Annotated in this window: 55 protein-coding genes (1 of these 55 running past the window's edge); 26 read left to right on the top strand and 29 right to left on the bottom strand. The window is 44.7% G+C overall.

Annotation, left to right across the window (positions count from 1 at the left end; all coding sequences use genetic code 11):
• The 3 genes from AAAA78_RS11705 to AAAA78_RS11695 form a co-directional block, all read right to left on the bottom strand.
• A protein-coding gene (locus tag AAAA78_RS11705; RefSeq protein WP_340592231.1) for an MmgE/PrpD family protein crosses the window boundary here: on the bottom strand, positions 1-27 show its beginning. The gene continues 1,482 nt to the left of window position 1, outside the view; 27 of the gene's 1,509 nt are visible here — the first part of the coding sequence; the start codon lies at positions 25-27; its stop codon lies beyond the left edge, outside the window.
• A gap of 108 nt (positions 28-135) precedes the next feature.
• Positions 136-654 (bottom strand): DOMON-like domain-containing protein, encoded by a 519-nt coding sequence (locus AAAA78_RS11700; protein ID WP_340592230.1) that lies wholly within the window; start codon positions 652-654, stop codon positions 136-138.
• A complete protein-coding gene (locus AAAA78_RS11695) occupies positions 651-1,424 on the bottom strand; it encodes an acyl-[acyl-carrier-protein] thioesterase (RefSeq protein ID WP_340592229.1) in 774 nt (257 codons plus the stop codon). Before AAAA78_RS11695 ends, AAAA78_RS11700 begins: the two co-directional genes overlap by 4 nt.
• Before the next feature lie 207 nt (positions 1,425-1,631).
• On the opposite strand from AAAA78_RS11695, the gene AAAA78_RS11690 reads away from it, so the two are divergent.
• Both AAAA78_RS11690 and AAAA78_RS11685 read left to right on the top strand, forming a co-directional pair.
• Entirely contained in the window at positions 1,632-1,910 is a 279-nt protein-coding gene (locus AAAA78_RS11690; RefSeq protein WP_295899958.1) for a helix-turn-helix domain-containing protein, read from the top strand.
• Between the two features lie 104 nt (positions 1,911-2,014).
• Positions 2,015-2,653: a hypothetical protein gene (locus tag AAAA78_RS11685; RefSeq protein ID WP_340592228.1), complete on the top strand. Its 639-nt coding sequence runs from the start codon at positions 2,015-2,017 to the stop codon at positions 2,651-2,653.
• Positions 2,654-2,661: 8 nt separating this feature from the next.
• Here the strand turns inward: AAAA78_RS11685 and AAAA78_RS11680 are convergent, their stop codons facing one another.
• From AAAA78_RS11680 to AAAA78_RS11660, 5 genes are all read right to left on the bottom strand, one after another.
• Positions 2,662-5,460, bottom strand: coding sequence for a POTRA domain-containing protein (locus AAAA78_RS11680; RefSeq protein ID WP_340592227.1), 2,799 nt, complete (start codon positions 5,458-5,460; stop codon positions 2,662-2,664).
• On the bottom strand, positions 5,460-9,428 hold the full coding sequence (locus AAAA78_RS11675) for a translocation/assembly module TamB domain-containing protein (protein WP_340592226.1): 3,969 nt from the start codon (positions 9,426-9,428) through the stop codon (positions 5,460-5,462). The genes AAAA78_RS11680 and AAAA78_RS11675 overlap by 1 nt, the downstream gene beginning before the upstream one ends.
• The gene (locus tag AAAA78_RS11670) at positions 9,425-10,474 is read right to left on the bottom strand and encodes a hypothetical protein (RefSeq protein WP_340592225.1); all 1,050 of its coding nucleotides are present in this window, start codon (positions 10,472-10,474) and stop codon (positions 9,425-9,427) included. The genes AAAA78_RS11675 and AAAA78_RS11670 overlap by 4 nt, the downstream gene beginning before the upstream one ends.
• Positions 10,475-10,564: 90 nt before the next feature.
• Entirely contained in the window at positions 10,565-11,131 is a 567-nt protein-coding gene (efp, locus tag AAAA78_RS11665; protein ID WP_340592223.1) for an elongation factor P, read from the bottom strand.
• A 129-nt stretch (positions 11,132-11,260) separates the two neighbouring features.
• Positions 11,261-12,076 carry a tetratricopeptide repeat protein gene (locus AAAA78_RS11660; protein ID WP_340592222.1) on the bottom strand — a complete coding sequence of 272 codons (816 nt, stop codon included), beginning with the start codon at positions 12,074-12,076 and terminating at the stop codon, positions 11,261-11,263.
• 107 nt (positions 12,077-12,183) lie between these two features.
• Here AAAA78_RS11660 and ruvC point away from each other — a divergent pair, with 107 nt between their 5' ends.
• The 5 genes from ruvC to lpxC are packed head-to-tail and all read left to right on the top strand — an operon-like array spanning position 12,184 to position 16,193.
• Positions 12,184-12,690, top strand: a complete 507-nt coding sequence (ruvC, locus tag AAAA78_RS11655; RefSeq protein WP_295899965.1) for a crossover junction endodeoxyribonuclease RuvC — start codon at positions 12,184-12,186, stop codon at positions 12,688-12,690.
• Positions 12,687-13,268 carry a Holliday junction branch migration protein RuvA gene (gene ruvA, locus AAAA78_RS11650; protein ID WP_295899966.1) on the top strand — a complete coding sequence of 194 codons (582 nt, stop codon included), beginning with the start codon at positions 12,687-12,689 and terminating at the stop codon, positions 13,266-13,268. Before ruvC ends, ruvA begins: the two co-directional genes overlap by 4 nt.
• Positions 13,265-14,257, top strand: coding sequence for a Holliday junction branch migration DNA helicase RuvB (gene ruvB / locus AAAA78_RS11645; protein ID WP_295899967.1), 993 nt, complete (start codon positions 13,265-13,267; stop codon positions 14,255-14,257). Before ruvA ends, ruvB begins: the two co-directional genes overlap by 4 nt.
• Position 14,258: 1 nt before the next feature.
• Positions 14,259-15,263 carry an asparaginase gene (locus tag AAAA78_RS11640; protein ID WP_340592220.1) on the top strand — a complete coding sequence of 335 codons (1,005 nt, stop codon included), beginning with the start codon at positions 14,259-14,261 and terminating at the stop codon, positions 15,261-15,263.
• A 21-nt stretch (positions 15,264-15,284) separates the two neighbouring features.
• Positions 15,285-16,193 carry a UDP-3-O-acyl-N-acetylglucosamine deacetylase gene (gene lpxC, locus AAAA78_RS11635; protein WP_340592219.1) on the top strand — a complete coding sequence of 303 codons (909 nt, stop codon included), beginning with the start codon at positions 15,285-15,287 and terminating at the stop codon, positions 16,191-16,193.
• Positions 16,194-16,205: 12 nt separating this feature from the next.
• Here lpxC and AAAA78_RS11630 read toward each other — a convergent pair whose 3' ends face one another.
• The 3 genes from AAAA78_RS11630 to AAAA78_RS11620 all read right to left on the bottom strand — a co-directional run bounded on the left by AAAA78_RS11630 (position 16,206) and on the right by AAAA78_RS11620 (position 18,592).
• Positions 16,206-16,457: a BrnA antitoxin family protein gene (locus AAAA78_RS11630; RefSeq protein ID WP_340592218.1), complete on the bottom strand. Its 252-nt coding sequence runs from the start codon at positions 16,455-16,457 to the stop codon at positions 16,206-16,208.
• Positions 16,441-16,731, bottom strand: coding sequence for a BrnT family toxin (locus AAAA78_RS11625; RefSeq protein WP_445292002.1), 291 nt, complete (start codon positions 16,729-16,731; stop codon positions 16,441-16,443). Before AAAA78_RS11625 ends, AAAA78_RS11630 begins: the two co-directional genes overlap by 17 nt.
• A gap of 202 nt (positions 16,732-16,933) precedes the next feature.
• Positions 16,934-18,592 carry a hypothetical protein gene (locus AAAA78_RS11620; protein WP_340592216.1) on the bottom strand — a complete coding sequence of 553 codons (1,659 nt, stop codon included), beginning with the start codon at positions 18,590-18,592 and terminating at the stop codon, positions 16,934-16,936.
• Positions 18,593-18,872: 280 nt separating this feature from the next.
• Here AAAA78_RS11620 and ald point away from each other — a divergent pair, with 280 nt between their 5' ends.
• Together ald and AAAA78_RS11610 are read left to right on the top strand one after the other, a co-directional pair.
• Positions 18,873-19,979, top strand: coding sequence for an alanine dehydrogenase (gene ald, locus AAAA78_RS11615; RefSeq protein WP_340592215.1), 1,107 nt, complete (start codon positions 18,873-18,875; stop codon positions 19,977-19,979).
• Positions 19,980-20,111: 132 nt separating this feature from the next.
• Positions 20,112-21,098, top strand: coding sequence for an extracellular catalytic domain type 2 short-chain-length polyhydroxyalkanoate depolymerase (locus AAAA78_RS11610; RefSeq protein ID WP_340592214.1), 987 nt, complete (start codon positions 20,112-20,114; stop codon positions 21,096-21,098).
• A gap of 1 nt (position 21,099) precedes the next feature.
• Here the strand turns inward: AAAA78_RS11610 and AAAA78_RS11605 are convergent, their stop codons facing one another.
• From AAAA78_RS11605 to AAAA78_RS11590, 4 genes are all read right to left on the bottom strand, one after another.
• Entirely contained in the window at positions 21,100-23,031 is a 1,932-nt protein-coding gene (locus AAAA78_RS11605; protein WP_340592213.1) for a DUF7844 domain-containing protein, read from the bottom strand.
• A gap of 73 nt (positions 23,032-23,104) precedes the next feature.
• Positions 23,105-23,443, bottom strand: coding sequence for a DUF2388 domain-containing protein (locus AAAA78_RS11600; protein WP_340592212.1), 339 nt, complete (start codon positions 23,441-23,443; stop codon positions 23,105-23,107).
• Positions 23,444-23,613: 170 nt separating this feature from the next.
• Positions 23,614-24,357, bottom strand: coding sequence for a ComEC/Rec2 family competence protein (locus tag AAAA78_RS11595; RefSeq protein ID WP_340592211.1), 744 nt, complete (start codon positions 24,355-24,357; stop codon positions 23,614-23,616).
• The gene (locus tag AAAA78_RS11590) at positions 24,354-25,256 is read right to left on the bottom strand and encodes a ComEC/Rec2 family competence protein (RefSeq protein WP_340592210.1); all 903 of its coding nucleotides are present in this window, start codon (positions 25,254-25,256) and stop codon (positions 24,354-24,356) included. The genes AAAA78_RS11595 and AAAA78_RS11590 overlap by 4 nt, the downstream gene beginning before the upstream one ends.
• Positions 25,257-25,571: 315 nt before the next feature.
• On the opposite strand from AAAA78_RS11590, the gene AAAA78_RS11585 reads away from it, so the two are divergent.
• The 3 genes from AAAA78_RS11585 to AAAA78_RS11575 are packed head-to-tail and all read left to right on the top strand — an operon-like array spanning position 25,572 to position 28,735.
• Positions 25,572-26,099: a tetratricopeptide repeat protein gene (locus AAAA78_RS11585; RefSeq protein ID WP_340592209.1), complete on the top strand. Its 528-nt coding sequence runs from the start codon at positions 25,572-25,574 to the stop codon at positions 26,097-26,099.
• Positions 26,100-26,128: 29 nt separating this feature from the next.
• A complete protein-coding gene (locus AAAA78_RS11580) occupies positions 26,129-27,745 on the top strand; it encodes a LysM peptidoglycan-binding domain-containing protein (RefSeq protein ID WP_340592208.1) in 1,617 nt (538 codons plus the stop codon).
• A 42-nt stretch (positions 27,746-27,787) separates the two neighbouring features.
• Positions 27,788-28,735 (top strand): DNA-processing protein DprA, encoded by a 948-nt coding sequence (locus tag AAAA78_RS11575; RefSeq protein WP_340592207.1) that lies wholly within the window; start codon positions 27,788-27,790, stop codon positions 28,733-28,735.
• Between the two features lie 181 nt (positions 28,736-28,916).
• On the opposite strand, the gene lptF is transcribed toward AAAA78_RS11575, so the two are convergent.
• The gene (gene lptF / locus AAAA78_RS11570; protein WP_340592206.1) at positions 28,917-30,020 is read right to left on the bottom strand and encodes an LPS export ABC transporter permease LptF; all 1,104 of its coding nucleotides are present in this window, start codon (positions 30,018-30,020) and stop codon (positions 28,917-28,919) included.
• A 118-nt stretch (positions 30,021-30,138) separates the two neighbouring features.
• Between lptF and AAAA78_RS11565 the strand changes: the two genes are divergently transcribed.
• The 4 genes from AAAA78_RS11565 to AAAA78_RS11550 all read left to right on the top strand — a co-directional run bounded on the left by AAAA78_RS11565 (position 30,139) and on the right by AAAA78_RS11550 (position 33,099).
• A complete protein-coding gene (locus tag AAAA78_RS11565) occupies positions 30,139-31,134 on the top strand; it encodes a hypothetical protein (RefSeq protein ID WP_340592205.1) in 996 nt (331 codons plus the stop codon).
• Positions 31,135-31,219: 85 nt separating this feature from the next.
• Positions 31,220-31,546, top strand: coding sequence for a thioredoxin (gene trxA, locus AAAA78_RS11560; RefSeq protein ID WP_295904853.1), 327 nt, complete (start codon positions 31,220-31,222; stop codon positions 31,544-31,546).
• A 54-nt stretch (positions 31,547-31,600) separates the two neighbouring features.
• Entirely contained in the window at positions 31,601-32,278 is a 678-nt protein-coding gene (locus tag AAAA78_RS11555) for a hypothetical protein (RefSeq protein WP_340592204.1), read from the top strand.
• Positions 32,279-32,508: 230 nt separating this feature from the next.
• Positions 32,509-33,099, top strand: a complete 591-nt coding sequence (locus AAAA78_RS11550; protein WP_340592203.1) for a hypothetical protein — start codon at positions 32,509-32,511, stop codon at positions 33,097-33,099.
• 6 nt (positions 33,100-33,105) lie between these two features.
• Here AAAA78_RS11550 and AAAA78_RS11545 read toward each other — a convergent pair whose 3' ends face one another.
• From AAAA78_RS11545 to mreC, 8 genes are all read right to left on the bottom strand, one after another.
• Complete coding sequence (locus AAAA78_RS11545) at positions 33,106-34,008, bottom strand: class I SAM-dependent methyltransferase (protein ID WP_340592202.1); 903 nt, start codon at positions 34,006-34,008, stop codon at positions 33,106-33,108.
• Positions 34,009-34,017: 9 nt separating this feature from the next.
• Complete coding sequence (locus tag AAAA78_RS11540; RefSeq protein WP_295904846.1) at positions 34,018-34,662, bottom strand: iron-containing redox enzyme family protein; 645 nt, start codon at positions 34,660-34,662, stop codon at positions 34,018-34,020.
• Between the two features lie 14 nt (positions 34,663-34,676).
• On the bottom strand, positions 34,677-35,396 hold the full coding sequence (locus AAAA78_RS11535) for a hypothetical protein (protein WP_340592201.1): 720 nt from the start codon (positions 35,394-35,396) through the stop codon (positions 34,677-34,679).
• Between the two features lie 285 nt (positions 35,397-35,681).
• Positions 35,682-36,401 (bottom strand): lytic transglycosylase domain-containing protein, encoded by a 720-nt coding sequence (locus AAAA78_RS11530; protein WP_340592200.1) that lies wholly within the window; start codon positions 36,399-36,401, stop codon positions 35,682-35,684.
• A gap of 264 nt (positions 36,402-36,665) precedes the next feature.
• Complete coding sequence (gene rodA / locus AAAA78_RS11525) at positions 36,666-37,790, bottom strand: rod shape-determining protein RodA (protein WP_340592199.1); 1,125 nt, start codon at positions 37,788-37,790, stop codon at positions 36,666-36,668.
• On the bottom strand, positions 37,790-39,787 hold the full coding sequence (mrdA, locus tag AAAA78_RS11520) for a penicillin-binding protein 2 (RefSeq protein ID WP_340592198.1): 1,998 nt from the start codon (positions 39,785-39,787) through the stop codon (positions 37,790-37,792). The genes rodA and mrdA overlap by 1 nt, the downstream gene beginning before the upstream one ends.
• Complete coding sequence (locus AAAA78_RS11515; protein ID WP_340592197.1) at positions 39,784-40,320, bottom strand: hypothetical protein; 537 nt, start codon at positions 40,318-40,320, stop codon at positions 39,784-39,786. The genes mrdA and AAAA78_RS11515 overlap by 4 nt, the downstream gene beginning before the upstream one ends.
• Complete coding sequence (mreC, locus tag AAAA78_RS11510) at positions 40,317-41,306, bottom strand: rod shape-determining protein MreC (RefSeq protein ID WP_340592196.1); 990 nt, start codon at positions 41,304-41,306, stop codon at positions 40,317-40,319. Before mreC ends, AAAA78_RS11515 begins: the two co-directional genes overlap by 4 nt.
• A 142-nt stretch (positions 41,307-41,448) precedes the next feature.
• Between mreC and AAAA78_RS11505 the strand changes: the two genes are divergently transcribed.
• Positions 41,449-42,486, top strand: a complete 1,038-nt coding sequence (locus AAAA78_RS11505) for a SurA N-terminal domain-containing protein (protein WP_340592195.1) — start codon at positions 41,449-41,451, stop codon at positions 42,484-42,486.
• Positions 42,486-43,124, top strand: coding sequence for a hypothetical protein (locus AAAA78_RS11500; protein ID WP_340592194.1), 639 nt, complete (start codon positions 42,486-42,488; stop codon positions 43,122-43,124). The genes AAAA78_RS11505 and AAAA78_RS11500 overlap by 1 nt, the downstream gene beginning before the upstream one ends.
• Here AAAA78_RS11500 and AAAA78_RS11495 read toward each other — a convergent pair.
• Entirely contained in the window at positions 43,111-43,536 is a 426-nt protein-coding gene (locus tag AAAA78_RS11495; RefSeq protein WP_340592193.1) for a hypothetical protein, read from the bottom strand. The two genes, AAAA78_RS11500 and AAAA78_RS11495, sit on opposite strands and share 14 nt — an antisense overlap.
• A gap of 284 nt (positions 43,537-43,820) precedes the next feature.
• On the opposite strand from AAAA78_RS11495, the gene AAAA78_RS11490 reads away from it, so the two are divergent.
• Together AAAA78_RS11490 and AAAA78_RS11485 are read left to right on the top strand one after the other, a co-directional pair.
• Positions 43,821-44,558, top strand: a complete 738-nt coding sequence (locus AAAA78_RS11490; RefSeq protein ID WP_340592192.1) for a hypothetical protein — start codon at positions 43,821-43,823, stop codon at positions 44,556-44,558.
• 113 nt (positions 44,559-44,671) lie between these two features.
• On the top strand, positions 44,672-45,748 hold the full coding sequence (locus AAAA78_RS11485; RefSeq protein ID WP_340592191.1) for an endonuclease/exonuclease/phosphatase family protein: 1,077 nt from the start codon (positions 44,672-44,674) through the stop codon (positions 45,746-45,748).
• A 29-nt stretch (positions 45,749-45,777) separates the two neighbouring features.
• On the opposite strand, the gene AAAA78_RS11480 is transcribed toward AAAA78_RS11485, so the two are convergent.
• Both AAAA78_RS11480 and AAAA78_RS11475 read right to left on the bottom strand, forming a co-directional pair.
• Entirely contained in the window at positions 45,778-46,182 is a 405-nt protein-coding gene (locus AAAA78_RS11480) for a cytidine deaminase (protein WP_340592190.1), read from the bottom strand.
• A 53-nt stretch (positions 46,183-46,235) separates the two neighbouring features.
• Positions 46,236-46,805, bottom strand: coding sequence for a Maf family protein (locus AAAA78_RS11475; RefSeq protein WP_340592189.1), 570 nt, complete (start codon positions 46,803-46,805; stop codon positions 46,236-46,238).
• A 98-nt stretch (positions 46,806-46,903) separates the two neighbouring features.
• Here AAAA78_RS11475 and folE2 point away from each other — a divergent pair, with 98 nt between their 5' ends.
• From folE2 to AAAA78_RS11455, 4 genes are all read left to right on the top strand, one after another.
• Positions 46,904-47,815 (top strand): GTP cyclohydrolase FolE2, encoded by a 912-nt coding sequence (gene folE2, locus AAAA78_RS11470; RefSeq protein WP_340592188.1) that lies wholly within the window; start codon positions 46,904-46,906, stop codon positions 47,813-47,815.
• Positions 47,816-47,932: 117 nt separating this feature from the next.
• Positions 47,933-48,424 (top strand): Fur family transcriptional regulator, encoded by a 492-nt coding sequence (locus AAAA78_RS11465; protein ID WP_295905956.1) that lies wholly within the window; start codon positions 47,933-47,935, stop codon positions 48,422-48,424.
• An 88-nt stretch (positions 48,425-48,512) separates the two neighbouring features.
• Positions 48,513-51,113, top strand: coding sequence for an excinuclease ABC subunit UvrA (gene uvrA / locus AAAA78_RS11460; RefSeq protein ID WP_340592187.1), 2,601 nt, complete (start codon positions 48,513-48,515; stop codon positions 51,111-51,113).
• A 39-nt stretch (positions 51,114-51,152) separates the two neighbouring features.
• Entirely contained in the window at positions 51,153-52,184 is a 1,032-nt protein-coding gene (locus tag AAAA78_RS11455) for a DUF475 domain-containing protein (RefSeq protein ID WP_340592186.1), read from the top strand.
• Here AAAA78_RS11455 and AAAA78_RS11450 read toward each other — a convergent pair.
• Complete coding sequence (locus tag AAAA78_RS11450) at positions 52,111-53,019, bottom strand: DMT family transporter (RefSeq protein ID WP_340592185.1); 909 nt, start codon at positions 53,017-53,019, stop codon at positions 52,111-52,113. The genes AAAA78_RS11455 and AAAA78_RS11450 overlap by 74 nt on opposite strands.
• On the bottom strand, positions 53,012-53,734 hold the full coding sequence (locus AAAA78_RS11445) for an FAD-binding oxidoreductase (RefSeq protein ID WP_340592184.1): 723 nt from the start codon (positions 53,732-53,734) through the stop codon (positions 53,012-53,014). Before AAAA78_RS11445 ends, AAAA78_RS11450 begins: the two co-directional genes overlap by 8 nt.
• Positions 53,735-53,922: 188 nt before the next feature.
• Here AAAA78_RS11445 and AAAA78_RS11440 point away from each other — a divergent pair, with 188 nt between their 5' ends.
• Both AAAA78_RS11440 and AAAA78_RS11435 read left to right on the top strand, forming a co-directional pair.
• Positions 53,923-55,986, top strand: coding sequence for a hypothetical protein (locus tag AAAA78_RS11440; protein ID WP_340592183.1), 2,064 nt, complete (start codon positions 53,923-53,925; stop codon positions 55,984-55,986).
• Positions 55,987-56,187: 201 nt separating this feature from the next.
• Positions 56,188-57,213 carry a hypothetical protein gene (locus AAAA78_RS11435; protein WP_340592182.1) on the top strand — a complete coding sequence of 342 codons (1,026 nt, stop codon included), beginning with the start codon at positions 56,188-56,190 and terminating at the stop codon, positions 57,211-57,213.
• Positions 57,214-57,332: the final 119 nt, after the last annotated feature.

Here is a 57,332-nt window from a genome sequence, read left to right as displayed (position 1 = left end):
ATAAACGCGAACAGTGTGTTTCTTCATGAAAGGTCCTTTCAGGGGTTAAAAATAAAACAACTGAACCTAACTTGGGCCTCTGAAAGGGTCAAGAATCAGACGGGGAGAGTCCGCTTCACTCAGCGCGTCGCGGGGCTATTCCCAACCGTTTTTATCATGAAAGTCAGGTTGAGGAGCCGCATGGCGAAGCGACCAATAGCTTTTCTCGCCACCTAAGAACTCCACCACCGCCGTTAAACCTACAACGCGGGGATTTAATGGCTGAGAACTGTTCACCTCAATTCGAAAGAACGCTTCGTTCTTTTCGGAACTGCGCTCTTTCAGACGCACGGTGATATCCGAGGAGGGCTTCATACCTTCACGGTAACTGCTAAAACTATAAGCATTCCAGTTGCCGTTTGGAGAGCAATTGATCTCGAGATAGGGTTCATTTTTCTCACGAGTTTCAGAGACAAAAACCTCAAGGCAAGTGCTCTGCCAAAGGCCGTCTTCACGGGATTCAATGACTCCCGGGGAAGGCCACACAATATGTTCAAGAGGGCCGGTGATTTTAAATTCAATCGTCAAAGTCGTGGGTTTTGTTTGAAAGCAGTCGGCTTCAACGGAAAACTGACTCGTGCGGTTTGTAGAATGAAATGGAACAAGATTTTTCATGAACGTTTCTCCCACTCCAACGTTGCTGTAAATAGAACCTTATCATCACCGACGCGAGTTCCTTTGTAGTTCGTTGTTCCTTGAGAATTATTGTGAACATCGGGCGATTGCAGACTGCGATCAATCTGAACTTTATCTCCCAAGTGAGTTTCTGCCAAGAAATTGACCGAATAGGACTTTAACAGCAAAGACTTGTGGTACTCATAAGGAATAGCGTCCAGAATCCACTGGGCGTATTTCGTGTTGTTCACGTGTTGATTGATATCTAAGTCAGAGTTACGAACACGGTACTTGGCGAGCTTTTCGTATTCGCCAGCCACGGGGATTTTTTCGGGTGTTAGACCTGAAGAACGTTCATAAGTTAAATGATCCCAATCCCGAAGGTTCTGTGCAGGAAGAATTTTTTTAGATTGGCGATCCAAAGCCAGCCACGAAGTTGCGCAAAGCCCGATCTCCTTGTCGTTCTCGTTCAAAATAGCAAACTCCCGTGTCACAAAAGCGCCCTCAGGTGGACGCAGCCACGTTTGCACTTTGATATTCTGACCGAATCGAGGCCATTCCTTCATGTGCAGAGTTTGGCGGGTCAACACCCAATAAAGGCCTTCTTTCTCCATATCTTGCATTCCAAAACCTAAGCGTTCGGCGTGCATCCAAGCGGTCTCTTGGATAAGATTGAGAGTGCCGTAAAGTCCCAAGCGTCCCAACGGATTCACTAGCAAACTTGTAATGTGATACTTTTCTGTCCAGAGGGCATATTCCGATTTGCTCATGCGCCTATGATTCCATATTTCCTGCGCGAAAACATGAAATAACTCGTATCTCAAACATAGAAATTGCAAAAAAACAGGAAGTAATTTAGACCCAAACAATGTATACTGTATTTGTTTAGAGGTGTGAAAAACGAAAAACCTTCAAAGCAAATACTTGTCACGTTCCCGTGGTTGTGTTTAAGCTAATTACTATTAGGTGGATTGCACATGAGACAAAAAAATATGTTAGCAGATTTTTTAAAGCAAAAACGTGTAGCAGCAGGTCTTTCTCAAAGAGACGTGGCTGACAAATTGGGATACTCAACTCCTCAGTTTATTTCTAACTGGGAAAGAGGAGTTTCTCATCCTCCAATCAACGCTCTTAAGAAGTTGGGAGAACTTTATAAAGTATCAGCTGATGATCTTTTTGAAGTGACGCTCAATGCGACGGTTCAAGAGGTGACTCAAGATCTTCGCCGCAAATTCGCAAGCAGCAAAGCTCGCTAATTTATACCAGTTTTTAGAGTTAAATTTGGAACGAGCTCCAGTTATGGCGCTCGTTTTGTTTTTTTGGCAGATGAATTCGAAATTTTCTTTTGCAAGGTGAATTGGTGAGAACGAAACTGTTTAAAGCGTTAAGCGAAGAGCTTTGTTCGTTTATTGAACAAGAGGGAATGGCGGTCCGTCCTTATAGTCATCCGGGACTGTCCTATTTTCAACAGCTGACAGAAGAAGGCCAACAAACTGCCATTGAAACCCTGCGAAACTATATTGAGGTTTGTCGGTCCGTCTATAAGGAAAACCACAGTCTCAAAGACTCTGCATTCTTGGTTCAAAAAGGTTTGGAATATTTTGGTTATCAATGCCATCCCTCCATTTTTGAAATGGTGGAAAAAGAAAGCCGTGTCGTTGAGTTTTATACGCCTCAGAACACGCAGATTTTCAGAACAATTAACTATTTTGAATTCGCCAGTTACACAATCGAAGACCTTTACTGTCGTCCTTGGAATCATCTTTATATCCGCGATGAAGAAATCGATAATCTTTTAATTCAAGGAGTAGGGGCTGTCCTTACCAAGGCTGCGGGACCTGAGGGAGTTTTGGTCCCAAATCAACATTTACTAACGGAGAAAGCTTCTCTTGAAAGAGTGACTATCACCGTTGACGGAGTTCATCTTTTACCTTTAATGCAAAAAGAAGCCGTTGAGGGTTTTGCCTGCATTATTGATTGCCGTCCTCTTTTATACTAAAAATTTTTTTAGAAAGTTCCAATCGACAGATGGAAGCGCCAAGGTTCTTCTGTCGGGCGCGCGTCTAATTTCCAAGCCCATTCCAAGCTCAAAGGTCCCACCGGCGTATTGTAGCGAATACCGAATCCCGCCGAGTCGCGATAGCTGTCTTGGAAATGCAAACCTTGAATTTGTACGGAGCCACCATCATAGAAAACAGCTCCACCTAAGTTTCCGTAAATAGGAAAACGAAGTTCTGATTTCACGAGATACATTGTCGAGTCAGTTCTGAGGTAATAAGTGGAATCATTCGGACCGATTCCTAAATCCGTACGATTCGGGAAGACTTCCTGAGTACCGGCTTCGTAACCACGAATGGTTGATTGGCCTCCCAAAGTGAAACCTTTTTTATCCCAAGGAACGCCGCCGTTATCGCTTAAGTTTTTTAGATACCCGCCGCGCACCTGATTCGCCCAAACAACGGGTTGCATTTTATAATGCGCCACTGTCCAGTAGTGAGTGAAGCTTAAAGTGCTGCGCCAGAATTCAATCGTGCGTGTGCTGCCTAGATCCGGAGACGAATACTCCGCACTCCAACGCGTGAAAGTTCCTTTGGTCGGATTAAATGGATTGTCGCGGAAGTCGACATCTAAAGTCGGTCCTGTCGTCGCGATATCTTGCGTGATCGAAGGGAACTTGTCTTCCAAGCTGTAGTCTTTGATTGTCGCTAAAGACCATAAATCCCAGATACCCAAGACATGGGACGTGAAATCTTTTTCAAGCGAATAAGTTGTGGAGTTCACTTCGGTGATTTTACGAAGATCATAATCAGTCACGGTTTTAGATCGGGCTAAATTAATACGACCGCGAACACGTGTGCCGAAAATATAAGGCTCTAAATAGCCGAGGATGATGCGGCTTTCGAGAAACTTGATATCCGCGACATTGTAGTTTCCTTCCAGGCGCACAGAAACTCCGCGACCGGTTCCCCACAAATTGCGATAGGCCACACCCAAGTAACCACGCAAAGTCAGCGTTCGTTCATTCGTCGCGCCACCACCGATGGTAAAAAGTCCCGGCTCTCTTTCAGAGACTTTCACCAAAACCGTGCGATTAGCGACGTTGGTTTTTTCCTCCAGAGTGCGGATTTCAACAGAGCTAAAAAATCCCGTGCGCTGCAGGCGAGCGATGGACTCTTCAACCTTGCTTGGAGTGATGAGGTCTCCTTGTGTGAACTCCAGTTCTTTTTGAATCACATAATCTTTGGTGAAGTTATTGCCTTCTAAAATAATAGAGGCTGCGCGAACCTGAGGTCCTTCAAAGATTTTAAAATGCAAAGACGCTTTGGTATTTGTATCGTCATAAGTGACCAGATCTTCTTTTTCATTGAGCAGAATCATCTCAATGTAGCCCCGCTCATGATAGAAATCTTTAAGACGGCTGATTGATTCCTCGATATGGCCTAAACGCAACGGCCCCGCGCGAAGACGAGTGACTTTAAGAAGCTCTTCATTGCTAAAAGAAGAATTTCCGGTGAATTCCACCGATTCCACAACCGTCAAAGGTCCTTCATCCAAGTTCACGTAAATAGTGACGGCGTCTTTGTCCTTATTGTACTGCGTGCGCGAAGACAGCACTTTGGCTTGCAAAAATCCGTTGTTCTGAAGTTCCAAAACTAAGTTCTTAATTCCCGTATCGACATCGTCTTTATTGTAATAACGCTCGCTGACCACCGGAGAGCTGTGTTTTTCAATAAACTCCGCATAGTAACTTTCGTTCTTGCTAAAGCGGCCTGTAAAATTAATTTTCTGAATTTTAACGCGAGGGCCTTCGTTGATTGAAAAAGTCACTTTACGCTCAAAGCGATTCTTTCCTTCTGTTTCTTCAGCTTTTACCTCGGCGCGGGCATAACCTTGCGCCAGATAGTAAGCGCGAATTTTCTGTCCAAGCTCCGTGCCCACGGCAGGATTGCCTGAATAAAAATTATCCAAATCCAAAGCCTTTTCAACGTCCCGGATTTTGAGGATCTTGACGCCTTGGTATCCTTGATAGTCAAACGTATAACTTTCCGTTTTATCAATGCTATAAAACAGCGTCACTTGAGATTCATCTGAGCTAAACTCGGTCGTCGGTCCCGTAATATCGGCGCGAATATAGTGGTTGGAGCGCAAATAATCGCGGGCCCTTTTATTCACCTCAGAAAGAGAGTTGTCCGTAAACGGATCATTTAAATACTTACTGAGTTTTTTCGCCAGAGTTTTATTCAGTTCTACGTTCGCACTTTGTAAAACGATGTTATGGATGACGGTCTGCTTGTTTTCCGTGATTTTAACGGCCACGCCAACCAGGTCTTCGCTTTCCGGAGGCATTTCAATATCGACAATGGCATTGTAGTAGCCACGCTCTTTATACGCCTGACGAATCTTTTCAGCACCTTCAATTAAGTTCTGCTGATCGAAAACGTCTCCATTTTTGACGCCGAAAATATTTTCAACTTCCGTATCGGAAATACCTTTGTTGCCGAAGAATTTCAAATTCGTCACACGGCGGGTTCTTAAAAATTCCATACGGTACGGACTGCCGTTGCCGTCATCCATGACGCGGATTGAAGTGAATTGAGGTTTCAGTTGCAAGAAGCGAATCACTTCGTCGATTTGTTCGAGCGTTAGTTTTTCTTTTTCAACTTGCGGAAATCTTTTTAACAATTCCGTTTGGATCTCGGGAGGAAGATTTGAATACTTCAACATCTTCTTCGCCCAGCCCGGAAGGGGAGCGGCCAAAGCACTGGTCAAAAGCAAAAGAGATAAAAGGGTTCGAGAACGGAACATTATTTGAACTCCCTCTTAAACTCAAGATCCAAACCGAAGATGCTTTGTGCTTCCGGTTGTGTGGATTGCAAAGTCGTGTTGTCTTCGATACCCCGATTTTCAAAAGAACCGATGGCTGTCCAGTTGTTGTTAATAAAGTATTCCAGTTTTAAGTCATAAGACTGAGTATCACGAACGGGACGACTTCCTGAAACTTTCACGCGTTCTGAAAGACGGCGACTGACAGTGACCTTTGGAACACTGATGTTGCGAGTGGAGTCGTATTGGGATCCCACTTGTAAGTTAAATCCTGTTGCACTTTCAAAAGCCTTGCCGATCGGTTTTGCCAACACCGCACCACCGATTTCAAAACCCAATTGCTCCGCTTGTTGACGCGACTGAACGTTTTGATCCATCGCCGAGGATGTTACACCCAGCGCGATCAAAGAAATAATATCTTGTTCTGGCAGGGGAGGCACGCTCGTTAAACGAATAGTCAGGTTTTTTGAAGGTCCTTGCGCCAAAAGCGAAATATCGTAGTCGTTAATGCGCGACTGAGCCGTGATATAAAGATTCGGGTTGATCTGATCAGGATCATTAAACTCAATAACACCATTTTGAATGTCGAAAACTTTATCTTTAAAGATCAGTTTGGATTTCTTTTCCATGTTGATTTTTCCAAGCAAGATCGGATTGCTCGGGGCCCCTTTGACTTGCAAGTGACCAGAGACTGAGCCATCGATAAGGGAGTTCTTCACAACAATATTGCGATCCAAAATCAACTGTAGATCTAAAAGAATCGGTTCAAAGTGACTCTCGCGGATGACTTTTGGAAGATAAACGCTTTGTTTAACTCCGGCGACGCCACCCTCTTCCGTAAATTCTTTTTCAACCAAAGCGCTGCTGACGTGGAAAGTTCCAGAAAGTGTGAATGGGAACCAACGGCCCGAAAAGAGCAGATCGGCATTTCCGCTGCTGCGAACTTTATCGGGAACATTGAAGGTGACATTGTCCATGCGCAGACGAATGGACGTCGGGATGTCGCGAATGCCGTTGATTAAAATGCCACCGTCTCCAGTAAGAGTTCCGCCGGCGATATTGGCACGGATCGAATTCACCAAAACTTTGCTTTGCGAGAAAACTACTTCCATCGAAAGGCGCTCAAGCGGGTGAGGAAAACCTTTGAGTTTTAGGAAGGCATTTTCTGTATTAAGATTTCCTAAGATCTCAGGTTTTTTAACGGAACCAGACACCGTTGTTGAGGCGTGCAGAGTTCCGCCTAGATCATCTAAGAACGGCATAAAGATTTGCAAAAGGCGGATGTCCATCTGCGCACTCACGGCAACATTTAAGTCCTCGGCCGTGAAATTTTCACCTTTGACGACTAAGTTGTTGTTCGGGCCTTCTAAGTGGAAATTTTTAATATCGACGACACCATTGTTGCTCGTGATATCAATAGGACCATTTTTATTGGAAGTTGAAAGAGTGCCGCGTTTTAAAGCGAATGTTTGGATATGAATTTTCCCCGATGACTTAAAGAAGTCTCCCGTATCTGCGCGCAAATCTACGGTGGAGGTTAAAGATGAACTGTACTCACTGGCAAGGTTGGCTCCGCCGATAAGGCCCAGCAGGGAAGAGTAATTCCAATTATTGGTCTTCATCTTCACTAACAAAGGAGCTTTGCCTTTTTCAAATGGCAGTTGGAATTCTCCTTGAACCTTGTCGCCGAAAAGACTGAGCTGCGCGCCAAAGCTGTTGCGATTTAAAGTAAGAATGAAATTCGAATTAGGAATCTCCTGATCCTCAAAGTAAGTATCCGTCACGGCACCTTTGATCATCACTTGAGGATTTTTGACGGAGTCTTTAAGTTCCGCTGCAAAGTTTAAGTTTCCAAGAATGTTCGAATTGATTTTGCTGATAATATCCGACTCTTCAAGTTTCCAGTTTTTTCCATCCGCATAAAGATTCATCACCTGCTCAGAGCTGATGCCGCCTTGAACCGCTAAAGTGGCATTGCCTTTTTGCAGAAGGACCTTGTCGGTTTTGATATTTCCATTTTGCGCTGAGACGTTAAAGTTAAGAATGTCGAAACTTTCAGGACCGATCATCACATTCTTAAACGCAGACTCCAGATTGTAATTCATTTTCCAAAAGCTCAAAGGACCGTGCACGCGCGCTTTCGCGGCACCGATCCCCGCAACATCCACTGGGAATTTATAAATGCGCGCAAAAACCAAAGCGATGTCGTTAAGATCCGCCGTTGGTGCGCTGAATTCTCCGCCCAGTGTGCTGTGATTCAAATCCACTTTTAAATCACCTAAATACTGAGTTTTATTAACGGCTCCAGCGATATCATCAAAATACAATGTACCGCCGCGGTATTTGAGAGTGCTGATCAAGTTTCCTAATGCGAAATCCTCGAAAATAAAATCGCGGGCATTCAGGTTTATATCAAAGATCGCAGCGGCAGAGTCCCCTGATGTAGATCCTTCGATGCTTGTTGAGCCTTCGAGTTTTAGATTTGCCAGATTTTTTATATTTTTGAGTTCCAGTTTTTTGGTTTTGAAATTGATCTTAAAACCTTTGCTAAAATCAATCACACCGTCACTGTTGCCAGTACTCGTCCCAAGGTTCAAAGCCGCGGCATAACTCACAGCTTGAGGGGTGACTTGCACCTGACCTTGAGCGCTCATTGAGTCTAGATTTAAAATAGCTAAATCTTTCGGCTTCATTCCGGATTTCACCCAAAGATTTTGTGCTGAGATCGATGCGCCTGTGCAAGTCACCTGGAAGTGGGGATAAATTTGTCCCGCGCAAGGAAGTTCCCCTTGAAGTTCCGCTCCGACGGGAATGTTGTTTAAATCCAAAGATTGAAACAGCTTTTGCAGATCCAGAGCGGGAACATTGATTTTTGCCTTGAATTCGTAATCATCACGCAGAGAAATCTGTGATTTTGTAACAGTGGCATCACCTGCCGGATGTTGAACTTTAACTTCCGAGAAAGTCACGGTGCGATCTTTATATTCACCCTGAATACGAGCATCACCGATTTCAAATTTATCGACCACCAAAGAGCGCGTCGTAATATCGGCTTTGCCACGCAGGTTTTCTAAACCGTCGAAACGAGTTTCTACATCGAGATTCACTTCGCCGGAAAGCCCTGGCAGCTTCATTTGCGGACGCGCTTTTTTAAGTTCCTTGTGAATATCTGCCAGGTTGATACGACCTGAGATATCTAAAAGCCCTGAAGGCTTGATCGTGATTTCGCTAAAACGAGTGAGTTCACCGCGGGCGAGGATTTCAGATTCATCGAAACGAGCGCCCAGCTGAATGATGCGCAAGGATTGACGAGTCAAATACAAGTGACCATCCAAAGATCCTTGGAAACTTCCAAAATTTCCCAGCGTCAAGGCCACGGCAGGAACATCGATTTTTGCAGTGATGTTCTTTCCCATGTTCGTTAAAAGAAGATCGCCGCTTTGAACAACGGTGTCTAATTTCAAATCTTGAGAAGTCACGCGAAGCTGGATGTTCTGCAAAAACACTCTTTGCAGCGGCAGCTTTTCAAGCTGATTGAAAAGAGCATCCATCGGAAGCTCTTTGGGAGGCGTATCGCTTTTTAAAAAAGGATCGATATTCAATTCAACTTCCGGTGAGTCGATAATCACCGCTGAGAGAGTCATGCGACCGCTGAGCAGATGAAAGAAATCGACAAAAACACGAACGCCGCCGATATGAATTTTTTTAAGCGGTTCGGCCAGTTCACCTTTGCCCTCGATATCAATACCTTCTAAAGCCAACGAAGGTTTAAAAAGTTTTAGATTTAAATTTTGTGCACGGATGCGAACGGGAAGTGAGGAATCCGAATACGTTTGGATTTTATTCAGCGCCCACGATTCGATTTTAGGTCCAATCACCATGGAGCCCAAAACCCAAAGCACTAAAAATCCCGCAAGAGGCGTGATTAAAATCCAGAACGCTCGCTTCATTGACCGCTCCAGATGCTGATCAAAGCACTCGCTGCACGGTAGTGAGGACGAGAAGCCATCAAGCCTTCCATCACTTCAATGGCCGTGTGTTTTTGACCTAAGCCCCACAGAGCTTGCGCGCGCAAATAAGCTGTCGCAAAAAAAGTTTCCGGTTCGTGAGCCAGCAAAACTTCAATGCGCGCCAGTTCGTTAAGCAATTCTATAAAGCGGCGGCATTTCAACAGCACTTCTAAGCGGAACCACAAAAGCGATGTGGTCTCTTCACTGAAAAAGAGAAGTTCTAAAGCAGTCTCATAACTTTCAAGCATGAACGCAACCACTGCAAAATCAAACGCCATCTCGGGATTTTGCTCCGCATGTTCCAGCAGACTTTGCATCAAAGCTTCCAAAGCTTTTTCAACTTCGGGATCTTTAGGCGAAAATTCTTCGGTATTGATCGCGCGAGCTTTCGGAGAACGACGCTGCAAAATCTCAAGAGCATAACGCTGTTTGTGTTCGTTCACTTCCTTGCGAATTTCAGAGTCGCCGGGATAAAGTTTTTGCAAACGTGCGAGAAGATTTTTTTCCTGTTCATAAAGCTGCTGTGTGCGCAGAGTGATCAACTGCTCTAACAAAAGTTTTTTATTATTCAGGTAATCTTTATGAATTTTATATTTACGATTGCTGCGCCACTCGCCAAGCTGCTCGATATTTTTGTTAAGCGCTTGTGATCTAGCGGCTTCAGACTCTGCGTTGTCTTCTTCAATACCTTCGATCAAAGCTTTCAAAGTTTTTTCATCAAGCTCCGCACCAATCATGCCCAAGGCTTCAAGAAAATACGGCCATGGAATAGGGAAGTGTTCATTCTCAATGTAACGAAGAACGAAGTTCACAAGTTTGATTGGATATTTTGATTTCAGAAGAAAGCGACAAAGCGAGTAGATATTATCTTGAGTGAAATGATCCGGAGACGCTTCAAGGTGCTGAATAAGGCGCTCGCCCACCTGATCAAGATCATCGATCTCATTGAGTAAATTTTGAATTTCTAACTCAATATATGTGGACAAAGAAAAGCCTCCGCGACCCTATCCTAAAACTATCGCTTTATTTTGCGATAAAATTCAGTGGTTGCGGAGACTTAATACTGGGCGTTAGTCTTATTTTTGGCTAACGCGCTCTACGTACTCACCAGATGAAGTGTCGATACGAAGAACATCGCCTTCATTGATGTGAAGTGGAACGTTTACAGACAAGCCTGTTTCCATAGTCGCCGGCTTCGTCGCACCAGTTACACGGTCACCTTTGATGCCCGGATCTGTTTGTGCCACAGTCAAGTTCACAGCTTTTGGAACGTCACAAGCGACCGCTTTTTCGTTGTAGAACAAGATCACAACTTTCAAGTTTTCAGTCAGGTAGTATTTAGATTCGCCAAGATCTTCTTCAGACATAGCGATTTGTTCGTAAGATTCCGGAGACATGAAGTTGTAGCCAGAGTCGTCTTTATAAAGATAAGTCATCTCTTTATTTTCAACGTTAGGAACTTCAAATTTCTCACCTGATTTGAAAGTCGATTCCAAATTTTGGCCAGTGAGCATGTTTCTTAGTTTTGTGCGTGTGAATTGATTTCCTTTACCTGGTTTCACGTGTTGGAAATCCACGATCACATAGGGTTTCCCCTCGATCATGATTTTAAGACCTTTTTTAAAATCCGACGTTTCGTACATTGTATAATCCTTGTTATATTAAAACTACAGAAGGGCCATATTGTCCTAAACGGTTGTATTTGGTCAACAATGGGCTTTTTGAGAGGCGGTAGTCTTAATGCGTCAGAGATGGTTTTGCGGTGAAGGAGCTTAGATTCCTTGAGAGCGGTACTCTTCAACTTGACGCAGCATCGCCTCAAGAACTTCTAACTTCTTTTCGCGGATCAGTTTATCGCGAGGCTGTAGGGGGCGCAGTGGTGTTGCCTCATCCGTGTCATTGTATCGGACTTGCAGAGTCTTCATTCGTCTTTGAATTTCCGGATGATCGCCAAACTCAATGCGCGTGTCCTTTAAAAGAGCATGCGCTTTCTCCAAATCATTGCGCACGATAAAGGCATCTATCAAAGAAAGCATGCGCTCCATGGCTTTGCTTGGAGTCGTCGGTTGCGCAGGCATCACCATCACAGGTTCCGATTTTGTCACGGGTTCGTGAGTTTTTTCTAAATTCACTTCCGGAAGTTTTGTCATCGCAAAAACTTCTTCGTCGTACTCATCGGCCGTCAAAGATTCTAATTTTTGCACAGCTTTTTGCGCTGACTGAGAGTTCGGATTTAAAAACAAAACCATTTTAAACGCTTTAAGAGCGTCCTTCGGATTTTTCGAAGCCAGTTGAACTTCGGCAAGCAATTGATGCGCTAAAATATTCTCTGGAGCCAGGGAAGTGGCTCTCTTTAAGGCATCCAGGGCTTTTGGTAATTGTCCTAGGTCGCGCATCACTTTCGCGTAAGTGACAAGGCCGCCAACAAATTGCGGGTGGCGTTGAACGCCAGCAGTCACAACTTTTTGCGCTTCCTGAAGCATTTTCATTTCACGATACGCTTCAGCCAACGGAGCAAACACCTGAGAATTCGGGTCTTTCTCAAGAATCATTTGATACTTTTCAACAGTGCTTGCATCTATTTTCATCAGTTGCATTAATCCCAATCCGTTCGTGGATACACCTAAATACTATTTCAGATTTATTGACTAAGCAATAGCTTCAGCTTCAAATAAGGGCGACGGATGGTGTTTTAATGTCATTGACGATTCTCGGGGTCGATCCTGGTTCCCGCATTACTGGTTTTGGTGTTGTTCGAGTCACGAACGGAAAGATTGAACATATCAATCACGGCGTGATTTTGCTCGATGCTGATCAAGCTTTTCCGGGCCGCATGAAAGAACTGGGTTCAGCCTTCCGTGAAGTCATGGAAAAATACAAACCCAACCAAGTGGTGATCGAAAAAATCTTTTTGGGAAAAAACGCCGACAGTGCTTTTAAGCTCGGTCATGCCCGCGGAGTCGTGATGTATGAAGCCGGTTTGGGCGATGCCGACGTTTACGAATACGCCACGCGGGTCGTAAAAAAAGGTGTGACCGGAAACGGTGGCGCTTCCAAAGAAGACGTGCAGGCGATTTTAAAAGCGGTGCTGAACATCAAGGTGATCAATCGCATTGACGCCTCCGATGCCTTGGCGATGGCCTGCCATCATGCCTTTGAGTTAAAGAAAAAAGCGATTCTTGAGAGAGCGGTGAGTTTATGATTGGTTATTTACGTGGAAAAATTATTGAAGTAGCAAGCGACACCGCTTTGATCGATGTGCAAGGTGTGGGATACGAAATTCACGCGTCCTCCAACACGTTGATCGACCTGCAATCTCTTTTAGGTAAAGACATTATCGTGTGGATTCACACGCACGTGCGTGAAGATGCTTTGAATCTTTTTGGTTTCCATTCTAAAGAAGAAAAAAATCTTTTCTTGTCTCTTTTAAAAGTGAATGGTGTCGGGCCTAAAATGGCGTTGAGCATTCTTTCTGGCGGTCGCCCCGCGCAAATTCAGGAAATGATTGAAGCCGGAAATGCCAAGGGTCTTTCAAGCCTTCCGAAGGTCGGTAAGAAAACTGCAGAACAAATCATTCTGACTTTAAAAGGAAAACTTGTTTCCATCGAAGAAACAATCAAATCCAAATCAGAATCGCACACGCAAATCACTTCGGCTTTGCTCAACTTGGGTTACAAATCTCAACTGGTCGATCAATTCGTTTCTACGTTGCCAACGGATACGTCTTTAGAAGACGGAGTTCGTAAAGGTCTGCAAACTCTTTCTGGGAGCTTGTCATGAGTCGCATCCTTGAAGGCGATCCCGTAGAAGGGGAGAAGAGCTGGGAAAACGAACTGCGCCCGCAAAAGTTCGAAGACTTCCCCGGTCAAACTGATGTGAAAGAAAAATTAAAAGTTTTCGTAGCGGCGGCGAAACACCGTGGTGAATCTTTGGATCACGTTCTTTTGTGTGGGCCTCCGGGTTTGGGTAAAACGACACTTTCCAAAATTATCGCCAACGACATGGGGGCGGAAATTAAAATGACCTCCGCTCCAGCGATCGATAAAAAAGGTGATCTGGCGGCGGTGTTGACTTCGCTTAAGCCGCACTCTGTTTTATTTATTGATGAGATTCATCGTCTCAGTCGTCACGTCGAAGAGTATCTGTATACGGCGATGGAAGATTATTATATCGACATCGTAACAGGAGAAGGTCTTGGCGCTCGCTCAATGAAATTTCAACTCGCACCATTTACATTGGTCGGGGCGACAACCAGAGCGGGACTTTTAAATCCGCCGTTCCGAGATCGTTTCGGAATTGTCGAGCGTTTGCAGTTTTATGATAAGGATGCCCTTCAACAAATTTTGATGAGGTCCTCAGAGATTCTCAAAGTGAAAATGGATTCCGAAGGAGCTGAAGAAGTCGCTCGTCGATCTCGCGGTACTCCTCGCGTGGCGAACAGATTATTAAAACGTGTTCGCGATTACGCTCAAGTCAAAGGCAACGGCACGATCTCAAAGGATATCGCGGTCTATGCTTTGAACCAGTTGGGTGTGGATCAATACGGTCTGGACCTGATGGATCGTCGTATTTTGAGCCTAATCCAAGAAAAATATAACGGTGGACCCGTCGGCATTGATACAATAGCAGCGGCCCTCAGTGAAGAGAGAGACACTCTTGAAGAGGTCTATGAGCCTTTCTTGATTCAAGAAGGCTTTATTCAAAAAACTCAGCGTGGACGTGTCATCACTGAGTTTGCGAAGAACACAGTATTAATGTCGGAGAAATAATATGGCTTCAAAGCAACCGCTGGTTGTTGAAGTATTACGGGGCCCCGTTGTGGAGTCCCTTCATCAAGTCATGGCTGTCGTTGTGAATGAAATCGGCAGCATCACTCAGTACTGGGGGCATCCGCAGTTTCTAACGATGCCTCGAAGTGCGATCAAAATGCTTCAAGCTTTACCACTTATTGAATCAGGTGCCGCTGATAAATTTGAACTTGAAGATAAGCACATTGCTTTAGCTTGTTCTTCTCATCGCGGAGAAAAAGATCACATCACGGCACTCACGCAGTGGATGGACAAGGTTGGCATTAAAGAATCATCTTACGTCTGCGCTCCACATCTTCCTTATAACGAAGAAAGCGCTTTGGAAATGACTCGCAAAGGGCAAAAGCCCACTGTGCTTTGTAATAACTGTGCAGGAAAACATTCAGCACTTATCACGACATGTTTGCACTTGGGTGAAGATCCAACGGGTTATGAAAAATACGAACATAATGCGCAGAAACGTTTGCGCAAAGTTTTGACCGAAACCATGCGCTACGATCATTCAAAAACCGCCTACGGAATTGATGGTTGTGGAATTCCCACTTACGCCGTTCCTCTGCAAAACATGGCCGTAGGGATGTCTGTTTTGATCAACTCCAAAGAATCTCCGGCAAGGAAAGCCGCTTCAGAGCGCATTTTGCGAGCTGTGAGAAGTTTTCCGTTTTACATTTCCGGCAGTGACAATTTCGCCACAGCTGTGATTGAAAAGACACACGGAAGGGCTATTATCAAAGGTGGAGCTGAAGGTGTGTTCTGCGGAGTTCTTCCAGAAAAAAGAGTCGCCTTCGCAATCAAAGCCTCTGATGGCGCCGGTCGCGCCGCTCAAGTGGCAACAGCTTCGTTATTACTGCAATTGGGTGGTCTTAATGAGACGGAGTTCAAAGCCTTGGCCAAGTACACAATGCCGACGGTGACGAACTGGAAGGGCGATGTCGTCGGGCAAATGCGCATTGCGAAGGCCCGCTAGTTAGAGTAATGTCTAACTAGTATGTTTTTGCAGAAAACGATCCGTAAAAAAACAGTTGTTCATGGTATCGGGATTCATTCAGGTGATCCTTGCACTCTCACTTTCAGGCCAGCTCCTGCTGATACGGGCGTTTACTTTATCCGCAATGATTTGCCGGGCAGTCCTTCACTCAAAGTCACAGCTAAAAATGTTCAAGCGACATCTCACCAAACAACCATTGGTGGCGGCGCTTTTTCTGTCGCAACGATTGAACACTGTTTGTCAGCATTGTCGGCTCTTCGTATTGATAATTTATTTATTGAACTTGATGGCCCTGAAATTCCGATCGGCGATGGGAGTGCTCGCGACTTTTTGAAAGCTCTTTTAGAGGTCGGCATTGTGGAGCAAGATCAACCCCGCAAATACTGCTACATCACCGAACCGATTTATTTTAGCGAAGGGGAGAAGCACGCCTACGTTGTTCCTTACCACGGACTACGTCTGACGGTGACAATTGATTTCCCTCATCCAAAAATCGGAAAGCAGACAATTGATTTGGATATCAACGAACAATCTTTCGGTCGCGATGTCGCAGGTGCCAGAACTTTTGGTTTTATGAAAGACGTCGAGGCCCTAAAATCCCGCGGTCTTGCTAAAGGCGGCAGCCTTGATAACTGTATCGTTTTAGATCACGAAGCCATCATCAATCCCGAAGGTCTTCGTTGGGAAGATGAGTTCGTTCGTCACAAAGCCTTAGATGCCCTGGGAGATCTTGTGACTTTAGAAATGCCTTTGATGGGACACGTGGTGCTCTATAAAGCCGGCCACGATGTGATGAATAAGCTCGTTAAAAAAATCTGGGACTCCCCAACAAGCTACCGTCACGTAGAACTCGGAGCCGATATCTCCGAAGAAGTTCAGCGCTACAACGGCTGGACTGTTCCAATGTAGCGTTCTTGAACCCTATAAAGCTTTTTTAAAGACGGCTTTTTCGATAGCGGCAAGTCTGCTTTCAATCGAAGGTTTATCCATAGCATCACGCAAATATTTATTGAGCAGGGTTTGGTACGGCAGATGCTGCCTGTCCGCTTCGGCTTGGAGCCATAAAAAAATATCTGCATCAATCCTAACGCTAGTTTGCACTTTCGTGTCCTTAGCATTGAGGGTCGGTTTTTTTCTCACTTTACCTTTTGAAAAATTATATTCTTTCTTCATATTGTTTAGCCTCGTTTTTAGTCGCTTTCCGTGCCGAGATAATTCTTATTTCTTCTTTGTATCTGTATGCGTAGACAACCGTAAGAAGCCTTGTGCGAACTGAGAAACCAATAGTGATAAATCTTTGTTCGTCATGTCTGAGATCTTCAATTTCAATGGTGTTCTCTGTAAATAGAACGGTTGCGGCCTCTTCGAAAGAAACTCCATGTTTCTTAAGATTGGCTTGGGCCTTTTTGTCGTCCCATCGAACGACCGCTCCTACAATGTAATACATTGTATTATTTTTTTCAAGGCTGCTGGAGGCATTCAAATTCGATATATTAGGTTTGGGCTTACTTTTCATTTGGTAATTTTGAGTAAGCTGATTTCGGGCCTACATTATATCGAAATGTAACCTTCTTGAAATGCGATTATCGGATCTTACTGGAGGGAAAAGAAAAAGGCTGCAGGGTTTTCCATGCAGCCTTTGGTGATTTTTATCTTTGTGATTTCAAGTAGCCAACGATGTCCACATCGGGAGCGGTTTCGATTCCCACCCCGCCGGGCATCGGGCCCGTGATCTCATCCAGCGTGTAATCCATACGAGCGTCGTATTTACGCTCAGGTTGATTGCGCAACCATTTTTCTTTTTCATACCACGCGCGTTTGTTTTCGTCGTCTGTGCAAGAAGCCATTTCTTGATCAAGTCTTGCGCCCCAGCGATTTTCAATACAGTGATAAGGGTCAAAACTCATCGCAAACAATCTTTGGCGGGCAGCTTCCAAGTTCATTCTTACGGTCAGACCATTTGTCGTCGTGTAAGAGAACTGACAAGCCTGAGCTTTTTGCGCATAAATTGCAAACAAGTCAGCCGCTAAGTTTCCGCCGCTATAACGGATGGCCGGATCTCTTTTTTTGTAGCGTTCAATGTTTGATTTTGTTTGATTCAATAAATCAATGAAAGCCACTTTCAAACGCGCATCACGAGAAGGAGTGGCATAAGCCTCCCATTCGCCTTCAGCGCCATAAATGTTCGCCGGTAATTTTTCTGGATGAGGTTTCAAGTAAACCCCTGAAGTGCGAGCGGCCTCGACAGCGTCAACGCGGTCTTTTAAGCTTACGCAAATATCATCTGTCAATTGTGCCATGTCTTTTAATGGATCAATATGCTGTTCACCTTGCATCAAGCTCATACGAACGTAGTCGTAGAAATTCACAGTCTGTCCGTTGATGACGAACTTGCCTTTGCTCCAACCTTGAGGATCGGGTTGTGTTCCGTAGTATTGCTCCAAACCAAATGAAGCGAGTTGTGTGTTAGCAGCAGCAATAATTTTTCCACCAATATAATTTCCGGATGAATCCAATTTTGCGTCTACGACTGCCAAAGGACGGAAGTTTTTAAATCCGGCACCTTGAGCAGGACGGCTGCGAACAAACTTCGGTGTGAACATCCCCATCGTCAAAGAGTTGTCAGGGTGAGCATCGATGTAGAAAACACGTCCATCATCAGCGACTTTATAAACAATCGCCACGTGCCCATTAGGATCGTAGATCACAGTTCCAGGACGAACACCGTTGCGATCAATTTTAGCAGGATAGAAATCCGTGAAAAGGTCTTGATCAACATCACCCAACATACGGTACGTCGCAGAGAATGTGTAACCTGGAACGATGTCATTCAAAACTTCAAGAGCATTCGGGTATGTATTTTTGAAAAGGCCATTCTTTGTGAGAACGTCGTAGCGTTTATTTACGTAGTTGCCGAGGTTGTTGTAGCGAAGGTCCTTCACTTCTTTAGGATCTTGTCCCGGCTCTAAGTTCGCTTTAACCTCGCTCACGATCGAAAACGGAAGACCGTTTTTCCATGAAAAATACGCGCGCAAGTAATAAGGAAGATCCGCGCAGTCTGCGAAATATTTAAGACCTGCAGGATCTGAATTGAAATAAGGGTTCGCGGAGCTTTTGAGGCAGTTATCCACTTTCCAGCATTGACGTTTTTCAACGGCCTCACCAATACGTGTAACAAACTCGCCAAATTGACGTTCATGCAGGTCTGTCCAGGTCGGCTGAGTAATACGCCACTGGGTCGCCGCAGACTGGGCCTGAGCCGCAAAAGAGGCCAGAAAAACGAACGAGATGGTGCCTAGAAACTTCATAGAAATTCTCCACGATTATATTCGGGAACGGAAGGAGCAACACCTCTGCCAAAAAATACGGCATATAAGTCGATTTAATTGCATTTGAGGCCCTTTTTCAGAAGGACCGCCGTTATTCGCTAAACAAGCCTGTAAAAGGTGCCTGCTTCTTTTTTCGGCCCATACTGCGTCAGGCACCTTGGGCCCGTTGCTTTTTATTGCCGATCTGGCATATTTCCTGGGTTGTCAAAATGAGGTTTAACAGAAGGGGTTTTAATAAGAACCCCCGACAGGAGTAATCATGATTATCGGTGTTCCTAAGGAGATTAAAATTTCTGAGAACCGTGTTGGTATCACTGAAGCTGGCGTTCGTCAGTACGTGAAAGAAGGCCACACAGTTATCGTTGAAAAAGACGCGGGTGTTGGTTCTGGTATCAGCAATGAACAATACGAAAAAGCTGGTGCGAAAATCATCGACACTAAAAAAGAAGTGTATGCAAAAGCAGACATGATCCAAAAAGTGAAAGAGCCACTTCCTGACGAATACGAACTCATGAAGGAAAACCAAATCCTTTACACTTACCTTCACTTGGCTGCAGAAGCGAAGCTCACAAAAGTTCTTTGTGAACGTAAAGTGAAAGCGATCGCTTACGAAACAATCCAATTGGATAATGGTTCTTTGCCACTTTTGACTCCTATGTCTGAAGTCGCAGGTCGTATGGCGACGCAAATCGGTGCTTTCTACCTCCAAAAAGATCATGGTGGAAAAGGCATCTTGATGGGTGGTGTAACAGGTGTAAAACCAGCTAAAGTCACTATCATCGGTGGTGGTGTTGTTGGTACGAACGCAGCGAAAATGGCTGTCGGCCTTGGCGCTTCTGTGACGATCCTTGATGTGAATACAGCGCGCTTGGAATATCTTGATGATATCTTCCAAGGTCGTTGCATGACTTTGTTCTCAAACTCTAAAAACATCGAAGATTCGGTGAAAGATTCTGATCTTGTGATCGGTGGTGTTTTGATCACAGGCCATAAAGCTCCAACTCTTGTTTCTAAAGAGATGATTGCTTCTATGAGCAAAGGTTCTGTTGTTGTTGACGTTGCAGTTGACCAAGGTGGTTGCATCGAGACTTGCCGTCCGACTTCTCACCAAAACCCAACTTACGAAGTTGACGGTGTGATCCATTACTGTGTGCCTAACATGCCAGGTGTTGTGCCTAGAACTTCGACTTACGCTTTGACAAACGTCACTGCGAAGTACGGTTCTATGCTAGCTGCAATGGGCGTTGAAGACGCTATTGCGAAATCACCAGCGTTGTTCAAAGGTTTGAACACTTACGGTGGTTACGTATGTTATGAGCCAGTAGCTAAAGACCTTCACATGGAATACAGACCTTACAAAGGTTAATTCCTTAAGTTTCTACTCTAGAAATTTCAAAAGGCCTGCATGAAAATGCGGGCCTTTTATTTTGCAAAATCATAAGCCTTCATTGACAAGAAAAATCTCCAGAGAAAAACTTGGTACAACTCCGGAGGATATATGTCGGCTCTTTTTGCAATTTTGGTCACGACTCTTTTTGCCTCTCAACCCAATCAGTCCCCAACGACAGCACCGTTAGGCTCTTGGAAAATTGATCGCAATTCCATTTCAATCTCTGGTGTTTCTTCGGGCGGCTATATGGCAGTTCAAATGGGCGTTGCGTATTCTAAAGATATCGCAGCCGTCGCGAGTATCGCTGGAGGAATTTACTGGTGTTCAGAAGGGGATTCGCAAAAAGCGCAAAGCCGCTGTATGGGGCAGCCTCAAGGAATTGATTCTAACGTGCAAATCGCTGAAGCCAGAAAATTGGCTGACGAAGGACAGATTGATCCTTTAACGAATATAACTCGTCAAAAAATTTACGTCTACGCAAGCCCCAAAGACAGCGTCATTCATCCGTTAAATTCAGAGAAGCTGGAAGAGTTCTACAAAGCCTTTGCAAATCCAACGCAAATCACGACGGAGAAAAGCATTGCTTCGGCTCACGGTTTTCCAACTCTGAGTTCAGGAAATCCTTGTCAGATGGGGTTTCTGCCGTGGCTTTTAAAGTGCAACTTTGACCTTGCGGGAGAAATTTTAAAATCCGCTTATGGAGCTCTCAATGAACGCGGAAATTTTGATCCGAAAAACTTATTAAAGTTTTCTCAGAGTGATTTCGGAGATGAAAAAACGCCGCTTTATAAAGAGGGCTGGGTGTACGTACCCAGCGAATGTCAGCAAGGAGTTCAATGCCGTTTGCACGTGGCTCTTCATGGTTGCCAGATGAATCCAGATTTTATTCAAGATAAGTTTGCGACTTTAGCGGGTTATAATGAGTGGGCAGAGACAAATCGTATTATTGTGCTTTATCCGCAATCAGCAAAGATTCCTAAGGACAATCCTTATGCCTGCTGGGATTGGTTTGGATTTACAGGGCCTAACTATATGACTAAGTCAGGCTCGCAAATGAGTGCACTTAAAAGCATGATTGAAAAAGCGATTCAGTAAATTAAATCGCTTTGATAAAGGACAATCCAAACTCAGTGTTCTTTTTAATTTGATCAAGCTCACGTTGTTGCTCTGGAGAAATCAATTGCAACATCTGAGCTTCCGCTTGGCTGTACACCATGCCACCTTGAGATTGGCTTTGGCGGGTGCGATTTTCTAAAATCTCCCAATCGCTTCCTGACGGCAGGCCGTAACCAGGTGCACCCGCAAGGAAGGCCGCCGGTTGCGAAAACATATTGCTGATTTTAAGAATGTTCTCGGTCACTTCAACGACATCCGATTTTTTATTATTCTTTTTCGCAGCCTTCATGTCTTCAAGAACCCACTTCTGCAAAGTCGTATGGATATTGGCGATAACAAAGCGGTGAGCGGCTGTTTCTAGCATCAATAAAGCCGCTGCCGACTTCAAACGATCTTTTCCAGTTAAGCGACTGATGCCTTGGTAAACCACGCTGCGATCTTTTGCGGAAAGCTTTAAAAATTCCGTAAAGTTTTTGTATGGCAAACGCAATGTCTTTTGAATCACGCCGTAACTCATGTCATAGCGACTTCTGTACGAGTCAAAAAGATAAGCGTCCTCAATGGCTTTTAAACGATTTCCGAACATCGAGTTGTCAGCCATTTTTCTGTTAACTAACTCTTTTTCAAGACCCATCGGAGTTTTGATGGAAGCATAAATCAATCCCGGTCTCCACACAGAAGACTTTAAAAGATTTAAACTCTCTGTCGCGCAGTTGTTAGAAACAAAGTAGTACTTACCGTCATAACTCCAGTGCGTTTCAATCGCGCGAGTCACAAATTGAGCGATCTCCGTGCGAGTCAAATTCAGTGGAATGCTCTTGATGTCGCGCATTTCAGTTTTATTGTATTCATCAATCACCTGAGAAAGCGGCACAAAAAACAAGCGCGACGGATAAGATCCGTTTAAGCCTTTTAAAGTGTTGATCTGAATTCCATTTACGAACGCACGGTAAGAAAGAATGATGTGTTCATTCACGTCTTTCATACACTCAGGACCGACGACTTTTCTTTCAGGAGAACAAATCACCAACCGGAACATGGAGTGACCCCAGCCGCTTGACATGTCTTCACCTTCGTCAGCCAGGAAGTAATGAACTTGGTAAACGCGGCTTAAATCAATTTTTTTAACGGGACTTTCATTTTCTTTGTAATTCGGGACTACGTAAGTCAATGGAGCGTCACATTTCACTCCCGGAAACGGATCATGTTGAAATTGTGACTTATAAAGGCGCGCCAACGTCGGGCGGCGGCACGCATACTCAGGATCAAGAAGGAAGTATTCCATGTTCACGGCAAAGAATTCTTCGTGATCTGTAAGCTCGTAAATGTCAGGGCTGCGATGTTTCATCCAGCTTTCGTCATCTTTTTCAAAACCCGCAATCAACAAGAAATACGGATTTTGAGAAAAACTGCGATTCATATTGATGTAAGGACGGCACTCTGGATCGCTGCGATAATTGTTTCTATTGTCGTCGCTGTTTTTACAGTAATTGATTTGGGCGTATTCTTGTGAAGAATGCACATCTTCATGGTCATAAGCGTGAGCCGTTTCGTGAAGCACAGCTGCGAGAATTTCTTTGTAAAGAGTTTTATGAGTTCTATTCGTAGGTGTCGCCTTGGCTTCACCGCGCATCACTTCGATCAGCACTGTTTTATCTAAGTAAATACGCCCGCGACGGTAAAGCGCCATTGCGTCTTTGTTTTTAGCTTTAAGATCAGAAATTTCAACTTTAAGATTTTTTTTAAGAGCTTGTTTAAGCTTCACGGGAAGCAAGTTTGAAGATTTAGCAAAAAGATTTTGTAACGCGGGACGAGCCGCCGTCGGGATACTTTTATCTGAGAGATCGTATCCAAAAGCAAAGGCCTGCACTGTCAAAAGAAGATTGAGCGAAAGTAGAACTAATAATTTCATAAAGAACTCCTTTCAGCAAGACAGTGAAGGAAGCGGCGGAGCTGAGAGAGAGAAAGCTCCGCCGGAATCCAAATTACATTCTTAAGATGCCTTGAGCGAGATCAAGGTCAGAAGCTTGCAACGCTGGGTTTTCAGCGCGGATCGCTTCCAAAGCTTTTTGAAGAGCCGCACCACGAATCGTAGCGTCTGAAGCCACGAAAGTCGCAGCATCTTCTTTAGCTGCAAGAACAAGCTTATGAGTATTGCCAGAAATAGCAGCTGAAGTGCCTGCTGTTCCCGCAGATGTCAAAAGAGGGATCGCTAAAATAGAGTCCACTGTGCTTGTTACTGAAGCAGAGTAAACTTGAGAGATCTCAGTTGCCTGAGCAATCGTCGAAGCGAGCAATAGACCAACGATAACCATTTTTTTCATAGGGACTCCTTATGTTTGTATAAAGTAACGTTCAATTTAGGTTCGAAGCCCTTTATTCATGATCTATGCCGGGCGAATTCTTAGAAATGCGCTGTTTTTTGCGCATTCAGATGTTTAGTAAGTAGTCAGGTCCGCGAAATGCGCGCTTCTATTGGAGCGCATAAGCAGTTTTAGAAGGAATTTCCCAATGATTGCTCCAACCAAATATTTCCCCAATCTTCAGTGCGTAAGAGGGGAATATGGCGTTTGATGAGTCGATATTCTGTGGTGCTGTGAGGATGTTTGTAGCGCGCCCATCGTGCCGAGCTAATGCTAAGTTTTAACGACGGAAGTGACTGCAGCAGTTCCGCGGAAGTGCTCGTAGCGCTTCCGTGATGACCTAAGATTAGGACGCGACTTCGGTGAACCCAAGAAAGATGTCGCCAGATTTTTTCCTGACTCGAAGGCGAATCCCCAGGTAAAAGAATATTTCTATATAAAACGACACGGCTCTGCTCGTTGGAATTTTTATTTTTTAAAGGCGTCCAGATGTCCATGTCGGAAGCTGAAGCCGCTTCACAAGAACGAAAATTCTTTAAGAGTTCCATCTTCCGTGTGCTCGAGGAGCCAAGGGGAGGAAGAAAAATACAGAGATCTTTTAATTGAGAACGAACCGGATTTTTCGATAAAGCCCCGATATGATCCCAGTCCCAGTGACTCAAAAAAACAAAGTTTTTCTTAGTGGCGCACGAATTAAGAATTTTTCCCCAAGGAAAGAACTCTCCGCCCATATCAAAATGAATACAGTTTGAAGGAGAAACAGCGGTAACCCACTGACCTTGTCCCACATTCCAGACAACGACATAGGATTGCGCTGAAAGATCTGTCAGCAAACTTGCGCTCAACGTGACAATGAGAAAAACTAAATACTTCATGGCGCATCTTTCCCTTGCCACAGATGCAAACGCAGAAAATGCATCACACAATGCCACCCCAGAATCCAAGTCCAAAGCAGTCCTACAGAAGGCAACGAACGTTTGTGAATCTCTATGGGCTCTGAGAGAACAATCAAAGCGTCATTAAAAAATCCCATAACTTTTTCAAACAAAATCAAAAACGGGGAAAAGGCCGCCGCTAGGAAACTCAGAGGCAACAAAATATAAGAAACCACGGGAGCTAAAAACAAATTATAAAGAATGCTCAACGGATGCAGGCTTCCGAGTCCCCAAAGAGGTGCACTCATAAAAAAGAAAATCGCGACCTGTGAGAAAACAGCGCGGGCAAAGGCATTTTTTATTCGCAGCGCCGAAGACGTTGAAAGCGCTAAGGCTGCGCACCAGCTCATTTGCAGAGACAACGAGTTCCACCATCCAGGAAACAGAATCAGCGTTGTAAAGCCCGTCGCAAGAACGCCAAGATCAGCGGGCAAGTGAAGGTGCCTGCGCCGGAAAACTTCGCGCAGACCCAGTCCAAGAAATGCTCGCACAGCGGGCGCTTGCCAACCTGAAACCAAAGAGTACGAGCCCAAAAAAAGAAATCTTACAATGACTGGAATTTTGAAAATGCTTAGAAGTTCATCAAGCAAAATGAGGTGAGAACCGGAGATCACAAAGATATGAATCAAAGAAGTTTTGCTTAGATTTTCTTTTAACTCTGCGTCTGTGATTTTTTCGCCACAAACAAGAGATGCTAACGAAGTGTGATGTTCAAAATTCTTTGGCAGAATCTGTACACATTTTTGTTGGAAAGTAGAGGCAAGTGCTGATGTGTTTGTAAGCAAAGAGCTGGGAAGTGGTGTGCTTAAGGTCAAAGCAAGAACAAGCAGAATAATCATAGTTCTCAGCACTTAGCAAATTTCGTAACGCGCACGATTTCTAAAATAATCTGTCTTTGGGTCCGCGCGTCTCCTGAGGTCGGATTTTAAGATCTGACATTTGCTCGCTCAATTACACGGCATTAATGTATTTATATTCAGTCATTTCATATAGTTATCATGTGCGTAAGTTCTGTGCAAATCGCTGAAACCCTTGAAAACCAACAGGTCCAAGGTCTAGCATTACAATAACTCAACATTTTATGTGGATAACTCCTGCTTGTTTGCACTTCTCAATGCGTGTCATACTGGAGAAAGATCAAGAGGTGTCGAGAGATGAAGCAACTTAGACTATTAGCAGCAACGGTCCTTTTAAGTGTTCCTATGAGCGTGTTGGCAAAGCCTGCCGCACAAGCACATAAACAATCTTCGAAAGACTTAAGTCAGCAATCTCTTCTCGTGGAACTCACAGGAAAAGATATTTCGAAAGAAAATGACATCACCTTATATGCTGAAATGGTAAGCGCTTATCAAAGCGACGATGAAATTGCATTTAAGAGTCGTCTGCAAAGCCTGCTCTCAAGATTTCCGCAAAGCTCTTACGCTGACAATGCTTTGTTCTTAGCAGGGCGCATGGCGGTGGATCACAACAACTACGCAGAGGCGATTAAATACTTTGCGCGTCTTGAAAAAGAATATCCACGCAGTAACAAACTAGGTGCAGCGAAATTCGCAAAAGCAATGACATACAAAAAAATGAATTTGCCAGAATTTGCGAAACGCAATCTTCAAGAAGTGCGCGTGAAATTCCCAGGAAGTCCTGAGTCTTTCCGTGCTGATGCTGAATTGAAAATGTTTAAATAACTCACACGACTCGCAAGGATGCAAGAGTGATGAACAAAAAGTTCTCCGTGATGTTAACTCTGATTTTTTGTGCGCTTGTCGCTCAAGCGCAAGACACACCTCCTGACGCCAATTGGGAATCTGATCCTTTGGATGTTCTGGAACCACAAAAAACTGAAATCGTAGAACCGACGGTTCCTGAATTTAAAGAAGTCGGGCCGGGCGGTCATGAAACTACGCCAGCGCCACCTTCTGAATACGCCGAGCCTACAGTTCCGATGGATATTCCTGCAGAGCCTTCAGTCGCTCCGCATGAGACAGCGCCAAGTACAGAAACAGCCTTTGGCAGCAGCGAGCCTGATTACTCTCGTGAAGCCGAGTTTCATCGCATCTACAAAACGTACAATGAACAACCCACTTCTGAAGAATCTTGGGAAAAAGCCGCTGGCAATCGTCAGGCAGAAATTTACCAAGTACAAAAGGGCGATACTCTTTCCGGAATTTCGACAACGCTTTTTGGCGATCAGTTTTTTTGGCCGAAGGTGTGGTCTTTAAATAAAGGACAGATCGAAAATCCCCATGAAATTGAACCGGGCATGAATGTGCAATTCTTCGCCGGAAGTGTGGATGAAGCTCCGACTTTGGAAGTCACGACAACCAAAGAAGAAAAAGTTGTGAAGGAAGACGGCACGGAGGAAGTCCGCAAACAAACAACAAAAACGGTTCTGCCCCCTCCAAAAAAACGCGCTCCTCTGCTGAAGCATCTTCCCGATAGTTTGCCGTTGTACCGCATGGGGGCCGTGAATGAGCCACCTGTCGAGGTTCAAGTGGAGCTTCCTAAAAATCAATTCCCGACGGGCCCTGAGTATCTTGAGTACTATATCAATGACACACCGGTGCAAGGTGTGGGTGTCATCACCGGCACAGAGATGTCGATGAAAACAGCGGGTGATTATCAATACGTGTTTGTGCGTATTGACGAGGGCGGCGGCAAAGAATTTGTTGCGCAGAAAAACGTAACGCAAGTTAAAGATCCACAAGTGAAAGAGCGCCAGGGCTACATGGTCGAAATTCAAGGTGAGATCGAAATTCTTGAGCGTGTGAACGATCAAAAAAATGTTTATCGCGCGATTGTGAAAAAAGCGATTCAACCTTTAGAGGTCGGATCATTCCTTGTTCCCGGAAAACTTCCGATGATTGACCCTTCGGTCACAGCATTGACGTCAGGTGTAGGTGCTAAAATCATGGGTGGGCAGTTTGATAAAAAGCGCACTCTTTTCGGATCCAACTCTGTGGTGTTCTTGGACGGGGGCTCGAATCAAGGTTTGCAAGTGGGCCAAAGTCTTCCGATTTATGCCGATGAAAGAATCCGCAATAAAAAATCGGAAGCAGTGATCAACGACCGCGTGATCGGTGTAGTGAAAATCGTTCGCGTGTCACCTAACTTTGCGACAGCTTATGTGTCTCGTGCTACCGATGACATTGTTTTGGGCGATTACGTTGGAAAAGCCGTCACCCATGCTTTTAATGAGCAGCCTGTGATGGAAGCTCCGTCGAAAAAAGAATCCAATGATGATTTCGAGAAAGAGTTTGAAGAATCAACTCCTTCTAACGAGACGGCTCCGGCGCCGGATTCCGGAACCGACGATTCTGATCTAGAACTTTAAAAAGAAACGAAAGGGCTCTGCGAATTGCAGGGCCCTTTTGCTATGAATGACCTTTATTCGCTCTCACAATTAATCAAAACGCATCCTCTATACACCGTGCACAGAGACGAGATCCATCATCTCTATCGAACTCTCGGGAATGCCGGAAATCTTCACGCTGACAGTTTGATGTCGGGACTGAAAGATCATCTGCCAGAACTGTTTGCCGCTATTCAAAAAAACCACGCGCTTTTCAAAAAGCACTGTGAAGACAGTTTAAAATTAAAAATGCAAGGCGTGCGGCTTGTCTGCTATGGCGAAGAACTTTTTCCATCACAATGCTATTGGATGGCGGAACCTCCGCTGACGTTAAGTTTTTTAGGATCACCGGCGTGGTTGAATGAACGAACGTTGTCGGTCGTGGGAAGTCGCGAACCTAGTTTTGAATCTGTGCAGTGGATGGAAAAAGAATTCGCTCCTTTTTGCGAAAAAGAAAAACCGTGCGTAGTGAGTGGTGGCGCCAGGGGAGTGGATCAGAAATCTCACTCGACAGCTTTGCGCAAAGACGCCACCACCGTCGTGGTTCTGCCGTCAGGTTTGGGTGCCATGTATCCTGAAAGCTTGAAAGAATGGATTTCGTCTGTTGTTGATCAAGGTGGATGTTTCTTAAGCGAATATGCGCACGAACAAAGAATGCACAAACATCTTTTTCATCACCGCAATCGTCTGATTGCAGCGCTCGGAAAGGCAACGCTGCTCGTGGAAGCGCGCAAGCGCAGTGGCACTTTGATCACAGCTCAACAGGCAATTCAGTTGGGCCGTGCGGTATGGATTGTCCCCGGTCATCCTTTGGATCCGCACTTTGCAGGAAGTTTGGATTTGCTGGTGGAGGGGGCTCAGCTCGTGAGAGATGCTCAAGATTTATCCATGTTTTTTAATTCGGAATTAGGTGATGATAAAATGTCCCCAGCAGGGATAGCGAGCGCTCAGGAGTCTTTCCACTACCTGTAGTGGCTTTGTTAAGTGACTAAAATTCTTAAGAAAAAAATGAAATGATCTAAAAAATTCTTTTGCAAGCCACCGGGATTGCCCCTACCATTTGAGTTAAGGGAGGGGCGATGTGGTCAAGGATGACCGTGGTAGTATGGATGCTACTGCATCGCTCTAATTTTTAGACCGCCGCCTCTACAGCCTAGTTCCAATTTCTTCTTAAAGCCTCAGCACCCAAAATTGCAAAAATCAAATTAGGTGTCCAGATTGCAATCGCTACTGGTAGCGAACCACTGCGTGCAGCACCTTCGGCAGCCACGTACAGGATCCAATAAAAAATAATCAGACCGATACAAAGAATCATACCACCAGCCTTAGCCGCGCGACGGTTGGTCGTTGTTCCTAAGCCCACACCAATCATCGCAAAGACAATGCAGAGTGCAGTGATTGCCCAGCGCTTGTGGTATTCGGTGCGCAGAGTGCGCTCAAGATCTTTGTCTTTCAGATCTTCTTTAAGGCGATGGCGAACTTCTTCCAAAGTTAAAGACTGTGGAGACTTTGCTTTCTCATCGGTATTAACAGGTTCAGAAAAATGCACGTCATAAGTATCAAAGCTGATCTTCGTATGTGTTTTCGCCTGGCGGTGAATTTCACCATTTTTAAGGCGTAACAAAACTTCATGGCCGGGACGTTCTGGATCGGGGATGATATCGCCATCTTTGGCGATAATCGTTAAGGGCACGTCGCCTGATTTTTCATCGTAAATAAAGACCTTCTTTAGAAGTCCTTTGTCAGAGTTCACCTCATTGGCGTAAACGACCATGTCAAAAAAACCTTCAGAGAAAGTTCCTTCTTTGATCACGGCACCCGCTTTTGTGTTCGCCAGACGAGAATAAAGAACCTCAAACTGTCGGTTTCCCCAAGGCGCGATATTGAACGACATTTGCGCTGAAATAATTCCGACAAACGTGGCTAAAATCAAAGCGGGCATCAGTAAGGTTCCCATAGGCAGACCTGAGGCCTTCATCGCCACGATCTCAGAATCTTGGCTAAGGCGACCGTAAGTCAAAAGTACCGAAAAAAGCAAAGCCATAGGAAAAAGAACAGGAAGAAGTGATATCACGACATAGCCGATGATTTCGGCGATAGTTTTAAGAGTCACACCGTGAACCAGGGCGAACTCTGTCAGGCGCAAGACCTGAAACATGAGGATGATTGAAATAAAGACCAAGAGTCCCAAAATGAAGCTCGGAAGCATCTCAAAGAAAATGTACTGCGCGGCTTTTTTTCCGTAAAAGATACTCAAAAAGGAGTCTCCTTGTGAATGCTGTCTATTCTAGTCTGAGGGCTCATTCGTGTCATCGCGCCCATTGTCCAGAACCAAGCTTATTGACGGTAAAGCATCCTTATCTGACAATGATGACATGAACAAGATTCTTTTGGTTTACGAAGATTATGCCGACCTGATGGAGGTGGAAGCCACACTGAAAAAAGTGGGCTTTGATGTCATCGGTCTTTCCAGCGAATACGCAATCGCGGAGCAGATGTTGGCATTCAATCCGGATCTTGTTGTAGGTGCCGGCCGCGGAGGAAAAGTAAACTCCCTGGGCGTTGGAAAACGTTTGAAAGAAATGACCCGCTGGCAGGGAAAGTCAGTGCTTATTTTCCCGGCAAACTTCAAACCCAATCCTCAGGATCTTATTCGCATTCGCGTTGATATGATTTTGGAAGCCCCGGTTCCGCCTTTACGTTTAGTTCAAGTGATCGGAAAAATCTTAGGACACGATGAAGCCGTATTGTTGGAGCGCTTAAACAAATCAATGCATGTCGAGAGTCCTCAAAAGACCGGATCCTCGGTTGCTGGCGGAAAGTATTCGACAGAAGAAGAAGCCATTTATGTTAAAGGAACGGTTGAAGGGGAGTCTTCAGAAGGGTCTGAGCAGGCTTCGTTGGATGTTGAGAGAGTTCATGAAAACCCTCAAGAGTTCATGCTAAATACAGAAGAACAAGAGAGAAAAGTCTCTTTTCGATTTGGCGATCGAATGTCAGCGGCTTCCGAAGAGCGTGCTGCCACTCCGGATGAAGAGACCGCATTTCCGGATGTTGATTTAAAGTCCTTAGAGCGCGAACTTTTAGGCGGAGGCGCTCCGGAAGTGGAGAGAATCGAAGCCGATGTGGAGGAGCAGGAACTTCAAGTTAAGGCCCAAAAAGACCTGCAAAAATCAGAAAAGGACCTTAAAGAGCGTATTGCAAAATACAGCGAAATTGTTGCAGATGTGAAGGTCTCTCCGAAAAGCACGCTGACTCGAGTTGAGGCGCGTCGTCGCCAACGTGAGCTGGAAGCGGATTGGGACCCGCAAAACCTCAACGAACTCGACGAGTTACGACGCCAATTCACGAAGGCTATGTTTAAAAAATAATTGATCCTTGTGCATCTTGACGGTAGACCTTTTGATGTTCAAATTAATATAAGAAATCGGTACTTGATTTAGACGGAGGCCATTCATGGGCACATTTACAACACCAGTCACAGATAGTTCTTTTGAAACAGAAGTTTTGAATTCTTCGACACCAGTCCTCGTAGATTTTTGGGCAGAATGGTGCGGACCTTGCCGTGCTTTGGCTCCAAAGTTGGAAGAAGTAGCTCAAGAGCTTGGTCAAAAAGTAAAAATCGTGAAGGTGAACGTGGACGAGAATCCTGGAACTCCAGGTAAATACGGCATCCGCGGTATTCCTGCGATGTTGCTTTTCAAAGGCGGCAGCGAAATCGGTCAGCTTGTAGGAAACCATCCTAAAGATGCGATCTTGGATTTTTTAAATAAGAACGTGTAAGCGTTCACGAAGCCCCGCTTCGAGCGGGGCTTTTTTTTTGTCTTTTTTCTTTCTATGGCTAAAGTCAATTTTCAAGAAAATATATCTCTGCGGCTCCTTGAAGAGTTCAAGGTCGTAGCGCAAAAAGTTTGTATGATGTTAGCCGCCGAAGGCGTGCATCGCAGACCCTATGTGGAAGATCTTCCTTATTTCCAGTCCCTCTCTTTAGAAAAGAAACAAGAGATCGTGAAAACCTTGGTCTTTTTTAAAGAGCTTTGTGAAGAACAAACCGCCGAGGGGTATAAGTTAAAAGACAACTTTACGTTCGTGTGGAGAGCTTTTCGCAAACTAGGATATGTCCCGCGCGCCGATGTTTTTAATTTTATGTCGGATGAAGATCTTGTGGAGATTTACTCAAAGGACAATAAGCAGCTTTATTGTAACTTCAAATTCTTTGAATGCTGTTCATACACACTCGAAGAACTCTACTCTTTGGAGTGGTGGAATCTCTACGAAAGAGATCCGGCGATGACTTCGAAAATTTTTAATGCGGCCTCGAAAGTCATCTCAGGTGACATTACAGAGAGTTATGTCCCGCAAGTTGAACCCCACCTTTTAAAAGAAATTCGCAGTGAAGAGAAAAGAGTTTTTATGCAGCAGATAAAACTCATGAGTCCTTTAAAGCGGGACAAGCGCGTCGATGCGATTCTGGTCATCGAATCTGCAACGCTGGTGGAAAATCGAAAAGTCTAGTTCGCCTGAAGATTGCATTTGGGTAATAATAAGAAGAATGACGGCGAAATTCTTCTAAGTGACATTCACAAGATGGACAAAATAAAAAAATCAGAATATTGTTGAATCTCTTGTTTTAATCAACAAGTTTTTATTTAAATTCGAGGAAATTTGTGGAAATACTAAAAACCCAAGATGAAACCTCCCTTAAACTCAATGAGTCATTCAAGTCGCTAGCTCAAAAAGTTTGCATGCTATTTGCGACGGAAGGCGTTCATCGTAAGCCTTACGTTCCAGGACTTCCTTATTTTGAAAAACTCTCTGTCGAGAAAAAACAAGAAGTCGTGCAAAGTTTGACTTTCTTCAAAGAGCTTTGCGAAGAACAAGTTGCTGAGGGTTACAAGCTCAGAGACAACTCTACATTCGTTTGGAAAGCATTCCGTAAGTTGGGATTGGTTCCACGTTCGGATGTTTTTAATTACTTAACTGACGAAAACTTGGTTGAAGTTTATTCTGCGGATAATAAACAGCTTTATCGCAATTTCAGATTCTTTGAATGCTGCACTTATACTCTTGAAGAACTTTATTCTTTAGAGTGGTGGCATCTTTATGAACGTGACCCTCAAGAAACAATGAAAACTTTCGAAGTTTGCAGCAAAGTTTTCAATGGTGAAATCACTGAAAGTCACGTTCCTGGTTTGGGCCCTCACTTCTTGAAAGAAATCAATTCAAGCGAGAAAAGAGAGTGCTACATGGAAATCCAGTTAATCAGTCCTCTGAAAAAGAACAGACAAACTGAAGCCATCGTACTTATCGAGACTGTAAAAGGTCTTTGGAATTAATTCTTATTACGCAGCCAACTTTTTAAAGTTGGCTGTGTTCACAATGTGCCGTAACACCTGCCAGTCCGATTTAGCCTCGTCACTTCTAAGTAAACCTGACGCCTGCCAATCATAGCTCTCACGTAAAAAAATCTTTTCTCTTCCGGCGGGCAGACCTAATAAAGCCAAATGCGAAGTCAGCCCTGTGGGTACCATCTGCACCCAAACTCTCTTCGTATTTTTGGGAACGCAAGTGGCAAGTTCCTCCGCAGTCCAGCCTGCATACATTGAGTTTCTGAAGTCCTCATACATATCTGGCATGTTGAGTTTGATGAATTCTTCTCCGGCAAGAGCCACAAATCGGTCGGTGATTTCGGCTGTTTTAAGGCGACCTATATCTGTAAGAACAATGATTCCGTCAGGTTTCGCAGCCTTCTCGCTGGCGGTGAGGACTCTACGCACGCTCGCTAGATCCGGCAGGTGATGGGCGGCGTTTGTAAAGCTGACCAGATCAAACGAATGATCCGACTCATGGAGATTAATAACGTCGCCGGTTTTAAATCGCACTTTTCCCTCAAGTCCGGCGAGCTTCGCATTTTGTTGGGCGATGGACGTCATCGGTTGAGACAGATCGACTCCGAGCACGTGTTTGTAGCCTAGATAATTTGAAAGTCCCATCGTAAGCAGACCCGGGCCTGAACATAAATCCAAAGCGCTATGGTTCGAGTTTTCAGAACGACAGCGATACATTAAATCCATGGCTATGGCGTAATTTGAAGTCATGTTCGTGTTCAGTACGCGATTGTACTGATTCACGTTTTGTTCACCGTCCGTCACGCCGGAAGGCTCTGGCGTGCGCTGTAAAATCTGTGGCGACTCCATATTATCTTTTACTAACTGAAGAAAAAGATCTTGTCTGTTTGTAGTCATAAAAACCTCTTAAGCTGCTTTTTGTCCTTTTTGTTTCGCCCATTTTTGGCTGATCGCTTCAACCATGCCCATGTAGAAAAAACTTGTTTCATTGAGATTTTTCTCGATACTCTCCAAAGCTTCCGGAGGCAGACCCTCAAGAAGTTTTAAACCCTTGGCGAAGTGGCCGACATCTTCTTCACCGTGCAAGCGATAAAAGGTGGAAGCCCTTTCACCGTAAATTCTTGTCGTTGTATCCGCAATAGCCTGAAGACTGTGCGCTGAAACGCCTTCCAAGTAGTAAGCGTATCCAAAATGGGCATACGGATTTTCATGATCGAAATAATAATATTGTGATTGATAAAGTGCTGACGTCTGTGGCCTTTCTGGAAAGTCTTCTACTTTCATTCCTAACGCCTTCAAATCGTTAATCAGCATAATGTCATGACCGTTTTCTTCCGCTAAATGCTTTATCAATTGGCGGTGAAGAGGGCGGTCTATTAAATTAAACTGCGCAACGCTCGTTGCGATGAACGTCATCGTGTGGCGAACATAGTAATATGTTTGCGCGAGAAGTTCTGCATACGCCTCTTTTTGTTCCCAAGGGAAGTTGTCGAAAAGAACCTGGGTCTGCAAAATTTTTTCTTCAAACTTTTGTGCCAGTTGTTTTTTCATGTGTTCTCCAATAATTAAACTGCGATTTTTAAATGGCTTCGTTTTGGTAAACGCGTGGTTAGATCAATCCGGCGATTCCAATAGAGATTGACTAAACTGGCAACAGCGGGATCCAAATGAGTGCAATTGAGTTCTCGGGGAATAACCATGTATTCCACGGGAGTGTTGTAGAGATCTGTTTTTCCGTAGGAAACTCCGCCGCATTTGGCGAGCATGTCATTGGCTCCGACGTCCATTCGACACGCGCTGACGGCGGCATCCACGTCCAAGTAGGCGGCCACTTGAGCACCTAAAGCACAAAAAACGTGGCCCAAGCTCACACCCACTTTGGATTTTCGCCAGGCCGGATCCACCGTAAGATACTCAATGGTCATGACGTGACGAATGCCGTTTTTTCTAAGTTGTTCCGTAAATTGAGGTCCATAGTTGTGCATGAAATAAATATGATCGCGCGAAGCTTCGAGTTCTAAATCAAATTGGCAATACAGATGTATTCCCGCGATTTCATCTTTATGCGAAAGAATGGTAATAAAATCTTCCCGTAAAAAATCTTCTTTTCTGAGGACGTCTCCTTGCATGCCATTTTCTTTGAAGACATTTCTCCAGAAGGCTTTCCAATAAGCGTAAGCTTTGTTGTGCAGCTCCGTGGGTTGTCGATCGTGAAGATCTTTACCCGTGATAATCGTATAGTCCAAATCGTACAGTAAAGGTGAAATCGAACCATTGTCCTTCATAGGCATTTTTCTCCCGCCTGCAAAAACAGGCGAACTGTTAGCGTTAATCTTTCTGGAATGTTTGCAGCTTTATCATGATGGATTTGCAACGCTATAACTTGTCGGCGTAACAAAGTTTTTTTGTTAGAGGGAATCAAACATAAACAAAACTTTAATATTCGTGTCTGCTTTTGGTGCGGATCAAAAAGAAATGAACAAAATCAAAAAAACTGTAAAGTGGCTTTTACAGTTTTTTTGATTTTGTTTGTAAAAACGAGAAGAAAATTTGTTCTGATCTCGTCCGAATTAATTAGACGCTACGATAAGACTGTTGCTATCTGAGATTCTCGCGTAAAGTTCGCCATAGTTTTTCATCACACGAGTGTTATATTCAGCAGGCTTCATATTCTTTGCAAGCAAGCGGCGCACATTCTTGGGACCCATATTGTATGCGCTGACATACTTCACGGCTTTGCCGTTGAATTCTGTGCGCAGGTAATTCATATACGCAAGACCGATGCGGATGTTTGAAGATGGATTTTCCAAAGTCTTTTTGCCATTCCACGCAATGCCATATTTTTTTGCGATCCATTCTGCGGTGTCAGGTTTAATTTGCATCAAACCAATTTCGCCAAAGCGACCTAAAGCCAATGGATTGAATTTACTTTCTGTTTTAACTACTGCTAAGACAAACACAGGGTCCATTTTATATTTGGCACTTTCTGTGATGACAGTGCGAGCAATAGCGCGGGCCTGAGCTTTCCAGCGAGGAGCTAAAGAATTTTGTACTTTAGTGTGAATCATTTCATTTAAAGCTCTTCGGCCTTCAAGCTTTTGAGCATCACTGCCTTTGTAGCTACGACCAAGAAGTTCCTTGGCGTGTTCTACGCGTGAAGCCTCATTAACGACTTCTAGCGCTGACACATTCACTGTGTTCCAGTGGAAGAAATCGAAGTTCATATAAAGAGCTGACGTGAGCGTTGCGGCTGCTAGAGCGAGTCCGATTTTGAGATGTTTCGTTTTCATATCCGCGACCTCCTGTTACAGAGAGGTAAGTTCAAGGGGCGTGCCGAAACCTTAAGTGCGCGGAATGAATGGGTTCTTAGAATGAATCACCCCTCAAAAGGCATTCCTTCGAGGTGATCAAAGCGGGTGTCAATCAATGTCTAGACAATGTCTGATTAGTGGTTAGTCGAATTAGGACGGATTCTCTCTTCGAGACGTTTCGCTCTTGGATGGTGGTTTTTAGAGAGACGTCGAAGGCACAGCCAAATTGTGCCTTCGAGTTTTCTAGAACAGATATCTTCTGTAGGCGACGCTGGAGATAATTCCTAAGCCCGCCATGGTGGTAAGCATGCTTGATCCACCGTAAGATAAGAGTGGTAGTGGAACCCCGACGATGGGTAAGAGTCCGATCACCATCCCGATATTTACGAACATGTGCCAGAAGACGTAACACAAAACGCCGACGGTTAAGAGGGCTCCGAATTTATCTCTTGCGTTGGTGGCGATTCGGATTCCTGTTACGAAAAGGAAGCAGAAAAGACCGATGACGGAGATAGATCCTACGAAGCCGTGTTCTTCGCTGAGAACTGAATAAATAAAGTCCGTGTGACGCTCTGGAAGGAATTCAAGTTGGGATTGAGTTCCTTTCATAAATCCTTTTCCGAAGAAGCGGCCTGAGCCTACGGCGATTTTAGATTGGATGCTGTTGTATCCAGTTCCGCGCGGATCGTTTGTTGGCGATAAGAACGTCAAGACACGATTTTTTTGGTAGTCATGAAGGACGAACTTCCATGCGACCGGCAACGCGATGATTCCCAGTGTGATGATGGAAGCCAAGATGACGCGTTTGATTTTTGAGAAGATCAACATCGATCCACCGATGGCCGCCAACATCATTGCGGTTCCCAGGTCGGGTTGTTCAACGACGAAGACGAAGGGAATTCCCAGAATCATCAACGGTGTGAACATCTCCTTAAAGCCCATCCCCGAACCGTGCGTGTTTCTTGTAGCTAGAATTTTTGCCATCATCATGATCAAAGCAAGCTTCATCGTTTCTGATGGTTGGTAGCGGAAGAATCCAAGGTCAATCCAACGTTGCGCTCCCAAGGCGATTTTACCAAAGAAGGTCACGTAGATAATGGCACCCAGGTTTAAGACGTATACGACCAGCGCAATACGACTGACGATGGAATAATCTAGTAATGTCATTACTAAGAATACCGTCCAACCCACAACCAACCACATGATTTGCGAAATGAATAAAGACGCCACATCTGTGGATGTCGGACCGTGAGTGGCACTGTAAAGATTGATAAGACCAATCACATTGAGCGCCAAAATCACGATGATTAAATTAATATCTAATTTCTTGAAGAGAGTTCTCTCTTCAACGTGCAGTGAGCTAAACATTATTCTCCCTCACTTGTGGTCGCAGCTTCCACTTTAACTTTTTTAACGCCTTTGTTCTTCAGCGCCTCTGCGATGATCTCTGGGTGATATTTTTCAAAGTATTTCTGATAGATTTCGCGGGCGATAGGAACTGCCCCCGTGTTACCGTGGCAAGAATGCTCAGCTAAGATCGCAATGACGATCTCTGGATTTTCCGCGGGAGCATAGGAAACGAACCAACCATGGTGGCGCATGTGCATCGGACGCGACGTACAGCTTGCATAGATCTGATCGGCAGAAAACCCCATGACCTGAGCTGTTCCAGTTTTACCTGCGAACTCAACGCCAGGAACTTTCCAGTAACGAGCTGTACCCTTGGTGCCATTGGCAACCAGGCGCATACCTTCTTTGACGACTTTGAAAGTTTCAGGACTGATTTTAACACCATTAGGTTGTGCTTGAGTTAAATCGCGAACAACTTCCGGGAAGTTTTCACGTAAAACTTTTCCGTCTTGATCCATGATTTTACGAATCACAAACGGCTTTACAACTTTACCTTCCGTGGCAATCGCGTTGTAAGCAATCGCCATGGAAATCGGAGTCACCGTCACGAAACCCTGACCGATTGCCGTGCTGAGGTTTTCCCCGGCTTGCCATTCTTCACCGACGGTCGCCTTTTTCCATGCTGAGTTCGGCATGATTCCCGAGATCTCACGAGAAAGCTCAATGCCGGTTTTTTGCCCGATACCCATGTTATGGATATAGTCGTACATTTTATCTACACCAAGAGCGATACCCATTTTATAGAAGAACACGTTCGAAGATTCTTCGATCGCTTGGTACACCGTGATGTTTCCGTGACCTTGTTTCAAAGAGTCATGGTAGGGACGGCGACCAAAATAGAACACACCTGGTGCACTAACTACGGTTGTTGGAGTGATTACTTTTTCTCCAAGAGCCGCTACCGCAACCAACGGTTTAAACGTCGAACCAGGAGCTGTGTGATCTTGAATGATTTTATTGCGCAAAGGTTTGAACGGATCGTTGATCAGTTTCGACCATGTCGAAGGAGAAATACCTGTTGAAAATTCATTCGGATCAAAAGACGGATTGCTGACCCAAGCCAAAACCTCGCCATTTGTTTTCATGGCAAAGATCGCTCCGATGTGACCGCGATTATCAGCGCCTGTCTTATTGAAGGATTCAAAAGCTTGTTTTTGCAAATCGCGGTCAATCGTCAAAACGGCATTGTTACCGTGAACGGCGATTTGATCTTTGATCTGCTCTCCGTAAATATTCGGAGTTTGTGTGGCGGCTTCACGTCCATGGGCATCGACTTGAATAAAGCTGATGCCATCCGTGCCACGAATGTCTTTTTCAAGAGTTTCTTCAAGTCCACTCTTACCGATGATGTCACCTTGATCGAACTTCAGAGCACCTTTATAGAAATCATTCAAAAGCGGAATCTGGCGTTTCGAGATTTCACTGACATAACCAAAAAGCTGCGCGCCGTTTTCACGAAGAGGGTAGTAGCGCACAATAGATTCACGAATCTCAAGTCCCGGAGTATCCAGGCGCATGCGTTTTAGGCGAAAGACTTCTTCACGGCTTAAGTTTTCTTTCAAACGAATCTGCGCAAAAGGACCGTTTTGTTTGCGGCTCTTTTGAACCTTCACCATAAGTTTGTCTGGTTCCATGCCGAGCACAGGTCCCACGGTTTTCGCAAGATCTTCCAAATTCTCAATATATTGAGGCGACAAGATCGCTTCAAAGCCCGGCAGATTTTCCACCAACACTTTGCCATCGCGATCCAGCATCAAACCACGGGGAGCCGAGATTTTATTTTGCTTGATACGGTTTTTTTCCGAGAACTCACGAAGTTCGTTTCCTGAAATGACTTGCAGATACCACAAGCGCATTGTGAAAGCGACCAAAGTGAAAGCGATGGTGATGTAAAATATTTTGTATCGACTCTGATACTCTTTTGCTTCGTCCGGATTACTGACGTAAGTACTCATAACTCCAATCCTCCGGGCTCGTGAACAAGTTCATCCTGCGAAATCTTATCGATTTTGGCGAGAACCCAATACATGGGAAAAGCAAAGGAGGGCGTCAAGATGATCTGTACAAGGCGATCGACAATTTCGAAACTCGCGGGATTTTTTTCCATCACCATGGAACCAAAGAAATAAATCAGGTGATAGGCCACAGCCGAGAATGCACACATAATAGTATAATATCCCGAGCCACTCCAAAAGACGCGAGTTTTGATTCCATAGACCAAAGTAAAGAGAATCAAAAGACTGATCCACATCATCTTAAGAGGCATTGCCGTGAACGCGAGAAGTGCAAAGCCCATCGCGTAAATCGTGATGATCGCAGGAAAGGGTTTGCGATAAAGGGTCACATACACAACTAAGTTCAGCCACAAAAGCGGGGATGGGACATTGCCAAAGAGTTGAAACCAAAACGTCGTTTGAAATCCCGCGACCATGATCAGAACTGCAAATAATACGAGAAAATTCAGAATCACATTCCAACGGATTTTCACGGACGTTTCTCCTCAGGTTTTTTCGGAGCCGCAGGAGCGGGAGCCACTGGAGTCGTCGCAGGAATAGGACCTTGTGCGGCCGGAGCAATTGCCGGAGTCACACCTTCTGCCGTGATCGGCGTTTCAGTAGAGGCTTGTGGCGCATATTTATCGCCAAAGTCTTCGTTGGCGGCAGAAAGCACAACAAATACTTCTTCCACTTTGTAAGGATCTACCACCGGACGCAAATCCACTTTCAAAGAAACGCTGAACGTTTTCTTTTCAACCGATTCAACAACTGCAACAGGAAAACCTTTCGGGAAGATATTATCAAGTCCGCCTGTCACAACAAGGTCACCTTGTTTCACGTCTTCCGTTTTCTCGACGTATTTCAAAGAAAGTGTGCTGCCGTACTGAGATTTACCTTCAACAATGCCGTGGGCGCGAGTTCGTTGAACAATACCGTCAACCACTGCATAACGATCTGTGATCAACATCACGTGAGAAGTGAAAGGTTCTGGTTTAAAGATGTAACCAAGAACGCCACCTGTTGTGATAACGGCTTGTCCTGATTTCAAGCCGTCCGCAGTTCCTTTGTTAATTGTCACAGTGCTGTGGTCAATTACCAGATCACGTCCGATCACCTGTGCTGCCATCAGATTCATCTTTGTCTGATCTTTGAAAGATAAAAGTCCGCGCAAGCGGTCGTTCTCTAAAAGCAACTCATTCATTTTTTCTAAACGAGCTTCCAGTTCATTGTTATGACTCTGCAACTCTTCGTTGTGCTTTTTGATGTTGATAAGATTCACGTACATCGCTGTCGTGTCTTTCACGCCATGGCTGAATCCGTAAAAAGTCTCGGACACAGCACTGCCTAAAAGAGTGAAGGGTTTGGAAAGCCAGTTCGATTCTTGAGGTCTTTGCTGCATGTTGATGGAAATGAGCGGCAAAGCCAAAACAATCCCGATCATCACAAGTTTCTTGAGATCAAAGTTGAAAAAATTCAAAAGTCACCTTCTATTACGCGTATTAATAATCAAACGCTAGTCAAAGTGCCGAGAGATTTCAACAATTTCCCCTTGAAAAAATAAGAAATTCGTTAGGTAATGGAATCCGCTTACAGCAGGCTTGTTTAAGGAAGGAAAAGTTATGAGCGATAGTATGGCTGATAAAATGAAGAGAAAGCTCTCTACAAAGAGTGTTACGGCAATCGTTCTCTTCGGTGCGATCATTCTGGTTTTCGTGTTTTTCGGTTTGCCAGGCCGTTTGGGAGCTGGTGTTGGTTCCGTGGCGCGCGTGAACAACAGTTTGATCTCTTTGGCTGACTTCCAGCAGGAAGAAAATCGTATTCAGCAGTACTACCAAAATCTCTTTGGAAGTCAGATGGATTTTAGCTCTCAGCGTCAACTACTTCGTCAGCAAGCGCTAGAAAATCTTGTGCGTATGGAGCTTGTTTCTCAAGCTGCGCAAAAAAACGGCATTCTTGCGACGGACGCGGAAGTTCGCGATTTTATCGTGAAAGACATTCCTTTCTTCCAACAAAATGGTCAATTCCAGCGTGAATTCTACAGCCGTTACCTTGAATCCACTCGTTCAAACCCAGGCGACTTTGAAAACAAAGTTCGTAAAGACATTGCAAACGTGCGTGTTCGTCAAATGTTTGAACTTGTTTCTGCACCAACAGCAGCAGAATTTAAAAAGCTTCAAGATTTGAAAGCGCAAAAGATCAATGTTCTTTTTGTGAAAATTGATTCAGAAGCAGCTTCCAAAGCGATGACAAAAGAAAAAGCGGAAGCAGCTATCAAAGCTTTGGATGAAGCTTTGACTAAAGGCGACGAAACAGCGGTAAACGCGCAACTTAAAGAATTGAAAGCGTCTTGGGAAGAAACAGGTTTGGTAGAGTTGGGGTCTGATAACTTCCCAAAAATCACAAGCGCTGTGGCAACAGAAGCGGTTTTCGAGCTTAAGAAAACAGAACCATTGTTGAAACGTCTGGTTCGTGACGGCAACTCTAAATACGTTTTGAAGTTGAAAGAATCTAAAGTGGAAGAAGTGAAAGCTTTAGAGCCAATGACGGCTGAAATGATGCAAAAACGCCGTGGCGACGGTATGTTTGAAGCGTGGGTGAATCAATTCCGTTCAAACTCTCACGTCACAATGAACACGCAAGCGTTGCAACTTCAATAATGTTGCAGCTCGTTCGCGAAGTTCCCATTCGAATCGTAATTCAAGGAGCCCTGTCTTCACGACGGGGCTTTTTATTTCATCTTGCTGTTGGATTTAGTCATGACATTGATCCGTTGTCAGGGATGAGTGTGAATTTAATGTTCGTGGATGAGTGGCTGTGGAAGCTAAAAAAGGATTTAGAAAAGGATCCTTTTATATCTTCTAGAGAAAGTCTCAACCACGCTTTTGCAGAAATCATGGCGGTGACTCGCCTTAATCTCACGCAAAAAGCGGCGGAACTTGGAGTGATTCTTTCAAGTCTTACTTTTCGCGAAGAACGTGGGTGGTCCTTTTCCTGGAATTCTTCTCAAGCGCCTGAAGAAATGATGTTTCAATATAAGCACTACATTGAATCAATTCCTAAAGAAGGGGCTTTTGATTTAATTCGTTTCGCTTTTGATTGGGAACGAGTGCAGGGCTGTGAAGCCGACTATCAGCACGAAGGTTTTTTACTTTTAAAACCTATTGCCAATAAAGAATCCGAAGTCCTCCGCGAAGAACTTGCGAAGGTTGTTGGTCATGTGCTTCCGTCGGGAAGCACACTTAAAAATGTTCAAATTGAATATTTGGGCGAGAACTACTGTCTTACTTTGCCCTAACGCAGTTCACAGTGCCCGCAGAAGGAGCGACTTTGCCACTGCATTGAAATGCGGTCGTGAGAAAACCTTTGGTGAAGCCACTGTTTTTATAGAGAATTAACTTTCCGATATTGCAGCCATCAGAGTCTGCAGAAACTTTCCAGTCGCCATTATCAAGATCTTCGTAGCCGCCATCGTACAAACCATCGAGCCAAAATTTTTCTTGCTTAGCTGGCTGGAAGTCAAACCAGCGCATGCACCATTCACCATCGGCTTCTTTGCAGACGACATCGCCCTTAGAAATTTCGAACGAAAGTTGAATTTTAGATTTATCAGCTCCCTTGGGAGTGATATCGCATTTATATTTACCATCAGTGATTGCAAAAGCTTGAGTTGTACTTAAGAACAAAAGAGCCAAAAAGATTTTTTTCATATCACACCTCATTCTTTAGATGGGGTGATATACCACAAGGTCTCCCAAACCTTCTGACAAGATTTGAAGACAGGGTTGAGCCTGTTCTATTTTCAGGAATGTTTAAAATATCATCTTCGTGGATTTTCTCTCGGCGAACAAGAGAGCCTCTTTTGTCGCTGATACAAAGTGCTAAACAGGGACGCTCAAAGAAACCACAGTGGATATCACTTTAAGAGCATTTCAATAATTTTTCTGCAGGTCTTTATCTTGCTAAGGAATCCATCATAAGCAAGGAGTCCCGTATGTTCATGAAGAAGTCATTGCTCTTATTGTTAAGTCTTTTAGGTCTTTCCTCGGCGGCGAGTGCGACGACATGTCTATGTGAAATCGATACGACGATCAAAGCGGAAATGAAGTACTATCGAATGGGATGCAACTCCTGGCTCAATCGTCTGATCAAACAGAACAAGTGTGACTCGTGGGATGTGCGTGAGATCGGCGACCGCTATGCGCCTCTTAATCTTCCTCATATGGCTGGAAATAAATTGATCCTAGGATATGTGGGGCACTGGAGTAGCAGTGATCAAACCAAGAACTATATTGATTACGTTCTTTTACCGACAATGAAAAGCAAAGGCATTTCTATTGAGTACGACAACACGGCGTGCTTGGCGACAAGTGACAGCGAGGACTTGCAAAGTTATCTTCTTAAGCACGTGAAGCCTCAGCTTCGAAAAAACCAATATATGGCGATGAAGGGCAATCAGGGAATTAGCATTGGCTTGTGGGACGATGTCTTTGGGCCTACCGCTAACTTTTATTCTTACGTCGATACCCGACGAACAAAACCTGTTTATCCAACATGTGCGGAGTTCGAAAATAAAAAATGTCTTGGACCTAAAAACTTTTTAGGAAAGCTTTTGGGATCAGCGCAAGTGCAAGTGGGAACCACGGGTTCTTGTAAGAATCAACAAGATCAGTTGGTGTCATTGACCTGCGATGAGGTCGCAAACGGCAAGTATATTTGGGTGAAGATGTAGGCGAAAGAGCGCCCTGTATCAAACTTAGACAGCTTAAAACAAACTGAAAGGGTTCTCGGCTTTGTATGGGAATTGAATGTAGACCCTTAGGAATAAATCCGTGAGGGCAGACTATGGGCATTTCAAAGCTTTTGGTACTTGGAACGTTGTTGTTTTCTGCACAAGTAAAGGCTGAGCAATACTGGCAGGCGGACCCTCGTCCTCCTCGTTTTTGTGTTCAAAACTTCAATGCCTATGGGCCGATTTACGCAAAAAATATCGAAGGTCGCACAGAGCGAATCGCGGGTTTCTTACAAGGGATTCCCAAGTGTGATGTGGTGCACTTGCAAGAAGTTTGGAATGACTCACACATTGTTCAATTCGAAAAAAGTTTAAAACATCAATATAATATCAGCGCTCCAAATAAAGATGAAAAGATCGGTTTGATGTCGTTTTTTATGGGCGATATCAAAGGCCGCCAAACTGTGGACTTTAACGTCAACAATGAAGGCGGGGTTCTTGACTCAGTTCGCTCTGCTTTTAACGTTAAAAAAGCTTACCATATCGTGAGATCTAATTTCTTTGGTATCGATGAAGATTTCTTTTTCATGAATACGCATTTGCACCCCACATCGAAGGCCGTTCGTATCACGCAGATTTTGGACATCTTGCAATGGCGCTTAAAGCATCAACAGTTGAAGCTTGTGTTCTCTGGAGATTTTAATTCCGACATCGACAGCGTTGAAAGAAAATTCCTAATGAAGACATTAGGAGCGCATGACTCAATGGAAGAGTATTTAGGACAATATCCGAAGGGCTATTGCACATACTGCTATGGAAACCCCTTAGGTTGGATGCTCTCAGATCATACGTTTGACTACATCTTTTTCTCAAACGTGGGTGAGTCGGGCACAACCTTGAAAGCGACAGAAGGCCAAGTTAATATGCGCGGAACTCCTCGCGAGCCTTGGTCTGATCACTATGGTGTGCGTGTGGAGCTTTCCGTAGAGCCTGAAACATCGCAGATCACTGAAAAAGCGTTGGAAGCTCGTCGTACAGACACAATTGAAATGTTGGCGGTCGCTGAGTACATCTTAAAAGAAGAAAAAGGTGAAGAATTTAAACCTTACATCACTCTTGTGCAGCAGCTTTCAAGCCAGCTTAAAAATCGCACGGGTGCTTTCAACTCTTACTTTGAAAAATTCAGATAAAAGAAAAGGTACCAGGTACCTTTTTCCTCTTAATCTAGGTGTTTTGGTGTGAAAGCTTCAGGGAAAATTTCCGGGAACTGGAAGCTTTTTATTTTACCTTGAAGATTGGCTGTGTGAATCACGGTTTGTTCATTGGCAAACTCTGCAATCACCTGACGGCAAAATCCGCAAGGAGGCCATGGTTTTTCAGCGTCGCTGACCACCAAAACCTCTTTGATTTGTTTTGGAGCGCCTTCGCTGACGGCTTTAAAAATCGCCACACGTTCTGCGCAAACCGTTCCGCCGAAAGAGGCATTTTCAACATTGCATCCAGAAAAAATACGTCCGTCACTCATCAGGACCGCAGCGCCGATCAAAGCGTTAGAGTAGGGAGCGTGAGCTCTTTTTTGAGCGTCGCTAGCAGCATCGAAAAGTTTTTTTTGTGTTTCTGTCATTTAAGTCCAGTTCCGCGAGCCGAGCTCGCTCCACATCCTGCGGCGCAAGCCGCTCATAGTCCCACATTCTCTAATATTTTGCTGAGTTCAATCAAGGGTAAACCTTGAATCGCGGTGAAATCTTGGCTTTCAATTTTATCAAAAAGCATAATGCCATGTTTTTCGATTTTATAACTTCCAGCGCAATCCGTCGGCATATCCAACTTCACGTAGCGTTCCGCTTGCTCACGGGAAAGTTTTTTCATGTGCATGCGCGTGATATCGGTATAGGAAATCTTTTTATCTCCATCAAACACACAGATCGCCGTGATAAGTTCATGAACTTTTCCCTGCATGGCAAGCAACTGTTCGACGGCTTTTTCTGCCGTATGGGACTTTCCTAAAATACGTCCTTCAAACGCCACAAGCTGATCGCCGCCAATCACGACGCGGTCCGCGCCCTTAAGGCTTGCCGCTTTAAGTTCGGCCAACTTTTCCGCCAAAGCTCTTGGAGAAAGGCTCGGATCTTTCTCTTTTTCTTCGTCGATCAAAGGGGCCTGAGCCGTGAAACCGTAAGCCAATCGAGAAAGCAGCTCTTGGCGGTATTTAGACGTACTTGCGAGGATGAGTTGTTTTTGTGCCATAGGGCCGCACTATAGTGCATTATCGATGTAAAAACTATAATTTAAGAGCCAAAGGGGCGAAATTGCGGTAGAACATTCTCGAATTGGACAGACCTCTTATGACGAAAACGAATCTTCCTGACGTAGCTAAAGAAACTCATTCCGAAAAGTATGCGCCTATTGATTGGGTGGGAATGGGTTCCATCGAATTACCTTTATTATTAAAACAAGCTGACGGTGTTTATCGAATTCCAGCGCGTGCGGACGCGAAAGTCAGCCTTGATAAAAAACCTTCGCGCGGTATTCACATGTCGCGTTTGTATCTGATCACGCAAGACATTTTGACGAAGAACGAAATGACTTTGGGACTTTTGGGAAAAGCGACGGATGAGTTTTTGAAAACTCACGAAGACCTTTCCACTCAAGCTCTTGTGCAAGTGCAGTTTGAAGCTCCCTTGGTACGTAAGGCTCTAAAGAGTACAAATCAAGCTTGGCGCTCTTATCCAGTAGTGCTTTCTTCTTTTAATCAAGAAGGGGCAAAGAGCTATTTTGTTGAAGTGGTTGTGACTTACTCAAGCACGTGCCCCGCATCGGCGGCTCTTTCTCGACAATTGATTCAAGATGGTTTCAAACAACAATTCCAAGATCAGTCTTTGGATTTTGATGTGGTTCATTCTTGGTTAGGAACTCCGCAAGGAATCGTGGCGACTCCGCATGCGCAAAGAAGTTTTGCTCGTGTGAAAGCGGAAGTCGGTCCGAATTATAATTACGCAGATTTGATCGACATCATAGAAGAAGCTTTGCAAACGGCGGTTCAAGGTGCGGTGAAAAGGGAAGACGAGCAGGAGTTCGCTCTTCGTAACGGACAGAATCTCATGTTCTGTGAAGACGCCGCTCGCCGTGTGAAAGAGGCTTTGGACGCGAAAGCAGGTATTTTGGATTACGTTGCTGAGTTTAGCCATGTCGAAAGTCTGCATCCTCACAATGCTGTTTCTCATATTTCTAAAGGTAAAAAACTTCGCAGTTTTTAATAGTTTAGGGGGCTAAGCTCCCTGAATCCGCATGCTACTTAATAATCAATTGATAACGATTCTTAATTATTTGGACTTCCCAAGGGGGATCCCCTATAACTGACCCTCGAGGTGACCATGGGTAAAGACACAGTTCCATTTCTGCCAAGACAGCACGATGAAGACATTGTTGTTCATCATGATGATTTTGACGAAGCAGAGCTTAAGCGTATTATCCGTGCGCTCAACTTGAAGGTCACAACTCAACGTATGGCGATCTTAAAGGCTCTTCATGAGGGCCGTCGTCACGTCACGGCGCAAGAGCTTTATGAAAAGCTCAACAAGATTCATCCTGAGATTGGATTTGCGACTGTTTATCGTTTCTTGCGTACGCTGACTGAAGGCACATTTGTGACAGAAGTTCGCATGGGTGGACTTCCTGCTCGTTACGAGCTGACTCCGAAGGGTCACCATGACCATTTGACATGTGTGAAGTGCGGAAAAATCTGTGAATTTGAAAACAGAGCGATTGAAAGTCTTCAAGAAAAAGTCGCGAATCAATTCGGATTTAAACTAACACATCACATCCTAGAGCTTTATGGTGTGTGTCCTGCGTGCCAGGCTAAATAAATCTAAGGGTCGAAATTTTTTGACCCTCCTTCCTAATTGCTAGACCTGTATTGTCTATTCCGCGCTTTCCATTCTACAATGTGGGCTTATGTCACAAGCTGAAGATGGAATCATAGTAAAAGGCGCAAAAGAGCATAACCTGAAAAACGTCAGCGTGGTTATTCCTCGGAATAAAATCACGGTGTTTACGGGTTTGAGCGGCAGTGGGAAATCCTCACTCGCTTTTGACACTGTCTATGCAGAAGGACAACGTCGTTACGTTGAAAGTCTGTCGGCGTATGCGCGAAATTTCCTTGAGCAATTAAAAAAACCGGAAGTGGATTCCATCTCTGGACTTTCTCCGGCGATTGCTATTGATCAAAAATCAGTGAGCACAAATCCTCGCTCCACTGTGGGAACGGTGACAGAGATTTACGATTATCTTCGTTTGTTATATGCAAAACTGGGAATCCCTGAATGTCCGATTCATCACATCCCAGTGACCAGTCAAACTCCGCAACAGATTATTGAAGACGTGATGAAAAAGAGCATGGGCACGAAGTTCTATGTTCTGGCTCCCATGGCTTCAGGGAAAAAAGGGGAGTTCTTAGCGGAGTTCCAACGCTGGGCTAAGAAAGGTTTTGTGAAAGCCAAAGTCGACGGCAAGATGATTGATCTTGATAAAGCGACGAAGCTTGCAAAAACCAAAACCCACGATATTGATCTTGTTGTCGATCAGTTGATTCTTAAAGACTCCATGAAACTTCGTCTTTCAGAAAGTATCAACACCGCGCTTTCGATGGCGAATGGCCGAGTTATTATTGAAACTCTGGACGGCGAACGCGTTTCCTATTCACTTCATTCGGCGTGCCCTGAGTGCGGATACAGCTTTCCTGAAATTGAACCGCGTATGTTCAGTTTCAATAATCCGCGCGGAGCCTGCCCGACATGCAATGGTTTGGGAACCATCGACCTTGTGGAGGAAGAACAATTTTCAGACTCGGAAGTCGGCGGAAAAAAATTAGATAAAGTCGTTTATAAATACAAAGGCAAAAAAACTTCGGATGAAGATGACGAAGAAGATGAAGAAATGGTTTTATCGGCGTGTCCTGATTGTCATGGCTCACGTCTAAGACCGGAAGCGCTCAACATTCGTTTGGGTGAAAAAACGATCGCGGAGCTTGCGGACCTCGGTGCCGTTGAGTTGCGTGACTGGATTTCAAAATTGAAGTGGAAATCCAAAGACCAATTAATCGCTGAAAAGATCGTCAAACAAATTGTCGCACGTTTGGATTATTTGATTCGTGTGGGAACGGGATATTTATCTTTAAGTCGTCCCTCAAGAACTTTGTCGGGTGGTGAAGCTCAGCGCATTCGTTTGGCAACGCAAGTCGGTTCTTCGTTGATCGGTGTTCTTTACGTGATGGACGAGCCGAGTATTGGTCTTCATCCGCGCGACCATCACCGTTTGTTAAATATTATCGGCGAGCTTAAAGATCGTGGAAATACGATTCTTCTGGTTGAGCATGATGAAGATACGATTCGTTATGCGGATTTCGTTGTCGACTTGGGTCCTCGCGCTGGTGTTTTAGGTGGTGAGATGATGGCCCAAGGAACTCCGGAAGAACTTGAGAACAATCCAAAATCACTGACAGGAAAATATCTTAAAGGTGAGATGCGCATTCCTGTTCCCGCAGAACGCCGCAAAGGCAATGGTCAGTTTCTAAAACTGACAGGAGCTAGCGGAAATAATCTGCACAATGTGGACATGCAGATTCCGCTGGGCACATTCACGGCAGTAACCGGAGTTTCAGGTTCAGGAAAAAGTACGCTGATCATCGACACTCTTTATAAAATTTTAGCGCAGCATTTTTATAAAGCGTCAGCACAGCCGTCGCCTTATAAAAAAATTGAAGGTCTTGATAAGATTGACAAAGTCATCGACATCAATCAAAGACCGATTGGCAGAACACCGCGATCTACGCCAGCGACGTACGTAGGACTTTTCCCAATGATTCGTGATCTCTTCGCGAATCTTCCGGATTCAAAACTTCGTGGTTATGAACCAGGTCGTTTTAGTTTTAACGTCAAGGGCGGTCGCTGCGAAACGTGTATGGGACATGGACAAATCCGTGTGGAGATGCACTTTCTTAGCGATGTCTTTGTGACCTGTGATACATGCCAGGGACGCAGATACAATCGTGAAACGTTGAATATTAAATACAAAAGCAAATCCATCGCGGATGTTCTTGAAATGAGCGTCAGTGAAGCGTTGGAGTTTTTCAAAAACCACAGTCAGATTTATCGCAAGCTTGAAACTTTGCATCGCGTAGGTTTGGATTACATGACTCTGGGGCAAAGTTCGACGACCTTATCGGGTGGTGAAGCGCAACGCGTGAAGCTTTCTAAAGAGCTTTCTCGTCGCGGTACTGGCAAAACGTTGTACATCCTCGATGAGCCGACAACGGGTCTGCATTTTGATGACGTTCGCAAGCTTGTAGAACTTATTCAAGAGCTCGCAGATCAGGGCAACACGGTGCTGGTGATCGAACACAATATGGAAGTTGTTAAATCGGCAGACCATGTGATTGATCTAGGACCTGATGGAGGAAAAGGCGGAGGCTATATCGTCGCCACCGGAACTCCAGAGCAGGTTGCTAAAGTTTCAGGCAGTGAAACTGGTAAATTTTTAAAACCTGTTTTGAAATAATCTTGATTCTTCGCGCCTAGAGCCGCAGGATGTGGAGCCATGAAATACTTTACTGGCTCCTTTTTCTTTACGGTTATCGGACTTATTGCGTCTTACTTTGTTGGTCATTATTACGGCGGAACTGCGGCGGCAGGTTTCAGCGCTCTTTTTATTGCGGTGATCTTAGCTGTTCTCGAAATCTCTTTGTCTTTCGATAATGCGATTGTGAATGCCGTTGTTCTTAAAGAAATGACTCCGGTATGGCGTCATCGTTTTTTGACGTGGGGAATGTTGATCGCGGTTTTCGGAATGCGTTTGATCTTTCCGTTATTGATTGTCACTTTCGCAGCCGACATCAATCCATGGCAAGCTTTGGTGATGGCGGCCACTCGTCCTGACGACTACGCAAAATTGATGTTAGGAGCACATCTGCAAGTGGCGGCCTTTGGTGGTGCGTTCTTGTTGATGGTGGCCCTTAAATACTTCTACGATGAAAGCAAGGATTTGCACTGGATTCCTTTTATCGAAAAACCAACAGCGTATTTGGGGAGCAAAGTCGAAGCGATCGAGGTCGCTCTTTGTCTTGTCATTCTTGCGTTGATCTCTCACTTCCTGCCTATGGAAGAATCATTGACCTTTTTGAAAGCGGGAATGGCGGGTCTTATTACTTATGTGATTGTTGACGGCATCGGTTCATGGCTTGAAGCTTCTGATGAAACAATGAAGGACGTGCACAGAGCCAGCGCGGGCATGTTCCTTTATTTGGAAGTTCTAGATGCATCTTTCAGCTTTGACGGTGTTGTCGGAGCCTTTGCTATCACGCACAATCTTTTCATTATCATGATTGGTCTCAGTATCGGCGCTTTCTTCGTCAGAAGTTTGACGATCATGTTTGTTGAAAAGGAAGCACTCAAGCAGTTTGCTTATCTTGAGCATGGCGCCTTCTATGCCATCGGCATTCTGTCCATGATCATGCTCGCAGATCCATTCTTGCACATTCCAGAATGGGTGACTGGTCTTAGTGGAGGACTTGTGATTGCGATTTCGTTCCTGTGGTCTTTGAAGAAGGGTCCCAAAGAATCTGCAGAATAGAAGCGATTAAAATCATCAAGGCGCCTGAGAGTTGAAACAACGTCAGGCGCTCACTTAAAATAAAATATCCAAAGATTGCCGCAAATGGCGACTCCAATAAAAACAGCATACTCGCTGTCGCATCCGACAGAACTTTTTGTGTGCGCACTTGCAAATAAAACGCAATCACACTCGAAGCCACTCCCAAACAGATCACGCCAATCCAAGGAAGCCAGTGCTCTGAACTTATGTTGATTTTATCTTGAGTTAATAAAAGGGGAGTCAGAAAAGCTAAGCACCACAAAGATTGAAAATTATTAAAGCGAAACGCATTGCCGACACGGTTTGAAATGCGGCCGATATAAATAATGTGAAAAGCGGCGATGACCGAACAACCAATCGTCCAAAGATCACCGGTGTTGACTCCTTGAAGATTTGCGTCCATCAGAATAAAGGTTCCCGCCAAGGCCAATAAAACCAAAGCATAATTTTTCCAGCCGGAACGAGACTTGAAAAACCACGCATTGAAAAGCGGTACAAAGATCACATAAAGACTGGTTAGAAATCCACTCTTTGTTGCCGTTGTATATTTAAGACCAATAGTTTGCAGCAATAGCATCCCGCCAAGGAAAAGACCCGCGGGAAGCGCGCGCAATAATTCTTCGCGAATCGTCGTGAAGTTGATTCCTCGAAAAATGATGTAAAGAATCTCGCCAAAAACAGAGGCGATAATAAAACGATAAATTAATGTCTCGATGGGAGTGAAGGCCTTCAGAGCCCAGACAGTGGCGACGAAGCCAAAGCCCCAAAGGACTCCGGCAAAAATTAATTCAACGGCCGCGCGACTCTTAGTCAAACGCTTCCGCCCAGATGCGTGATTTCTCAAAACCATCCACTTCAAGAAGCTGATGCTTCACTTCTTTGATCATGCCGCCGTTACCGCAAAGGTAGAACGTCGTCGGAATGTTTTTATAATCAAACTCGCTGATAAAGTTTTGCACGTAACCTTTTTTACCCTTCCAGTCGTCTTGCGGGCGGCTAAGGACAAACTCAAATTTGAAATCTTTGAGTTCTTTTTGCAGCTGATCGATTTCTTTTTGGTAGTACATGTCTTTCTCAGAGCGAACTCCGAAAAGCATGCGATAGCGAAGATTCGGATACTGTTCTTTTTTAGAAAGCAGATAACAGATATGTTGAGAAAGTCCGGTGCCGGTATTGAGGAAAACAATTTGCTCTGTCGGCGGCTCTTGGAAAAACACTTTTCCAAAAGGTCCGGTAAAGTTGAGCGTCTCGCCCCCTTTGAGATTCCAAACAAAAGTCGAGGCCACTCCATTTTCAACGAACTTAAACAAAAGGCGGAAACCATTCTTGATGCGGTCATCAGAGGCGATGGAATAAGCACGCAAAATCGGCTTAGCCTCACCTTGTGGGACGTTGAGCATCACAAATTGGCCAGCTTTAAAGGAAAATTCGGCCGGAGAGTCCGTTTTAAGCACCAGTTCGCGCACTGTCGGAGTGTGATCGATGATTTGTTCTACTTTCATGTGGTAAATCGTGCGTGCGGAAGACATAAAGCTCCTTCAGGTTTGCTTTGGTCTTAATATTCCAAAAATCCCAGACAGTCCAATATTTTAGCTTGTTACAAAACCTCGCATTCAATAAAATCCTAGGAGGGGATTTTATCGCGCCAGCCCGGAGGGACGAGGGCAGGAGCCCGAGGCAATAAAATTCAGATAAGGAACAGCAAAGAGGTAACAACGTGAATATTGCGCAGCATCTGGTATTATCTGCACTTATTAGTTTCGGTACGTTCGCGCAGGCTCAGGAGTCAGCTCCGGCAGCCCCGCCAGCTTCCACCCCAGCTCCAGCGGAAGCTCAAGAGGAAATTCCAGCTCCTCAACGTTCGTTGTTGAAAACAGCAGCGACACGCGACTTCAATAAACCCCTTTATTTCGATCAAATCGATAACGGCGTGATTTTACCTCCTTTGGAGTTGGAGTACGATCTTACGGGCGACAAGGGTAAGACGTTGAAAATCGGAAACGTCCTTTTCAATGAAAAAAACTTTTTCTTTGCTCTTTTGCCGTTAGGAAAAACTCATTCGCAGCTCAACCAAATTCTTGGCGGCAGTGAAGCCGCAAAGACCACTCTTGTGATGGCATGGCCGGATAAGCTCATGACACACGGAACTTTGGAAATGATTTCCAGAACCGGTGCGGTTCTTTGGACGTATAACTTTACGGAAGCTGATCATACAAAATGGGCCAAACAACTTGAAGAGTGGCGTAAAGCTTTGATCACAAAAGGCGTTCCGGCAAAAGATTTGATTCGTGCTGGTATTTTTGGTTCCCAGTTTGCGATTGTGGATGCGGAAGCAGCGAAAGCACCCTTCTGGGGGCAGAAAGAATCTTTCCGTTTTTGCTTAACTCAAACAGACGGTCGTAACTCGACAAAAATGTGCTCGCAAAGATACGGAACGAAATCTTCAGGTCGTAACGTGATCATGGGGAAAGTGCGCACGGATGCGACGACTCCACGCGTGCTTGTGCAAAATGAAGAAGCTCCTATGAAAAACTCTGTGGTTGTCGCTGCGGACATGCCGACATCGTTCTTTGCAGAGCTTGCAAGTGGAGAGTCTTACGAATTCGTGACAGTTCCAAACAAATTGGAACTGATGGATATCGCTGACACGAAAAAGCCCACTGTTCTAAGAATCGTGGGTTACGACACGCGTCCGATTGGTCGCTCCATCATTCTCAATCCAGATCAATACTCTTCTTTAACGAAGCTCTTGGGATTTGAAGCAACGATCGGTGACCCTCGTAAGTTCTGGGCTGCGGCTATCAAGAAAGACGATCCGAAAATTTATTTGCCGGGACAGGGCGGCGGTGTTTTCAAGCAACGTTTCGAGCTTTCTGAAATTCCTCGCACACAATCTCGCGCTTACCTGAGCAAACGCACTCCGACAGGCACGTACATTGACGGTGTTAAGTTGGAAGGCCGTAAGCAACCTGTGGCAGAAGTGTCTTCCGATCAAAACTCTGTGGAAGTGGATCCGCGTGACCCTGCAAGTTTTGTTTGGAAATTTAAGGCGACAGAGCGTGGTCAAATCAATCGCTCGTATTTAAATGTCACTGTCGATGGAAAAACCTATAAGTCCTACTATGAAATCTATAAAGGTTTCCCGCGTGAGCTTTCCGGTCGCTTCACTGGTGTACAGGCAAAGAGCGACTTCATCATTATGGGCGAGGTGGCTTACAATCAATGGTTTGAAGATCTTTTTGGTTGGACAAATTATTGGCTTTCTCGTCAAAGATGGGGATTCAGCGCAAAGTATTTCCAATCGTTCAATCAGTTGAAAGTGGACACGGCAGGCAATACAGCTCCTCTTAGCGTGATGACTGTAGATTTGAAATATCGCGTGACGCCAGGATTGTGGGGACGCGATGAATCCGTTGGGGGAATGATTTCCTATCAGAATGTGACTTTTGATAAACTCAAAGCGCCAATGCTTGGTGTAGGAGCTTTCTGGGCGCGCTCGATGCCAAAAGTGTTTGATGACTTCTTCAACCTTTTGCCAATCATGCGCTATCCAAAATGGGTGGATATGGAATTCATCTATTATATGAGTTCGATGGATTCTAAAGTGACTTTGAATGCGCCGATGTCACTGAACTTCCACGGTAAAGTTTTGTGGTCAGACCGTTATTTCGGTGAAGCGGGATTCGGGATGAAACGTTACGGCTTCACAGACTCTTCGCTCAATCAAAAAGCAGAGTTGAACACCTTCTACGGAACTGTGGGATTGGGTATCAACTTCTAAGATTTTTCACTCTGAAAAACACGCAAAGGCGATCTCCAAGAGGTCGCCTTTTTTCTTGGTAATTCGTGGAACGAGTTATTTATTTGGCGCCCATGAAAGTCACGTGTTTAGCATTTAAACAGGTGAAAAGCTTTTAAACAGATTTTCAGCCTGGTTTGAAGATTGCTCGCAGGAACAGCGTTGCTAAAGAAAGGACGTTCAATGCGAGCACTATTTTTGTTTTTCCTATTTGTCTTGGGATTGCTTTCATCGTTTTTCGTAACCTCCGAAAAAGCCTACGCACAGCAGTCCAATAAAGTGATCAATGACTCTTTGGTGCAAAACCTAAGTTGCCGCACCTTGAGTGTCGACAATATCTATCGTGCCATTCGCGCGGATGCCTTTGCGGAAAGCCGCAATATGCCGATTCGTAATTGGCCTTTCCGCAGTGGATTGGCGACCATCGCGGGTTGTTGGGCGCTCAGTAGCACACAGCGAATGGTTTCTTATATGGCTCGTTACAACACTCCTGACAACCGTCGTATGGATCAAAGGGTGCCACGCATTCTTGATATGGTCCGCAGAGGCAAACTCGAAGCTAAAATCGGCGGCGGTAACGATCACGATTATCCAAACAGAAACAACCAACAACAGCCTTTTATTTCTCGCGATTTGAGTTATTACACTGTGTTTCCGGTGCCAGAGGGAAGCTTGTATGAAAGTTCTAAAGACTATCAGAACGGTCTTTGGAATGGCTTGATGCGCGGTTATGAGCAAGAGTTCAACGGTCAAAGAGTGTCTCGTAACTTCAAAGATGAAATTGAAGCAAATCAGGCTTCTCATTTTTTCCGTGCAAGCAATATCACTTTAGCTATGGGCAGTGGCGCTCGCGCTGGCGGAACGAATGTGATCACGGCACAACAGCTTATGAAGAACCTCGATGGTAAACGTCTGACTCTTATCAACTTGCGCGCAGGTCGCACGGCTCAGCACGTGGTGATGGTGAAGTCTTATAGAAAACTCTCTGACCGAACGATTGAGTTTAGAGTTTATGACTCAAACAATCCTTCTCAGGATGCCACGGTTTTCTTTAGCACGAATGCTCAGCAGTTCTATGCTCCTGATATCGTCGGCCGTTTCGTCTTAGAAAATGAAACTCGCGCTTTGGGAGTTTACATTGTCGACGAAGGGGAGCGCACACAGCTTGAAGCGGCAATGCTAGCTCACTACAAAGTCCTCTGCAGATAGTGTCGAGAAGTCTGACACTGAGATAAAAAATGCGGCAACTCGTGGAACGGGGGCCGCATTTTTGCGTAAAAACGAATAAAACACGGAATTAACGACGATTCGTATGAGAGTCCATGGCT

It is taken from the genome of Bdellovibrio sp. BCCA, from assembly GCF_037996825.1.
Classification (GTDB): Bacteria; Bdellovibrionota; Bdellovibrionia; order Bdellovibrionales; family Bdellovibrionaceae; genus Bdellovibrio.
This window is presented reverse-complemented; position numbering and strand designations above follow the sequence as displayed.

Coding starts and splice junctions, on each gene's coding strand:
- folE2 (WP_340592188.1), top strand. CDS start 46,904: ATGACGAAAACGAATCTTCCTGACGTAGCTAAAGAAACTCATTCCGAA.
- AAAA78_RS11630 (WP_340592218.1), bottom strand. CDS start 16,457: ATGAAGAAAGAATATAATTTTTCAAAAGGTAAAGTGAGAAAAAAACCG.
- AAAA78_RS11595 (WP_340592211.1), bottom strand. CDS start 24,357: ATGAAGTATTTAGTTTTTCTCATTGTCACGTTGAGCGCAAGTTTGCTG.
- ruvA (WP_295899966.1), top strand. CDS start 12,687: ATGATTGGTTATTTACGTGGAAAAATTATTGAAGTAGCAAGCGACACC.
- AAAA78_RS11610 (WP_340592214.1), top strand. CDS start 20,112: ATGTCGGCTCTTTTTGCAATTTTGGTCACGACTCTTTTTGCCTCTCAA.
- AAAA78_RS11585 (WP_340592209.1), top strand. CDS start 25,572: ATGAAGCAACTTAGACTATTAGCAGCAACGGTCCTTTTAAGTGTTCCT.
- AAAA78_RS11600 (WP_340592212.1), bottom strand. CDS start 23,443: ATGAAAAAAATGGTTATCGTTGGTCTATTGCTCGCTTCGACGATTGCT.
- lpxC (WP_340592219.1), top strand. CDS start 15,285: ATGTTTTTGCAGAAAACGATCCGTAAAAAAACAGTTGTTCATGGTATC.
- AAAA78_RS11625 (WP_445292002.1), bottom strand. CDS start 16,731: ATGTATTACATTGTAGGAGCGGTCGTTCGATGGGACGACAAAAAGGCC.
- AAAA78_RS11480 (WP_340592190.1), bottom strand. CDS start 46,182: ATGACAGAAACACAAAAAAAACTTTTCGATGCTGCTAGCGACGCTCAA.
- AAAA78_RS11455 (WP_340592186.1), top strand. CDS start 51,153: ATGAAATACTTTACTGGCTCCTTTTTCTTTACGGTTATCGGACTTATT.
- AAAA78_RS11680 (WP_340592227.1), bottom strand. CDS start 5,460: ATGTTCCGTTCTCGAACCCTTTTATCTCTTTTGCTTTTGACCAGTGCT.
- efp (WP_340592223.1), bottom strand. CDS start 11,131: ATGTACGAAACGTCGGATTTTAAAAAAGGTCTTAAAATCATGATCGAG.
- AAAA78_RS11620 (WP_340592216.1), bottom strand. CDS start 18,592: ATGAAGTTTCTAGGCACCATCTCGTTCGTTTTTCTGGCCTCTTTTGCG.
- mrdA (WP_340592198.1), bottom strand. CDS start 39,787: ATGAGTACTTACGTCAGTAATCCGGACGAAGCAAAAGAGTATCAGAGT.
- AAAA78_RS11590 (WP_340592210.1), bottom strand. CDS start 25,256: ATGATTATTCTGCTTGTTCTTGCTTTGACCTTAAGCACACCACTTCCC.
- AAAA78_RS11550 (WP_340592203.1), top strand. CDS start 32,509: ATGCTATTTGCGACGGAAGGCGTTCATCGTAAGCCTTACGTTCCAGGA.
- AAAA78_RS11575 (WP_340592207.1), top strand. CDS start 27,788: ATGAATGACCTTTATTCGCTCTCACAATTAATCAAAACGCATCCTCTA.
- AAAA78_RS11565 (WP_340592205.1), top strand. CDS start 30,139: ATGAACAAGATTCTTTTGGTTTACGAAGATTATGCCGACCTGATGGAG.
- AAAA78_RS11465 (WP_295905956.1), top strand. CDS start 47,933: ATGGGTAAAGACACAGTTCCATTTCTGCCAAGACAGCACGATGAAGAC.
- AAAA78_RS11605 (WP_340592213.1), bottom strand. CDS start 23,031: ATGAAATTATTAGTTCTACTTTCGCTCAATCTTCTTTTGACAGTGCAG.
- AAAA78_RS11660 (WP_340592222.1), bottom strand. CDS start 12,076: ATGAAAATAGATGCAAGCACTGTTGAAAAGTATCAAATGATTCTTGAG.
- AAAA78_RS11475 (WP_340592189.1), bottom strand. CDS start 46,805: ATGGCACAAAAACAACTCATCCTCGCAAGTACGTCTAAATACCGCCAA.
- AAAA78_RS11535 (WP_340592201.1), bottom strand. CDS start 35,396: ATGAAGGACAATGGTTCGATTTCACCTTTACTGTACGATTTGGACTAT.
- AAAA78_RS11505 (WP_340592195.1), top strand. CDS start 41,449: ATGAGCGATAGTATGGCTGATAAAATGAAGAGAAAGCTCTCTACAAAG.
- AAAA78_RS11495 (WP_340592193.1), bottom strand. CDS start 43,536: ATGAAAAAAATCTTTTTGGCTCTTTTGTTCTTAAGTACAACTCAAGCT.
- AAAA78_RS11545 (WP_340592202.1), bottom strand. CDS start 34,008: ATGACTACAAACAGACAAGATCTTTTTCTTCAGTTAGTAAAAGATAAT.
- AAAA78_RS11695 (WP_340592229.1), bottom strand. CDS start 1,424: ATGAGCAAATCGGAATATGCCCTCTGGACAGAAAAGTATCACATTACA.
- AAAA78_RS11530 (WP_340592200.1), bottom strand. CDS start 36,401: ATGAAAACGAAACATCTCAAAATCGGACTCGCTCTAGCAGCCGCAACG.
- AAAA78_RS11490 (WP_340592192.1), top strand. CDS start 43,821: ATGTTCATGAAGAAGTCATTGCTCTTATTGTTAAGTCTTTTAGGTCTT.
- AAAA78_RS11675 (WP_340592226.1), bottom strand. CDS start 9,428: ATGAAGCGAGCGTTCTGGATTTTAATCACGCCTCTTGCGGGATTTTTA.
- ald (WP_340592215.1), top strand. CDS start 18,873: ATGATTATCGGTGTTCCTAAGGAGATTAAAATTTCTGAGAACCGTGTT.
- AAAA78_RS11690 (WP_295899958.1), top strand. CDS start 1,632: ATGAGACAAAAAAATATGTTAGCAGATTTTTTAAAGCAAAAACGTGTA.
- ruvC (WP_295899965.1), top strand. CDS start 12,184: ATGTCATTGACGATTCTCGGGGTCGATCCTGGTTCCCGCATTACTGGT.
- ruvB (WP_295899967.1), top strand. CDS start 13,265: ATGAGTCGCATCCTTGAAGGCGATCCCGTAGAAGGGGAGAAGAGCTGG.
- rodA (WP_340592199.1), bottom strand. CDS start 37,790: ATGTTTAGCTCACTGCACGTTGAAGAGAGAACTCTCTTCAAGAAATTA.
- AAAA78_RS11640 (WP_340592220.1), top strand. CDS start 14,259: ATGGCTTCAAAGCAACCGCTGGTTGTTGAAGTATTACGGGGCCCCGTT.
- AAAA78_RS11540 (WP_295904846.1), bottom strand. CDS start 34,662: ATGAAAAAACAACTGGCACAAAAGTTTGAAGAAAAAATTTTGCAGACC.
- AAAA78_RS11485 (WP_340592191.1), top strand. CDS start 44,672: ATGGGCATTTCAAAGCTTTTGGTACTTGGAACGTTGTTGTTTTCTGCA.
- AAAA78_RS11435 (WP_340592182.1), top strand. CDS start 56,188: ATGCGAGCACTATTTTTGTTTTTCCTATTTGTCTTGGGATTGCTTTCA.
- AAAA78_RS11700 (WP_340592230.1), bottom strand. CDS start 654: ATGAAAAATCTTGTTCCATTTCATTCTACAAACCGCACGAGTCAGTTT.
- AAAA78_RS11445 (WP_340592184.1), bottom strand. CDS start 53,734: ATGTCTTCCGCACGCACGATTTACCACATGAAAGTAGAACAAATCATC.
- uvrA (WP_340592187.1), top strand. CDS start 48,513: ATGTCACAAGCTGAAGATGGAATCATAGTAAAAGGCGCAAAAGAGCAT.
- AAAA78_RS11580 (WP_340592208.1), top strand. CDS start 26,129: ATGAACAAAAAGTTCTCCGTGATGTTAACTCTGATTTTTTGTGCGCTT.
- AAAA78_RS11555 (WP_340592204.1), top strand. CDS start 31,601: ATGGCTAAAGTCAATTTTCAAGAAAATATATCTCTGCGGCTCCTTGAA.
- AAAA78_RS11500 (WP_340592194.1), top strand. CDS start 42,486: ATGTTGCAGCTCGTTCGCGAAGTTCCCATTCGAATCGTAATTCAAGGA.
- trxA (WP_295904853.1), top strand. CDS start 31,220: ATGGGCACATTTACAACACCAGTCACAGATAGTTCTTTTGAAACAGAA.